We start from the raw sequence: 57,671 nt of genomic DNA on the forward strand, positions 1-57,671 counted from the left end.
TTGAGTATTACTATATCTTACTTGATTGAGAATCTTGAGAATATAGAATTACTGGAAATAGAAGGTAGGCATTCATTTCGATATTCAATTTTATATACCATAAGAAAGCCAGATGGTGAGATTACGTATTATGAAGGACGAAATCCCGAAGAAAATTTTCATAATGATGAACTAGAAGGAAATTGGGGTGAAATCCCTGAGTCAATTCAAAAATTTTATGAAAATGTGCATAATGGATTTTATTATTATGCAAGTGTATCTATGGGACTAGTACCTTTGGAATTTGTAACATTTTTAGGCGATGATGATCTTGATTGGAGTATTATCGACGATTTGAAAGAACCTATGCGAATTGATTTGAATACATCCTTTGGTTTTTTTAGTAACGGAATGGAATCTTATATTGCTATCGATTATACTGATTCTGAGAATGGTAATGCTACCTTTTGGTCTTCAAAAACACAACCTAGATATAATATTAATTTTTGGGATACGGTAGATGAATGGATGGTCATTGGATTTGAGTAGTTAATTTATTGGGAGATATATTATTGAAGGAATAATCTACGGACCAGCTCATTATTCATTTGAGCAGTACAAAGCTAAAATCTACTAAGGCTTACTCCACTTGAAATAAGAGTGGTTATACTAGCTCCACTATCTAAAAAAGACTGGGAGAAAGGTCGAAAGTGTTTTTATGGTTATAAATTATTATAATTCATAATTAGACAGGTATTTTATGATTAAATGATAATTACTTCGACTGTATTAGTTTTTTTGAGATTCAAAAAAGATAAAGTAAACTGCATGCTTAATAAGCTTATTCCACTTAATATATGAGTAGGAGTAAGCTTTCTTTGCATTCTAAGATGAGAGCAGTATCGTCATGGACTCAACCTTCGCAGAGCCGAAATCGAATCTTTGGCAAGTACAGCACGAGTTTATGATCAATTAGATAGCGTCCTTGACCGCGAGGATGCCGACAAAAAATCCCGTCGGGATAATCCCGCCGGGATTTTGCTTGAAAAAACAATCAGGATTTAAATCAAAAACTCAAAAGGATCAATTATAGCTTCGAGGTCTTTAGTTGATCTCCAAATAATCAATGAAAGCATCCCATGTCCCGTTATCGGCTGTTACAACGAGTTCAATCTCTTGATTTCCGGTTCCATGGCTGACATTGTTTATTGTATAGACCGCAGGACTGCTCCCGCCGAAGTAGAAGGTACCCTTCGTCACTCCGCCGATTTTTAAGTCGACTCTGGCCATATTCGAGTTATTCGAAGCACCACGGAGTGTAAAATTATGTGCGCCGCTTGTGAAATTCTGCGTGTATTTCACCACATCATTGTTGGCGTATAATGCGACTCCGTTGAACGGCGAGCTGATATTCCCGGTATATTGACCGCCTTTGATCATACTCTCAGCTTCCACTTTCGTAGCTGTACCTGTGGTTGGAGGAGGTGTACTACCGCCACCGTCAGGCGCTACCGCCCGGCCGGTGCTCGGCGAGATCATGCCGGAGCAAAGGCCGCGACTCTTGAGGTTCTGCGCGATCTGAGGGATCGCTTGGAGCGTAGTCTGGTACTGGTCATGCATCAGGATCACGTCGCCGTTTTGCAACCTGCCCGCGGCGGCTACGATCTGGGCGGTGCTGGCGCCGTTCCAGTCCTGGGAGTCAACGTTCCACATCACTTCGGTAAGACCGTTTTGGGTCTCGATGGACTTTAAGGTCGCGTTGGTCTCGCCATACGGCGGACGGAACAGCTTCGGTGCGGTTCCGGTAGCCGACTGGATCGCCTGCTGCGTCCGCGTGATTTCTGACGACATCTGCGAGCTACTTAATGTAGTCATATGCGGATGCGTATAGGAGTGGTTGCCGACCCACATGCCCGCTGATACTTGATCCCGCACCAGAGACGGGTTGTTCTGCGCGTTTTGCCCGAGGTTGAACATCGTTGCGCGTAAGCCAGCCTGCTTCAGCGCATTGAGAAGATTTGTCGTATTACCAGTATTGGGTCCATCGTCGAACGTCAAGCCTACGTAACCGTTCGTGCAGTTGGCATCGGCAGCACTGGCGATAGGCATTATCGGAATGGAGAACAACGTACTGAAGAGCGCCAGGGACACTGCCCCTTTTAATAGTCTTGCTTTGAACATAATAGTACCTCCTCTTAATAAAATACTAGTATAGTGTTCACTCGCGTCACTCCAAACCGTTGTAACTCTCTCTACTAGATTCCTATTTGGCCTCATCTCCTTCCGATCTTTTAACACCTCAACAAAAAAGCGCTTTCAAAAAGATAACTGCTTTCGCTACCTTCTCGTAGATGAGCGCATTTTTTGCTAGGTGACTATAGTATAAATGATGTAAATTAAAAAAGGAACTTACAATATAAACATTTTAAGTAATTCCACTACCACACAGAATAGGTGTCCTCTATATGAAAGAGCAAAAGTAAGCATTTCGATAATACCTGGCTCAGCATTTGATGGGACCTAGAGCGGCAAGTTTGGATACCCTGTATTTGCATCTCCGATACTTCACGCTTCAGTAAGCCGCGAAATTTGATAGATTTCTTGATTTCCATGTACTAACATGTATGCTTGAAAAGCATAACTTAAATAAAGCCAAAGCGTTATAGAAAAAGGTCGATCATGGTCAAATACCACCATGATCGACCTTTTTCTGTAATTGTATTATCTGTTGATATCCCCTAAGTGATATCCACTTTTTAGGGTTTCTATTCACAAATAATGTAATTCTTCCGATAAATAGATGTAAAGGAAAAATTGGAATAAAGGAGAGAGGGTTATACTGTGAAAAGGGCTATTATTTTACTTCTATGTATGATGATCTTAATAAGCGGGGTAGTAGCTTGTAGCAATTCGGCTGTTACTCAGAAGCAAGAGGAGAGTGAGGAAAAGGAAGATTATAATAAGTACAATGCCTATATAGATCTGAGTAATCATGTGATCAATGGGGGCTTTTTAGAATCTATGGTTAGTGTTTATTTCAAGGAGTTCGGTGTAGACAAAGAAATATATATGGAGGACGATTTTGACGGGTATTCAAATGCACCATTTTTTTCGGGGGTTATTGGGTCAATGAATGACATACTTAAGTATGCCTCACTGGAGCCATCCTACGGGGTTATAGATGAGAAGGTACAACAGTTAGTTCCCGTTATTGTAGATTTAATGAATACCACTAATGAGATACAGACTTATTATTCTGAGGACAAATATGTAAGTGATAATTTTAAGCGAGGTAAAGAATTACATATCCGCGCTGTAGAACTTTTTGAGCAATATATAGAAGCAGCGGAGCAATATATGATTGAACTCCCACAGATCACAACAGAACGCAAATACAAGAATGCTGAAATGTTAAAAGAAGAAGGTTTGTTAATACGCTATCATGCAATGAGCATCATCCTTAGATCACAAGAAATACAAGATGCTTTCTCCATGGCAGGTGTAAGTGATGAGAATATATTGGATTTTGATTTGAAACAATATGAGGATTTGTATACTCCATTAATAGAAGATATTGCGCATTATAATGAATATGCCGCGGACGAGGCTCGTAGAAAGAGCGAACTGTGGGCTAACCTTCACGATTTTGGAGGAGGAGCAGAGAATGTTAAAGTAACCGCAGATGATATACTCCAGATTTTGCGTGAACAGAATTCGGAGATTAATAGTGATTTGAAGGGGAAAGTTACGACAGGCGGAAAGAATGCGATACTTTCAAGCTTCGACCGGAAAGTAAGTAGTCTCATAGACGGATACAACATTAATGTAAGTGTTACAGTGACTAATTAGTAAACCATAGAGTGAAAAAAAATCAGTAGGCAGGGGATAAACAATGAATCGATTATTAACGAACAAATTTATAGAAATAATGCTTAAAGCACCTTTTCGCCCGGCAAAAGTCAACGCCTCAGGTGATATGGTATTTCGTAAAATAAAATGGTGGGCGATCCTTATCCATGTAGGACTCATATTAGGATGGCTATCTGTTGGTTTTTCATTTACGCCGGATATGGCAGAAGATAGAGATTTTGTATACGTGGTGCGAGGGATCACCGCCTTTTTTACATTCCTGTGGGTAGATTATGTGACCTACCAAGTGGTAGCCAGCAATTCCGAAGTGAGGGGCAAGAAATGGTTTAGTAAACGTACAATTCTTTATTCAGAGGTTACAAATGTAGGGCATACACGCTTTTACGGAGGGCAATTTACAATTGAGAGCCCTCAAGGTAAGATTCGCATACCGGACGGTACTACTGGAGTTGCTGAATTCATCGAACTGATGTCCAAGCGAATCGGTGAAGAAAAGTGCATAAAAGCGAATCAAGTGCTGGATAAGAAAAAGGCTGAGATGGAGAAATTATTAAAATAGTTAGATTGAATTCATAGGTGTATAAACACTTGATAAACTTATAGAAGGCTCATACCAAACATGGGAATGAGCCTTTTTTTTACATGTGAAGCTCTCTCATGCGACGGTAATGCCTTGAGAACAAGGTTATTAAACTACAGCTTGGTTAAAGAACAACAGGGAAAGAGGATCGGTAGATATGTACCACACCAATATCAGTATGATAGGATAAAATCATGAATGATCCATAGAATGTGAGGGACTCGACGGATTCACGACTTTCTGGGTGACGAATCAAATGAGCGAGCAGTCGAACAATACGATAGTCCATAGGTTGGTGCATGTGGATCATATTATACCAATTGAGAACCCAGAAAGTATCTCTTAAGGGACCCAACTCAAGGCTGTATAAGCTCAAACCTAAGCGTGGATTGATGTCTAATACTAAGAATTAATCTTGTGATATGCACTATTCGTTTTCTCGAACTCCGAATGTTATACTGGAAATGAAGGAAGCCAACAGGGGAAGGAAGAATAGGAATGGAACAGAATTTTCAGATAGATCAACTCAAAAAATTCAGGCATGACATCACCTTATTCATGCTCACTTACAAATTCGCTTTGGAAGAGATGGAGACTAAGGTTAATATATTGAAGGAAGAATTTGAAACCTTACATGATTATAGTCCAATTGAACATACGAATTCGCGTCTAAAGTCACCAGAGAGCATTATGAATAAGATGTTTCGTAAAAGTAATGATATGAATTTTTCGAGTATAAAAGATAATATTAAAGATATTGCGGGTCTTCGGATAACTTGTTCTTTCATTTCAGACATATATCGCGTTAGTGAAATGCTTCAGAATCAGAAAGATCTGACTACTCTTGAAGTCAAAGACTATATTAAAAAACCTAAACCAAACGGTTATCGCAGTCTTCATTTGTTGATTGAAGTACCTGTGTTTTTGTCTGATCGGCAGGAGAATGTCTGTGTCGAGGTTCAGATTCGGACCATTGCGATGGATTTCTGGGCAAGTCTGGAGCATAAAATCTTCTATAAATATAATCAATCTGTTCCAGAGAGTCTTCTCATGGAGTTAAAGAACGCTGCAGAATCAGCGAATGCTTTAGATCTTCAGATGGAGCGGCTTCATCATGAAATAAAGGAAATTAAAGATGCTAACCCTGAGGATTCCTTGGCAGAGCTTAGTCAGTTTATGATTAATAATCAACAATTTACGATTCCCCCAAGTCTACAGAAGTTTCTTTCTGAGGGTGGTTGAGAGAGTATTGAACGATGAGTTATTAGCATTTGTTACTATGTGTCTAGTACAGCAAACAGGGCCTTCACTTTCCGTTAATGGAAAGCGAAGGCCCTGTTTGCTGTAAATATGATGGAGAAGTGTTAGGAACCTACTTCTCTGTAATTTTGACTTCTGTAATCTGAATCGTTTCCGTTGGGAAATCCCCAGCATCGACAGGTGTAGCAGCAATATCCAACACAACGTCCATACCGTTTGTTATTTTGCCAAAGATGGTGTAGTCCGGTGTCAGTGATAGGCTGTCTTCACCGGTACAGATGAAGAATTGGCTACCGTTCGTATTCGGTCCTGCATTAGCCATAGCTACGATACCAGGCTCATATTGATAAGTTGTCTTCTCATCTTCGAATTGATAACCAGGACCACCTCGACCAGTACCAGTTGGATCACCACCCTGAATCATAAAGGATTCAATAATACGGTGGAAGATAACATCATCATAAAATCCTTGTCTAGCTAAAAATACGAAGTTGTTCACCGTTAGTGGTGCGTCCTTTGCGAACAGTTCAATCGTGAAAGTACCTTTTGAAGTTGTCATTTCAGCTTCATATGATTTGGCACTGTCAATCTCCATGGCTGGAGGGCTACTCCAACTCTTCGTGACTGGCTGTTCTGTCGGTTGATTAGCAGCTGAATCGTCGTTACCACAACCGGCTAGTAAAAGCGCAGCCGTAATCAAGGTGATTAGAGGCATGAATACATATTTCTTGTTCATAATACTTGTCCCACTCCTTTATAGAGGTTGTTCAAAAGTCATCTTTTGAACTCTCATTTATAACAAATCTTGTTTTATCATATCCAACATTCGGACAAAAATCTAGTTTTCATATAATCCGTTTCAATAACAGCAGAAATATTTCATTATGGGTCTGTTAGTCAGTAACTAATGCGCTTACAATGAATGGAGAATATTATGAATGAGTAGGGTGGGAATCTGTGCATGCCTAGGTATAACTTGTATAAGAAAATTTTGCTGATGATTCTAATGATGTTGTTACCTATTGTAGGTTTGTATTTCTATTCGAATCAGACGACTACAGGAGTTCTAAGGACAGAATTGAATAAATCCAATGAGAGTCAGTCGACGTTCTTTCAGAGCCAAGTCAATATGAACTTTGAACGCTTATCCTTGTTACCTAATCAATTGATCCATGATCCGGATATATCGAGTTTTCGTGATATATATATGAACGAGCCTTATCTTAATCTAGATGCAATCACTTTAGTGAAGCGGATTCAGGAGAAATTAAGTCTCCAACAAAGTTCGCTGAATTGGAAAAGTGAATTGTTGATCTATTCGGTGTCATTAGGCAGAGTGGTCTCGCTTAACGATGTGAAACATTATGATATTGAAGTTTTAAAAAGACAGATTTCACCTGGGTGGCAAGTTAGTAGGCAGGGGGAAGGTGATGAAGAGCATTTTCAATTCTCAATGTTTACGGTTGCTCCTTACTCGGCATTCACTCAACCAGAAGATGCTAATCTCATCGTTGAGATTAGGTTCAGCAGTCGGAGTCTTGAGGAGATGCTTGATAAATTTAAAAGTGATGGACGTCGTGATCCATTCTATTACAAGAAAGATGTAGGCGTCATTTATAATCGTACTGCCAATCATGAACTGGCAGGATTACTCATCCAAGAACTGGAGAAGTCAGATTTCCAACAGGATACAGAGCATCGGAAGGTAGAACTAGATGGAGAAAGTTACATGGTCAACATTGTGTTATCGAATACGACGGGATGGTATTTAATAGATTATATGCCGCTGTCAGATATCATGCATCCGATTGAGCAATCCAACCAGTTATTTTATTTAGCGATTGGGGCGTTACTCTTGATGAGTTCTATATCCTCTTACTTGTTATATGATCAGGTTCAGGTGCCTATGAAGAAGCTTGTACATGGATTTCAGCTTTTGAAGAATGGTGATTATTCTGTTCGCATGGTCCCCCGAGGGAAGAGTGAATTCAGCTTCGTATTTACTAGGTTTAATTCAATGGTAGCTCAGATGCAAGAACTATTCGAGAGAGTATATATGGAGAAGATTCATGTGCGGGAGGCCCGATTGAAGCAGTTGCAATCTCAGATTAACCCCCACTTCTTCTATAATTGCTTCTCTTTTATATCGAGTATGGCTAAGCTTAAGAATTTCCAAGCCGTTGTGGCTATGTCTGAGAACTTGTCTAACTATTATCGCTATACGACCCGTCAGGAGCGGGACTTAGTTCCCCTACGAGAGGAAATGGATTTCATTAAGAATTATTTGGAGATCCAAAAGATGAGAATGAGTCGTCTTGATTACTCGATTGATCTACCCAGTATGATTGAACAATTGGATATTCCTCTACTTATTATCCAGCCGTTAGTAGAGAATGCTATCATCCACGGGATTGAGAGCAAGGCTGGACCAGGTATAGTGAGAATTACGGGAGTGACCGATCAACGCGGAATAACTCTAATTGTGGAGGATAATGGCAAGGGAATGAAGGCACAGGAGCTATTATCTCTACAGTATAAGCTAACTCAACCAGTAGAAGAGGGAGTGGGATATGGACTATGGAATGTGCAACAAAGAATGCAACTTAGGTATGGGGACGGTTCAGGTCTTGCATTATCCAATTCGGAGTTAGGCGGACTGAGAGCAGTATTGTATTGGGATATCCAGGGGGAGATAGAATGATTGAATTACTACTGGTTGATGATGAATCATATGTGACCGACAGTATAGAACAGACCATTCATTGGAGTGAGATGGGGATTAGTCAAGTATATCAAGCTAGTTCTGCCGCTGAGGCATTACAGGTGTTAGAAGAGCAAGCGATAGATATCGTAGTGACAGATATTCGGATGCCAGAAATGGATGGGTTACAACTTGTGGAACTGATTGCAGAACGTTGGAAAGACATTCGCTGTATCTTACTTACGGGCCATTCAGATTTTCAATATGCAAGGAAAGCGATTCAGCTCCAAGCGTTTGATTATATATTGAAGCCCGTTAATGATGATGAATTTGTAGCAAGTATATCTAGTGCGATTGAAGATCTCCAAGATGAATGGGAGCAGGCCGAACGATACCAGCAGTTGTTATATGATCGCAAATCAGATCTTACGATATTAAAGGCTAATCTGATGCATGATTTGCTACTTGGGCGGACACTATCATCCAAAAGTATTCGTAATAAATGTTTGCAATATGAGATTCCACTTCGAGTAGACGAGCATGCGATGATGATGCTTATTCCTTTACCTCGAACATTCGCAGGAATGGATCACCATTCTATCTCACTTATGGAATATGCGATTGGGAACATAGCGGAGGAAGTCTTCTCAGAGTATTATCATATATGGCATAGTAAATCACCGCATGATTGCCTCATTATTATGGCGGCACCGAAGGAGAAGTCTCATCAGAGTTCTAGATTAGCTAACGGTCTGGGAATGGCAAGTAGAGAGAAACTGACAGAGCTTGTCCAAATCCTTCAGAGAAATGTGAGTAATTATCTGAAGGGTGATATCTCGATCGTACTATCAGAGTGGTTCGAGTTCCCAGCAGGTATAACTGCGGCATATCGAGCGGGGTTGAGTGCTATCTTCACGGCAGAGACGGGTGGTCCGCACAAACTATTATTTCTAGAGGATCCATCGCAGGGTACAGATTTAGTTATTAAGTCTATTGAGATGTTATACAAGCCGCCGACACTTATTCATTTGTTAGAATCCAAGCAATGGGAGACGGCGCAGGACAAAATAGACAGTGTATTCCGAGATATGGAGCAGGTTTCTTTTATGCGTGAGCATTTGTATGAAGTCTTCTTATCCGTAACGAATGCATTCTTATATATTGCGCATAAGCATGGTGTGTTCATGCATCAAATTGACCATTCTGGGTTTGATCTATTCATCGACCAGAGAATTGTTCATTCGCTAGAGACATTAAGAAACTGGTCCACTGAAATGATGGATAAGTTGAAGAAAGAGTTATATACGAATGACAAATATACGAACAGTTATATTATTAAACAGGTACATGAAATAGTAGCGAATGATATGGGGCAGGACACCTCAGTAAAGATGATCTCGGATAAGGTGTTTCTTCACCCCGTATATCTATCGAAGATTTATAAGTTGGAGACCGGAGAAAGCTTGAGTGACTATATCATTCGGATGCGTATGGAGCGGGCATTATATCTGTTGAAGAATAGCAATATGAAGATATATGAGATTACGAGTGAGCTTGGTTATCAGAATCCTCAATATTTCAGTAAAATATTTAAAAAGCACTATGGTGTAACACCACATGAATATCGTGAACATTAACGTAAATCTCGTCAGAAGTCTAATATAGTTGTTAAAGGTGCAGAAATCTTAAGTTCGTGACATAGGCTGACGGAGAATCCCCCCCTATAATTATAGTTGTACCTACAAACTTGTTACTAAGAAATATAAGGGGGATGAAGGATGAAGACCTTCTCAAAGAAAGGATTATTGCTGTCGCTCTGTATGATGATGGTGATGGTCATTGTGGCTGGATGTTCGGGTAATAAGAATGGGGAAGAACAAACAACTGCAACGAAAGCACCAACCACCAATGAATCGGCAACTAATGAGAGCGCATACAAAGATAAATATGATACACCTGTGACGATAACAACAGTCTGGGGAGTAGATCCAGAACTTAAATTTAAGAATGGTGAGACGATTGAGAATAATGTAGCTATTAAATGGGCTAAAGAGACACTGGGTATTGAGATTAAATCATTGTGGTCTGTGACGGATACCAATGGTGCGTTTGCGACAAAGATGAGATTGTCGATGGCATCGGGACAAAAGATGCCGGATGTCGTAACGATTGGCGACGCGCAGCTTGCACAGGACTTAATTGATTCAGGTTTATTCAGAGAAGTGGGGTCCCTCTTTGATGAATATGCTTCAGATACATGGAAGCAAGCGGTCGAGATTGACAACCACGTATGGGATCCTTACGTCCGTAATGGTGAGAAGATGGGGATTCCAGTATTGGACTATGCATACAATCACGATTATTTACTGTGGATTCGTCAGGATTGGCTAGATAAGTTAGGTCTGGATGTTCCGAAGACGCTTGATGAATTAGAGGTTGTTATGGAGGCATTCAAGAACCGTAATCCGGATGGACTTGCTCCTAATGAAGTCATTCCACTTAGTATTGGCTTCAAAAATGCAATGAACACATGGATGGCTGATCCGTCATGGATATTCGGGGCATATGGTACCATGCCGCAACAATGGAATTTAGGTGCAGATGGTAAGCTTGAATATGGCTCTATTAACTCAGGTAGTAAACAAGCGTTACAGAAAATAAATGAGTGGTTCACGAAAGGTTATATTCCTAAAGAGGCAGCGTTATGGGACGAGAATAAAGCCTCTGAGCCAGCTGTTGCAGGAACGGCAGGGATTATTCCAGGACCTTATTGGATGAGTGGCTGGCCGTTGTTGGATACGGCGAAGAATGTAGAAGGAGCTGTATGGAACCCGATTGGAATTCCTACGGGTCCCGACGGTGTTGCAGGTAGACATGGAACACATTTCACGAACGGTGTCGTGTTGATTAACAAAGATATGAAGAATCCAGAAGCATTCTTTACGTATCAGAACTACATGTTTAACAACTTAGCCGATCCTGAAGTAGGCAGTCAATTTGATAATGGTCTATTTAAAGGTTATGACTATGATGTGGATGCAAGTGGTACTGCGCTTCATTTAGATGACATTCCAGGTGGGTATGTAAATAGTATTCGTTACTTACTTGTTCGTGACGGAGCGCGTATTCCGGACGCTCAGATGAAGGCACTCTTGAATCTTGCGAACGGTGGAGAGCCTAAGACGAGACTTGAACTAGAAGTGAAGAATAACTATGGTCCGCAGACGCCTGCAGCTGCAAAAGTACTATTGGAACAGGATAGTACATCGATGAAGAATCTATTCACAGGTCCGACGACAGATACAATGAAATCCAAGATGGACTACTTGAACAAAATTGAGAGCCAAGCATTTAATGAAATTATTTATGGTGACAAGCCAGTAGATTCCTTCGATAAGTTTGTTGAGACATGGAAGTCCTCAGGTGGAGATCAAATTACGCAGGAAGTAAATGCTTGGTACGATACGGTGAAATAAAATAGATTGAAGCAGTATCCCAGACCACCAATATGTGGTTCTGGGATCTTTGCGTTTAGAATGAAACTTCGGAAGGGAAAAGGTTGGAATCGTACCATTTATATTGCTTTTGTTAGCTACTCTTACGAAAAGGGGATTGATATAATTTTGTTGTCAAGACATATGACACTAGAGACAAGTAAGGGGCGAACCTATGAGAACTTTTAAGAAGAGCTGGCAATTCCATTTGATGATATTGCCTTCGCTAATATTTCTTATTATTTTTAGCTTTATTCCAATGGGCGGCATCGTGATGGCATTTCAGAATTACAAGCCTTGGCTCGGAATAACAGGATCTGATTGGGTGGGTTGGGATAACTTCCGCTACTTATTTGAAAGGCAAGACAGCGTTCAGGTTATTTGGAATACACTTGTTATTGCCGTATTCAAATTAATATTTAATCTAGGAGTACCATTTGTATTCTCTATATTGCTTAACGAACTACGTAAATTGTATTTCAAGCGATTCGTTCAAACGTTAGTCTACCTTCCCCATTTCTTATCCTGGGTCATTCTAGGGGGGATATTACTTGATATTCTGTCTACAGATGGAGGAATCGTCAATCGGACGTTGGTCTCTGTATTTGGAATTGAACCGATCTTCTTTCTCGGTAATGGGGATTGGTTCAGATTTACGGTTATCGTATCCGATGTCTGGAAGGAATTCGGATTTGGAACGGTTGTGTTCTTAGCGGCCTTGGCTAACATTAATCCATCTCTCTATGAGGCTGCGGAAATGGATGGGGCGAGTCGTTTAAGACAAACGATACATATAACGGTCCCTTCCATGATGCCCATTGCTGTAGTTGTAGGTACATTAGCGCTTGGGAATGTACTGAATGCTGGATTCGACCAGATCTTCAACTTATACAATTCCTTGGTATACGAGAAGGGTGACATCATTGATACCTTTGTATATCGGACAGCAATCCTGAATGGGGAGATGGGCTTCGGAACAGCTATTGGTCTCTTCAAGTCTGTGATCAGTATGATTCTTATTCTAATCTCATACCGCTTAGCTTATAAATGGGCAAACTATCGAATTTTCTAGAGAAAGGAGAGGTCATTGATGTATCACAAAACATTATCATTCCGTGTATTTAATATTATTAATATTTGCTTCATGATCGCCGTTGCATTGTTATGTATTGTTCCGCTAGTTCATGTGTTAGCAGTATCCTTTAGTTCGAAAGCCGCAGCAGATGCCAATTTAGTTGGATTATGGCCGATTGACTTCACGATAGAATCTTATAAAAAAACGATGGCTAACCCCATTTTCCTACATTCCATCTGGGTATCGATTAAAAGAACGGTTATCGGAACAGGACTCACACTTCTTCTATCTTTTCTTGCGGCGTATCCGTTATCTAAAGAGAGTTCAGTATTTCGGGGTAGAACGGTATATTCATGGCTATTTGTATTCACGATGATCTTCAGCGGAGGGCTAGTTCCATTCTATATCGTTATTCAGAAGATCGGACTTATGGATTCCTTCTGGGTTCTCGTGCTACCGGGTGCAGTCAATGTATATCTCACCATTCTAATGCTCAACTTTTTCAGAGGAGTACCCAAGGAGCTAGAAGAAGCGGCCTTAATCGACGGGGCGGGGCATTTTCGCGTCATGTTCAGTATCTATTTACCCGTTTCTTTGCCGGCCATTGCAACACTTGCACTGTTCAGTATGGTGACCCAATGGAACTCATGGTTTGATGGGCTACTATACATTAATAATTCGAAGGATTATCCGCTGGCTACCTTTTTACAGACGGTTATAATCCAGAGGGACATGAGCTCTATGAGTATTAATCCGAAAGAAATGGAATTGATCTCTACCAAAACAGTTAAATCAGCGCAAATTTTCATTGGAGCGTTGCCCATTCTACTGGTGTATCCATTCTTGCAGAAATACTTCGCGTCCGGGCTCATCATGGGTTCGGTGAAGGAATAATTTTAATCATAAGTAGCAACATACAATAATATTGACCCGTTGAGAAAAGCTCAATGGGTCTTTTGTTTTTAAAAATGCTATGTTAATCTTTTGATAATCTAATCTACACAAATGTCGTTCACTGAAGAGGAAGTGCTATCATGACGGGACTTAGAAATAGATTGCAACGGTATCTCTATGATTATCTGACGTTAAAGAAAAGAATTATCATTATTTTCTTGTCTAGCTTCTTGATTCCTTTTGTGAGCATCATTCTAATATCCTACTTCACGATCTACTCTATCCTTACGAATAAAATTCAAACGGGTATTCAGAACAATCTAAGACAAGTGGAGCTTTCTTTGGAGAATTCGGTCAACAATCTAAATCATGTGTCACAACAACTTGCATTTGGTGGAATCATTGGCAATAAGCTCGATGACTTTCTGTCTACTGACGAGCCTTTTGAACGTTCAACAATGCTAAGTGATCTGAAGGAAGAACTAGGTCTCATCACTTTTACAAACCCCAGTATCGGACTAACCCTTTATTATTTTCTGAATGATGATAGTTATGAACTCGAAAATTCAGGCGTGAAGGAACAGTTTTCTCCGAAGGAACTGCCTCTACTAGCGGAATATAGTAAGATATCCTATTATGGTCCGCATGTTAGCAACAATCGTTTTGACAATGGCTATGTATTATCTGCTATGCGAAAAGTGGATCTGCCTAATCTTAATGATGTCTATGTTTATATAGAAACGGGATTTCAGTTAACACAAAGCATTCTTCATAACGATGCCATTGGTGGCGCAACATCTTATGTATTTCTAGATAATGATGGAAGAATTGCCTATAGTGATGCTACTGCTGATTTCCAGATGGACACGTTGTTTCCCCATTTTGATAAAGATCAATTGTCTGGTGAAGAGAATGGGTATTATTGGTATAAGGAGATAAGCAATCAAGGTTGGAGTGTCATATCTCTTATTCCTAAATCTGACTATAACAAAGAAATGAATAGATGGTTCGTACAAATCTCCTTGTTCTCCTGGCTATTCCTTGGGATGACTTTATTCCTGGCATGGTTACTGTGGAAAATGGTATATCGCCCTTTGAATGCATTCAATAAAGAGATTGAACTAATGGCACAGAATGAAGCTCAAACGGCTACGGTGAAGACCAGAATACCAGAATTTGATTTTCTATTGAATCAATTTCAACAAATGAAGAAACAAACGTGGGAATTGTTCGCAGAGGTGGAGGTGAAAGAGAAGCGCAGGGCTGATCTTGAAGTGGAGAAATTATTACATCAAATTAATCCTCATTTCTTGATGAACACGCTTGATACCGTCCATTGGTTAGCGGTCATGAATGGCCAAGATGAGATTGACCGTCTCGTCTCATCTTTGAATAAATTGCTGCATTATAATCTTGGGAAACTCGGTGAGACTTCTACTATTCAGGAAGAGATTGAGGCTGTTAATCAATACTTGATCCTTCAGCAGATTCGGTACGACTTTAAGTTTGCTGTGCATATATATGTAGATGAAGAAGTATTGAAGATACCCATTCCACGGTTCATTTTGCAGCCGCTTGTAGAGAATTCACTGTATCATGGATTAACAGATGATGGTTATATCGAAGTTGATGTTCGGCTAACGGATAAAGTTTACATATCCATTCGGGATAATGGTGCTGGGATGTCGGAGGAGAAGATTCATAATTTACTTCATACCCCAGAAGCTGAGAATCGTAAGGTGGGTATGGGAATTGGTATGAACTATGTGAAGCGCATGATTGAGATTTATTACGGCGGACAAGCAGAACTTAGAGTAACTAGTGAAATTAATAAAGGAACAACCATTCACCTAATTTTACCTATTGGAGGTGTAATAAATCATGATTAGAGTGATTGTCGTTGATGATGATAAGTTGGTTCGCAAAGGGCTGATATCTGCTATGCCTTGGGGTGATTTCGGAATGCAGGTTGTTGGAGAAGCGAGTAACGGTGAGAAGGCGTTAGAATTTCTAGCTGGGAATGAAGTTGATTTAATGCTTACGGATCTGTCCATGCCTGTCATGTCTGGCATTGATCTGATGCGAATTGTTCGGAAGAAATATTCCCATGTGCATATTGTTGTACTAACGCTCCATCAAGATTTCGAATATATACAAGAAGCGATGAGGCTAGGGGCAATAGATTACATTGCGAAAGTCCAACTTGAGAAGGAACGCTTCGAGGAGGTCCTTGGACGAATTTCTAACCGGATTATGGAACAGGATCAGCGCGATAGACCGGATGATGAGCTATTCTCCATTGATTATGGCTATATGTTAATTTCAATGGATCGTGTTTCTGCCAGCAATAGAGTAAGGAGTTGGGTATCAAATTATAATAGTAGCCTGAAGGAATTAGGACTTAATTTATTCTTTTGTTTGCCATCGAGTAGTTCAGAGGGTGAACGCTTGTTGGAGAATCTCGTGAAGGAGATGGATGCCAGTTCGGATTGGGTCATGATTAAGCTCAGTGGCATTCTGAATCGAACAGCCGAAGAAGTCTATGGGTGGATACGAGAATACAAGGATAAGGAGTTCTTCTATGATTACAATCCGTCTATGAGATTCATAGAGAAGTCGATGCGAACTCGCGATTGTGTAGAACAAGCGGGTACGGAAGAGGATATCGGCGCGCTAAAGGCTAGCTGGGAGTCAATGGAGTGGGTTTTTCAAGATATTGTATATCGCAAAAATGTAGAGGAGTTAAAGCATCATCACCTGTCACAAGCGAAGTTAATCGGATTTATGTATGTACAAGTAGATCGTTGGAATCATCTGTTTTCCAAAATCATCCCCATATCTGTACAACTAGAGGAATCATTAGACTCCTGGCAACAGGTTGAAGTCTGGATTGATCAAATGCGCAATCATATTCGCCAGGCATTGGGAAGGATTACATTTTCAACGGAGGTCATTAAGTGTATTATGAAGGCGGTTGATTTAATCCATGAGGAAATTGATCAACAAATAACGGCAGCAGACATGGCCCAAAGGATCAATATGAGTCGAAGTTACTTCAGCCAATGCTTCAAGGGGATCATCGGAGATAACTTCAATCAATATCTACGACAAGCACGCATGGAAAAAGCGAAACATTATCTGCTTTACAGTAATAAGACAATTTCGTGGATTGCCAACAATGTTGGATACGAGGATGATAAATATTTCAGTCGCTCCTTCCGTGAGCACACTGGACTGCTTCCTAGTGAGTACCGTTCAGTAGCTCAGGAAGGTAGAGATATGTCCGCAAACAAGGTAGAGTAATGTTGGAATTACTAAAATGTAAGCGTTAACATATATAAATCCTCGGTCATATCCCTACCTCAAAGTGTAACCACCTTCTATCTAAGGGTAGTTAGATCTTGTGTTAGTTTTAGAGTGTAAACAAATACAAGGATGAAAGAAGGGGCGAATATGAAGAACACGAGAAAAGTCATCGTCTTAACATTGGTAACCGTCATGCTAATCTTGTCGGCATGTGGGAATGGCAAGACCTCCAGTAAGGGAGAGACTGTTACTCAAGATCCAAACGACCCATTCGGCAAGTACAGTGAGGCTATTACAATTAATATTGGTAAAGAAGTAGACTCAGCAGATAAAAGCTTGCCATCCGGAGATACGCCTGAGAATAACACCTATACAAGATACGTTAAAGAAAAATTGAACATTGATACGAAGATCATTTGGCAAGCCGGGGTTGGGAAGGATTATCAGCAAAAGGTCAACCTTTCCATCGCGAGCAATGATTTACCAGATGCGCTAGTTGTGACGGATACGCAACTAAGACAAATGGTGAAGAGCAATCAACTTGCGGATCTGACTGAGGTATACGAGCAATATGCTTCACCTACGCTTAAATCAATTATTGAAACAACAGAAGGGCTTGCTAAACAGGCAGTTACTTTTGACGGCAAAATGTATGCCTTGCCTAACGTAACAGGTGAAACGGATATGCAGCATATTATGTGGATTCGTAAAGATTGGTTAGACAAACTAAATCTTGAAGTCCCAAGAAATATCGAAGATTTGGAAAAGGTTGCGAAAGCATTTATCGAACAAGATCCTGATGGTAACGGGAAAGCGGATACGATCGGCATCACGGGTCCTCAATCGGGCGGTCTGATCAACGCAGACTTTATTAATCCGAATAATAACAACTATGGATTTGATCCGATCTTTGGCGTCTATCATTCTTATCCAGGATTCTGGTTAGAGGGTGCTGATGGTCAACCGACATACGGCTCGATTGAGCCAGAAACCAAAGAAGCACTTGCTAAGCTACGAGATTTATACTCGAAGGGCTTAATTGATCAAGAGATGAGTATTCGTAAGGATGCACAGGAATTAATCAAGAATGGCACGTCAGGTATTTATTTCGGACTGTGGTGGGCTGGTGGATATGGTCCCTTAGCGGATGCCATAAAGAACAATCCCGAAGCCAACTGGCAAGCTTATTCCTTGCTAGATAGCAATGGAGAGTTTACCCCTCATATGGGTACACCGTCGAATCAATTTCTCGTTGTTCGCAAGGACTATAAATACCCTGAGGCAGCCATTAAGATGGAGAATCTGTTATTGAGAGATGAAGCGACTTTCGATGTAAATGTAGGGATTGGTAACTATCCGTTGCGTATTGTCTTTGCTCCAATGGATGAAATGTATGTCACCTACAACATGATGAAAGAAGTATTGGCAGGCACGAAGACAGCAGAAGAGTTGGATATTCCAGGCTATAAACTGCTGAAAGCAGATGCTGAGAATATTAAGAAGGTGAAGCTGGAGCCTTATGACAAGGTGGATATCCAACATTGGGATCCCAATGCAGATCTTGGTGCTTGGAAACGTCTCTATTCCACAATGGTCGGAGTAGCGCCACTTATGGAGCCATTCACCAAAACCTATAGTTTGACTTATTCACAGACGAAGACCATGGAGAGCAAATGGGCTACGCTCGATAAGATGGAGAAAGAAACCTTCCTTAAGATCATCATGGGGGCAGCGCCGCTTGATACATTCGATAAGTTCGTAGTGGATTGGAAGAAGCAAGGTGGAGATGAAATTCTGAGTGAGGTTGCAGAACTAGCGAAGTAGTGTAGATCCGTGTTAGGCGCTGGGAAGTCTCCGGTGCCTTTCTATCAACAACTGAGAAAGGAAGGGTGATGAACTATGGTTAACAAGGGATTTGCCAAACATTATTACATGATGCTTCTCCCCGGATTCATCTGGCTAACCTTGTTTAGTATCGTGCCCATGTTCGGAATTGTGATGGCTTTCCAAGACTATAATCCTGGTCTCGGAATTCTTAACTCTGAGTGGATAGGATTAGACAATTTCAAATATATGTTCTCACTTAACGATAGTGGTACGATACTCTTCAACACGATCTTTATCGCTGTTTTGAAAATCATTGGCAACTTACTGATCCCGCTTTTATTTGCATTATTACTGAATGAGCTAAGGATATCCTATCTAAAAAGATGGATTCAGACGATCGTCTACTTACCCCATTTTATCTCCTGGGTTATTCTATCGGGCATTTTGTTAGATGTGTTTGGCTACACAGGACCCGTGAACCAGATGCTTTCCATTTTTGATGTGAAGCCAATTCTATTTTTTGGTAGAGCGGATTTATTCCCGGCCCTCATTGTAGGAAGTGACGTATGGAAGGAATTTGGGTTCAACACCATCATCTATTTAGCAGCTCTAACAAGCATTAACCCTTCTTTATATGAGGCCGCTGCAATAGATGGCGCTTCACGTTTACAGCGGATGAAAAATATCACGATTCCCGGAATCGTGTCAGCTATTATATTGCTTTCTGTGCTTAGTCTAGGTAACGTCCTGAACGCTGGATTTGAGCAAATATTCAATCTGTATAACCCACTTGTCTATTCGAGCGGAGATATTATTGATACATGGGTATACCGAACCGGTCTTGTAAATTTACAGTTTAGCTTAGCAACAGCAATGGGCTTACTGAAGTCTGTAGTCAGCTTTATCATGATTACTGTTTCCTACTACATGGCATCGAGGTTTGCCAATTACCGTATCTTTTAATACAAGTGAGAGTTCAAATAGTTAGCTAAAAAGGGGTGTACTTCTATGGTTAAAGATAATACGGTAGGCTCCAAGCTGTTCGATATCTTCCTTATCATCACCCTGGTGGGTATTGCACTCTTATGTATACTTCCTATATGGTATACGCTTGCCGTCTCGCTAAGTGATAATGCAGCAGCTAGCTCCGGTAAGGTTGGATTGTGGCCAGTAGGATTTAACTTCAGTTCCTATAAAGAGATTATGGGTGATCGTAAATTTTTTAATTCGTTCTGGATTTCCATCCAACGTGTTGTGCTAGGCTCAGGCCTAAACTTTGTCATCATCCTATTGATGGCCTATCCACTATCCAAGGGGGCTAAGGAGCTACCATTCCGTAACATGCTGATGTGGATTCTCGTATTCACAATGCTGTTTAATGGTGGGCTGATCCCCTGGTATATGACCGTGAAATCATTTGGGCTCATTAATAATATTTGGGCGCTTGTGTTAGGAAGCAGTGTACCTGTATTCAGTGTTATTCTCGTGATCAACTTCTTCCGCAATTTGCCCAAGGAGCTTGAAGAGGCAGCACTAGTGGATGGAGCGGGTCCATGGCGTATGTTGATTCAGATATTCGTCCCGCTTGCGGGTCCCGTTATTGCGACGGTCACCTTATTCAGTATTGTATATCACTGGAACGAGTTCTTTAATGGGTTGATATTGATGTCAACCTCGGATAACTATCCGCTACAGACCTATATCCAGCAGATGGTCGTTGTGATTGATGCGAATACGATGACCGCTGAGCAAATCCAACGAATGAGTGAGCTCTCGAATCGAACCTTGAACTCAGCCAAAATCTTCATCGCGATGATTCCTGTATTGATTGTCTATCCATTCCTACAGCGTTTCTTCATCACAGGGATCACACTAGGGTCGGTTAAGGAGTGAAGGTGAGGCTGTGAGGCTTGAATAGATGCAAAAGTACACTTAATTAGCAGGAAAAGTAGGGAAAGAGAGATTTAGTTGTAAAAAGGACAGTTAAAAATGGCGATAACGCTGAAAAGTAGAGTTTCCAGTAATTTAGATGTACTCCATGCAACTAAAGTTAGCTTCAGAGGGATTGGGCTGAATTTAGATGTACTCCATGCAACTAAAGTTAGTTTCGGGGGGATTGGGTTGATTTTAGCTGTATTATTGCACTTAATAGTAAATGGTAGATGCGGAGTGCGATTATTGATGATGTTGCAGCTCATACCTGCTAGCGATACCATGCATCACTGGCATCATAAACGTAAACTTCTTCACTAGTGGTAAGACCGATGGAACTTTATAACATGGTTATATTCGAAAAAGCGATGGTTCCTCTATCCATGGGGAACCATCACTTTTTATTCTAATCAGAACACCTCACTATAACTAGTGGTTACAATGTTATGAACTATATCTGAGCGGTCAGAATGTCTACGAATTGTTCCAGAAATTGTTGCTCTTCGCTGTCAAAGCGGTTTTTTAGAGGACTATCAATATCTAGTACGCCGTAAAGTTCGCCGTTCTTGATGATAGGAATGACAATTTCGCTATTCGAGGCTGCATCGCAAGCGATATGGCCTGGGAAGGCATGAACATCATCAACTAATATGGTTCGACGTTCGGAAGCAGCAGTCCCACACACTCCACGACCTAGGGGAATACGGATACAGGCGGGCAATCCTTGGAATGGACCGAGGACAAGCTCCTTACCATCATAGAGATAGAACCCCACCCAATTGATATCTTTCATAAATAGGTTGAGTAGTGCAGATGCATTAGCTAAGTTAGCGATAGCATTAGGTTCATCTTGAATCAGTGCTTTTAAATGTTCTAATACGGCTACGAATGAGCCGCTTCGGTTGTCCCCGTAGGGAATTGCTTGAAACATCAGACATCACCTTCCTTATAGCCGTTAGTTATGATTTATTGCGTAGGGGAAGCCATTCTAATACGTTTTGTATCTTGGCATCCCAATATCCCCATTCATGTTCACCGGGTTCTTCCTCATATGTAAGGTTGAGTTCGGTTTGAGCGCATGCTTTGCGGAAAGTTTGGTTATCTTCGTACAGAAAGTCCTCTGTTCCACAACATTGATAGAGAAGTGGCTTAGGACCATCTGCTTGATCACACTGCTTAAGTAACTGAAGAATATCATTATCCGTCCCGCGAATATCTTGATTGCCAAAGATCTGATTATGGATCAAAGGGTGGTCTTGATGTAATCTATCATTAGCAATATCAAGCGCACCAGATAAGCTAGCTGCAGCAGCGTATTGATCAGGTCTGCGTAATGCTAGCTTCATCGCTCCGTAGCCACCCATAGATAATCCGGCCACATAATTATCTTCTCTTGCATCTGAGAGAGGGAAGAAAGATCTAGCAATCTCGGGTAACTCTTCATTTAGAAAGGTCCAGTATCGATTTCCATGGGCCATATCTGTATAGAAGCTAAGATCTACTCTAGGCATAACAACAGCTAATCCCAGCTCAGCTACATATCGCTCAATGGAGGTGCGACGTAGCCAGATTGAATCGTCATCGCTCATGCCATGTAATAAATATAAAGTGGGATGTTTATCACCCAATATATTATTGTTCATACCAATTTGTGTTCTTGTCTGCTGCGGAAGAATTACTGTCATTGAAGTACTTAAACCGAGAACCTCAGAAAAAAAGTTACATTGAATTAGTGCCATAATGAATACCTCCTTTTGGACTGATAATATTAATCATACTGAACATCTTATAATAAAGAAATATATTTCGAAAGGGACTTTTGGACAATCGTTTAAAGGTTTGACTTGATATAGGCAGGTTACTATAATTGTTATAGTTAAACAGACTTTTACAACCTTATTGTGAGATAGTCAATTGACAAATTAATCTGAGAGAAGAAAGGGGCTAAAAAGATTCATGAAACCGAAGAAGAATGCTAATGCGATCGCCATGCGAAAGGCTGAAAGAGAACGGCAAAGAAAGCTTACGCAAAAAATTATGTGGATTACTGGGGCAGGTATTATCGTCCTTGCAATTGTAATACTGGCATTACTACCAAAGTCTGATGAGAGTTCGAGGGATAACGCCGTATCTTTTGCATATGAGAGTTTACCTGTCATTGGGAATCCTGATGCACCAGTGAAAATTGTTGAGTTTGGTGATTATAAATGTCCTTCTTGCCAATATTTCAGTCAGAACTTCAAACCACAATTAGTGAAGGATTTTGTAGATCAAGGTCTTGCATCTTTTCACTATATGAACTACTTAATTATTGATCCTGATAAAGATTCTAATACAGCGGCATTGGCAGCACAGTCGGTATACCATCAGAATAATGAAGAGTTCTGGAAGTATTATCATGCTATTTATGATAATCAGCAAGATGAGTTGACCATCTGGGCCACACCTGAATATCTTGTTGAACTAGCACGTCAAGAGAATATAGCAGTTGATTATGACCTGTTAGCTGCGGATATCAAGAACAAGACGTATCAGAATGAAGTGGACGAGCAGCAGAAAATTGCGATTAAGAACAATGTGCGCAGTACGCCAACAATATTTATCAATGGAATTCAATTTACAGGCGATATGAACTATAATAACCTTGCAAAGACAATCAATGACGAAATAGCATTACAAAGTGCGGGGCAAGAGGAGAAATAATCATGAGATTCAGAGGGTTTATTCGAACGTATTCCCTGTATCTAGCTTGGGTTGTAGCGATTATTGCCACGGGCGGAAGCTTGTATTTAAGTGATGTGCTACTGTACGAACCCTGCAAGTTATGTTGGTTTCAAAGGATTCTCATGTACCCTCAAGTCATTTTATTGGGAATTGCCAGCTATAAAGATGATAGAAGGATCCTCTCTTACGTACTTCCTCTAAGCATCATTGGTGGTAGTATATCCATATATCATTATTTACAGCAGATGGTTCCTGCATTTGCGGGAATTGCACCATGTTCCGTCGGGATACCATGTAATGTAGATTACCTAAACTGGTTCGGTTTCATCACCATTCCTTTACTTGCACTTATTGCATTTATTATGATCATAAGTATATTGCTAGTTGGAAGGAACGAAGTAGAGGAAGAGTAAATAGTAACAACTATAGCGTATTTAATTGGGGAGTGTTGGCTGGAAACGGCTGGCACTTCTTTTTTTTGTGAACAAAATTGTGTAAGGTTCTTATTGCGGAATATACGTGGTAGAGTAATTATATTCAAAATATGGAGTTAGGAGGGCATACATATGTACGTTTGTGGTGGGAATATCCCTGAGCTTGAAGGTGAGCGAATTCTACTTCGAAGAATGCGATATGAAGATGCATTATCACTGTTGGAATGTTGGTCAAAGGAAGAGGTTCGAGAACATTCAGGCATTCCAGAGTTAGATTCTTTAGAGGATGCTGTGGAAATGATTCAATTCCTAAATGCCTTATCCGAGACGGAGGACGGACTGAGATGGGGGATTGTGGACAAAACAAATGATGAATGGATAGGAAGCTGTGGGTATAATATGTGGCAATTAGAAGGAGCATATCGGGGGGAAGTCGGCTGTGAGATATCTAGTTCTTATTGGGGACAAGGCTACATGACTGAGGCGGTTAAGCTGCTATTACAATATGGGTTTGAAACAATGGAGCTTCATCGTATTGAAGCCTTGGTAGACCCGCGGAATGAACGGGCAGGCAGATTGTTCACAGCTCAACACTTTCAGATTGAAGGACGATTGAGAGATTATCGTCACACAGTGGATGGGTTTCACGATGTACATATATATTCAATACTGCATAGTGATTGGCTGCAGATCTACAAGGAGATATCGTTATGATCAGAAGTCAACAGAACAGGTATGCATTTGGGCTATGTATGCTGTAAAATACAAGGAGTATATCTTATATCGTATCGCCCATTGGCAGAAGAAAGGAATTACTAATTGTGAACTCATCTGTAGATGTTAAACGTAAGTTAATATTGACTGGTCTTTTACTCTCAACATTCATGTCAGCGATTGAGGGTACTGTTACAGGGCCAGCTGGGCCAGCTATTGTAAGTCATTTCGGTGGTATGCAGCTCATGAGCTGGATATTTACAGCGTATCTGTTGACGATGGCTGTAACGACACCGATTTTCGGGAAAATCAGTGATATCTATGGGCGGAAGCCAGTATTTATCGTTGGTTCAATCATATTTGCATTGGGATCATTACTTTGTGGGTTTTCTCAAAACATGGAACAACTCATTATATTTCGAGCAATTCAAGGGATAGGTGCAGGTGCTATCGTTCCTGTATCCTTTACAATTATTGGAGATATATATCCATTACAACAACGTGCCAAAATTCAAGCAATCATTAGCTCAGTATGGGGTATATCCTCTTTAATTGGGCCTTTGCTTGGAGGATATTTCGTTGATTATTGGAGCTGGCGTTGGATATTCGTATTTAATTTGCCATTCGGATTGCTATCGATCTTCCTTATTGCCCGTTATCTACCTAAACACGTAGTGAGAAAGAAAGTTCGAGTAGATGTAGCTGGAGCCGTTACGTTTACGATTGGAGTCACGGCACTGTTGTTGGCCATGGCGACCGGGGGTCAGTATTACTCATGGGATTCACCATTTTTAATTGGCTGTATGGTTATTTCTGTATTCTTTCTTGTGGTGTTTATTATTGTGGAGAGAAGAGCAGAGGAACCGATGCTTCCGCTCAAGCTCTTTCGAATCCGAGACATTGCTGTATCGTCTATTGCGAATCTCTTGATCGGCGCGCTCTTAATTGGGCTTACAACATATACACCGCTATGGATTCAAGGGGTATTGGGTAAGAACGCAACATTCTCCGGTCTCGCCCTAGCGCCTATGTCGATAGGATGGATATTGGGATCAATTGCAGGAGGAAGGATGTTGCTCACAGTGGGTTCACGAAAGACGACGATGCTTGGAGTCGGAGCCATTGTAATCAGTGCTATAGGAATGGTGATGATTACTGGAGATACCCCGAATTTGATCTTATTGGGTATTACTTTCATTTACGGGATTGGTTTTGGTTATACTTCGACCGTATTCACCATTATTGCTCAGTCCTCGGTAGGGTATAATCTACGAGGATCCTCTACTGCGCTTAACTCATTTATTCGTTCGTTGGGTCAGACGATAGGAGTAGCTGCTTTTGGTTCATGGATTAACTTAAGAATTGTTACTTTATTAAAGAATACACCTGGGACAGAGAATATGTCTCAAGATGATATTAATAAGCTACTTACACCGGAGGAAGCGAAGAATTTCTCTGATTCCTTGTGGCATAGTATGCGTGATGTGCTAGAAGGAAGCTTGCATTCTCTCTTCATCGTGATGGCTGTGATAGCCATCATCAGCATGTTAGTGGTCAGTAGATTTAAGAATACAATACCATCCCCTGAGAATGAGGCTTGACTTATAAAGATTTTTTTTGATATAGTTACAAACGGACCAGTCGGTATGTAGGAGGCGAACTACGGGAATGGATACGAAATCGATGATAATCGACATCGCGACAACTCTTTTTCAGAAAAAGGGTTATTTGGGTGTGGGATTAAATGAAATTTTAAAGGCATGTAACCTTTCAAAAGGTGCGCTTTATCATCATTTTCCAAACGGAAAAGAAGAATTACTCATCGCTTGTCTTCATTCGTTGAATGAAGAAATTACAACGGATATGGAGGAAAAAATCCAACGTTATCCATCTACTCAAACAGCTATCCAAGCGATGATCGAGAAATTGGTAGTTCAATTTGATCGAGAAGGGATGATTACTGGTTATACATTTAGCAGCATCGTTAGCGAGATGGGATCACTAAGTGAACCAGTCAGAAATGCCTGTGCTCTATCTTTCACAAAGAGGCAAGAGATCTTTTCGAACAAGTTAGTAGCAGATGGCTTTTCGATAGAAACAGCTAATTCAATTGCTTTAATGATGACAGCTTCTATTGAAGGTGCTATTATGCTTTGTTTAACCCGAAGAACAAGTGATCCATTAAGAACTATTTCGCAGGTATTTCCAAATTTATTAGTGAAATAGACTATCTAGAAATACACATTTGAAAGGAAGAAAAACATGAAACAGGAAACAAGATTGCCAAGAAACGGTAAGGAGGGAGCATTATATGGTGTTATCATTTGTGCGCTGACTGCTTTGTTAATGTCATCACTAGGTACCATTCTAGGTGCAGGGAAATTCGATGGGGAAGTTGTCGTATCGATTCTTAAAATATATCCGATTATGGTGGTTATTGCGATGCTTCTTGAAGGAGTAGTTGTAGGTCGTATTGCAGAAAAATTAGTTGGGAAATTTACTGCACCAACAGATAGCTTTAATGCAAAGATTCTATTCCGTATCTTATTCACTGTAATTGGAATGTCAGCGTGCATGACACTTATCGGGGGGATCGCAGGAAACGGTTTTAGTTCAGAGACATTTAGCGACTGGGTAACGAATTGGCCAAGAAATTTCTTGATCGTACTTGCAGCTGAGAGTTTAGTGATTCAACCGATTGCAAGATTTGCGATGGTAAAATTACATGCTAGTCAAGATAAGAAAAGTCATGCATCGATGATGATAAAAGAGATTGCTTAACAAGTAGAAAAGACTTCGCCCTCCTTATTTAAGGACGGCGAAGTCTTTTTTTGTCGCAGTACTTAAATAAGACGGCATAGCCCTTCTTCGCATAAGTGAAGAAGGGCCATTTATCTTTATATAGGGCTATGACTAACAAGTACATGATTATTTTCTTGTGGATGGGGATAGCCGCTCAGCTTGAAGCCCCATTTTCTTAAGGAGAGATATCATTTGACATTTCTCTTCCGTATTTAGACCGCTTAGTGCTCTGTGAATTCTTTCAGAGTATTTAGGATACATATCATTCATGAGGTGTTCACCTTCAGATGTTAGCTCTGCGAATATGACACGTCGATCATTAGGACACGGCTTGCGAATGAGGTATCCGCGTTCTTCTAATTTATCTATAATATAGGTGACGTTTCCACTTTGGAGTAATAGCTTTGAGCCTATCTGCTGGATGGGCTGAGCTCCTTTATAGTATAGAACCTCCATCACAGCGAAGGCAGTTGAGTTAAAGCCCTCAATTTTGCTACCATTTACGGCATGCTCGTTCACACTTTTAAAAGATTTGGCAAATACGCGGTACAAATGCAGAGACATTTGAGTATCAACTTCTTGGATTTGGATCATGCTTCTCACCGCCCTTATATTCATAAATGGCTAGATTTGATTATTATTTATTGTACGTGAATAAATTTTTAATGGAAATGTGATTTGTCACAGTGAATGGGTAAATTAGATATATACATCATAGAGAGAATAGGAATATTCATCTAGTATGGTGGATATTAGGGTGATTATTCACAGAAAGAAGTGTGAAAGATGAAGAGTTTTCAGTATGAAAAGTCCGCAAACTTTATTGTGATTATTGTAAGCTGGATTATGGTCTTAATTTTATCTGCTGGTTTTATGATTGAGTATATGAAAGGGACACGGAGTATTGAATTTGTTATAGTAATATTATTTGTTGGTTTGGTCTCAATTGTGATTGGAAGTATTGTTTATATCAAATCACCGTTAAGTCAATATACTAGATATATAACTTTTGGTGGATTCTTCACCATGTATGTATTTACATTAATGACTTCTACTACAGATGTTACATTCACATTTGTATTTCCATTAGCAGCCTTATTTTGTGTTTATATTGATCGTGTGTTCATCTCGATTGTATGTGCCTTAATCTTGATTCTGAATTGTATTTACGTGATAGACAAGTTTCACTCAGTGAGCAAAATTGAAATAGGTGAGGTTGCGTATAGTCAGTTTACAACGACACTAATGATTCATGTGTTTGTTCTATTACTGTTTATTTCAGGGCTTATTGCTGTGGTGTACAGCTTTCTTCGTATGAAACAAGCGATGGATCATAAGATCAAGGAGGCCAATGATGCTCGTACAATGGAACAAAATCTACATCAGGATATAGTGAAGATTGCGAATATTCTAGGTGTGAACTCGCAAGAGGTGCATGATATCGTCGTCAAACAATACCAATCATCGCAATCTGTCTTTATGGCCGTACAAGAGATTAGTCAAGGGGCTAGACATAATGCGAATTCTATAGAGGAACAAACTAATATGGTTCAATCCATACAGACTCAAGTAGAAGAGACATCAAGGCTCTCCATTCAGATGGAAGAAGAAGCTGACCTTACGGAACAGACAGCAGGAAGTGGCCTTGTGCTCATCGAACAACTAAGAGAGAAGTCTTCAGAAGCGGAGATGAATACGATCAAGGTATCTGAACTTATCCATTCCCTACATATTAGAACGAACCATATTCAGGATATAACGAAGAATATTTCAAGTATAGCCAATCAGACTAATATATTGTCACTCAATGCCTCCATCGAGGCTGCGCGAGCGGGCGAAGTAGGTAGAGGATTTAATGTAGTTGCACAGGAAGTTCGTAAGTTAGCTGAACAGACTCAAGAGTTATCGTCGAATATCGAAGAGATTACGTCATCCCTTTCAACAGATTCCCTACATTCAGTTCAAGCCATGAAGATGTTAAAGGAAATGAACAGTGATCAATCATCGTTGGTTCAAGAGAGTGGGGTTATGTTCCATTCCATTAATAAAGGCTTACTCAGTGTAAAGTTAAAGATTTCTGCGGTTAATCAGAATATGATTGAAATTGTGCATGGTAATACTAAAATTAACGAGGCGATTGCAAGCATATCTGCTGTATCTGAAGAGACTTTGGCTAGTTCAGAAGAAACAAGCTTAACTATGGAGGGGCATGCTAAAGATGCTAAACGTGCACAGGATCTAGTCAATGAGCTTCTGAGTACATCTAATGAAATGAGAGAGTTGAAATATCAATAAAGAAAGGTGAGGATGTCTTGAGAATAGGGTTGGATATGAGAGGGAATCAAGCTATGGGGACCGTGTTAGAGGTTAACATTGAGCAGGCTGGATATGAACAGGGTGATCCATGTATTTTTTATATTTCCTTCCAGGTCAGGAGTGGAGAATTGTTAGGGGTTATCGGGCCTAATGGTGCGGGTAAGAGTACTACCCTGAAGAGCATACTTGGACTTCTTGAACATGTAAAAGCGGAGGTGTCTATTGGAGGGGGTTCTGGTACATATGCGTATATACCAGAGCAACCTATTTTTTATGAGGATTTAACGCTATGGGAGCACTTGGATCTTGCTGCTGCAGCTTACGAAATAGATTATGACGATTTTGTTGTGCATGCGGAAGAACTGCTTACGCGCTTTGGCATGGGTCAGTCGAGGGATCTTTTGCCGGCAGGATTCTCGAAAGGGATGAAGCAAAAGATGATGCTGATGATTGGCTTTCTGGCACGTCCTGATATTTATATTGTTGATGAGCCCTTTGTTGGTCTGGATCCACATGCAACCAAGGACTTTCTTGATTTGTTGGAAGAAGAGAGACGACGCGGAGCGGGTGTAGTAATGTCCACACATGTATTGGATACAGCAGAGAAAATATGTGATACGTTTATTATGATTTCAGATGGAAGAGTGGTGGCACAGGGGACGTTAGGGGACATACGAAAGCTTGCCCAGCAATCAGAAGAGGCATCGTTATTTGAATGTTTCGATGCCATGATTTAAGGGGGGCCCTAGAATGAAGTCGTTTAATTCTTATCAATTTGCAAGTCCAGGGAAGCTCTTTTGGCGTCGTTTACGAGAGTATTTCCGAAACCAAGCTATTCTTCTTCGGTCTGTTATCGATTGGACCGTATGGCTCTACATTCTTATACCAGGTATTTTACTTGCTTCTGGATTATATTACGGTTTATGGGTGGAGGGTCTTCCGAAATGGAGCGAGGCTCTGCCTACCGGCACATTTCTAGCAATTATGCTTCTTATAATATATAGATCAGGAATTATTCTTTTCGTGCAGGAAGGCGATGTTTTATTCATACGAATGAACCAACGTTGGATGCGTGGATTGATGTTACGCGGATCCGTATATAGCATGGCGGTTATGTTGCTGATGACTACGCTAGTCTTCATCATAATATTGCCTTTCTTGGTACAAGGTTTAGGCGTGAATGCAGTAGAGGGTACATGTTATTTGATCTTTTCGATAACGACGAGTTGGATTGTTGCTTGGATTCGCCATATTGTGATTGTGAAACTCAAAGGTTGGCGAAGGCATCTTCTTTTGATTCCAACATTAGGATTAATCGGTTTCCTATACATGAAGGTGTCTTTGATAGGGATGCATGAGGTGCGATGGCCGTTGCTGATGTCTGTACTGTTAGCATTTATCGTGATCCTATTGATCAGGGTTAGATTACGGATGCAAGGCACGTTCATGAACGATGTACAGGAGGATAGCAAGCGGAGGATGGTGCTTACTAACTGGCTATTAAGTCAAGCTGTGGACCCTCCTAAACCAACACGTACTAAAACGTGGATTTTTCGCCATTCACCCTACTTATATCGTTCCCGTTCAGCAGAACGGCGTTTGGCGGGGGCTGCTGTTAAAGCGTTATTCCGCAATCCGCAAGATCGTAAACTTTATCTACAATTCACAGGTGCATGTATACTGGCTATTATATTTCCACCCTTTATCATTAAAATTTTGGTACTGCTAGCAGTATATACGATGTTAACGTATTGGCATGCACGATATTGGATCAGTTTTCTCAATCATGATTGGATAGCTATACTACCATGGCCATTGGAAACAACCTCACAAGCGCGAGTGATTGCGATTCGAAGTATGCTCCTACCTTTCGCCGTAGTCATGTCGATTGCGTTCTCGTTATCTTGGTTGGGTCTGGTCTGGGGTTGGTTACTTATGATTCCTCTAGCCATAATCCTGTATGGTTTAACTAGTGTTATCCTGAGTTTCTTGATCTTATCGAGATCATGAAACGGGATTGATATAAGGAAATTTTTTAGATGTAGTCTGTACAGGTAAAATTAGCAACAAAGGATGTGGAGAGGATTTAAGTGTATTCTGTGCAACTATCGGACGAGGAGAAGGCGGAAGGTGAGTCTTGCTGGTGATATGACTAATGATGAAGGTGAGGATGGCGGATGTAGCCCATCCCCACTTCTTTGCGACCACGATAGTTACTTTTACATTTCCCTTATGATTTCTGGGATACTCCCATCATTAATGTGTACATGGTCATCCATAGTCAATCACGAATGACCATTTGCTGCATGCATGCCTGCTGTATAACCTGTAGAGAATGCCGCGGTGATGTTATATCCCCCTGTATAGCCATGAATATCTAGAATCTCTCCGCAAAAGAATAACCCTGGCATCAATTTAGATTCCATCGTTTGGGGATTTACTTCTTTCAGGTGAACTCCACCTCCAGTAACGAAAGCCTCCTCAATGGATTTCGTACCTGTTACATTGAAGCTGAATTTCTTCAACAAGGCTATAAAGTCTATCCATTGGTTTTTTGGCAAATGTGCGTAGGTGATATCCCCATCCAGTTGAGCTTTAGATAGTAGTATCGGAATCATCCGTTCAGCCAGGGTAGCTTTCAATACGTTTTTTATCGCTTTCTTGGGTTCAGCCTCTAGACGTTCCTTGAGGAGTGCATCAAGTTCCATCGTTGAGTAATCTGGAAAGAGGTCAACGGACATCTCCACTTCCTTAACGTTAAACTTTTTTTGAACCTGACGAATAAATTGGCTGCACCGAAGTGCGATCGGACCGGATATTCCGAAATGGGTAAATATAAAGTCACCACGATGATGAATGACTTGTTTCCCCTTCGGGTTCCATACGGTGAGGTCCACATCACGAAGGGATAGCCCTTGTAATTCGCGGTTTATAATCCATTTCTCTCTAGAAACAATCGGAACCTCCGTAGCATATAATTCTGTAATAGTATGCCCAGCAGCCTCAGCCCAAGGATAACCATCTCCTGTTGAACCGGTCTGTGGTACGGATTTACCGCCCGTAGCAAGGATGACACAGGCAGCCTTGATCTTCTCTCCAGAGATGAGCCTCACGCCTGCAGTATGTCCATTCTCGTAGAGAACTTCAGCAACGGGGCTATGCGTACTTATAGCGACACCCAAATCACGAATTTTACCTAGCAAGGTGTTGACTACACTAGAAGCTTTATCCGTTACCGGGAACATTCTTCCATGGTCTTCTTCCTTCAGAGCAATTCCTAGGCCCTCGAAGAAAGCCATAATATCACGGTTGTTAAAATGTCCAAATGCACTATATAAAAAGCGACCATTCCCTGGAATATGGGCAATAAGCTCCTCGGTTTCCATCGCATTTGTCACGTTGCAACGACCACCTCCAGATATGCCTAGCTTACGACCTAATTTATTTCCTTTATCAAGTAATAGGACGGAAGCGCCATTCTCGGCAGCTGCTACACAAGCCATAAGTCCTGATGGACCTCCGCCCACAACAATAACATCGTATATCATTTATAATCTCCCTTTGCAGTTAATCCTTTAGTTAGCTGATTAACCATATCTATAAGGATCATAACAAATAGATATAGGTTACAACAACTCTGCTTGAAGTATACTATAGAATATAATGTAATAAGCCGTAGGTAGATAGGAAGGTGGGATGGACATTTATAGTGCCCTTAAGGATATCTTATTGCAGGTTTTAGTATCCGGCTCAATTTCATTTCTTTTTCCCCTCATTCTTGATGCATACATACGACACAAGAGAAATGTTAGACATCTTGATTCGGTTGGTTATACTGTGGTTATCGTAGTGTCTAGTGCCATTAGTTTGGTGCTTTGTTCTATATTTTCCTCAACAATATACGACGTAGTGCCCCTTAATATGGGGATTGTTCCGCTATTTGTTGCCATTTTGTATGGAGGCTATAGATCTGGAATCCCTCTGGCTGCTATATATATCACCTTTTATTTCATATTTACAGAAGAGTGTTCTATATCTGGTTTACTGTTACATACGGGAATATTGATGTTTCCAGTATTGTTTTACACATCTGCAAGTTTTCTAAAGGTTTCTCTAAAGGTAAAGATCAATCGAGTCATGATATGCTTGTTACCTGCTATGCTATTGGTGATTGTATCACCTGTAGATTTATTAGGAACACCCCAATTCTATAACATAAACTTCCTGTTTATCAGTACCATTTATCTAATTATTAGTATTTTATGTGGAGCCATGATTATTTATCTGATCGAATTTTCATTTGAGAGATTGCTACTTAGGGAACAGATTATGGGGATGTCAGAGAAATATTTACGTGAAGAGGATAAATTACAGCAGCTGATGGATGTGGCGCCTATTGGTATGGTTTCTTTTAATAGGAATCGTGAAGTGACGAGTATTAATGAAATGATGATGAATCTATTCAAGGTGAAGAATCCTGGTCTGACTAAAGACGATATTCTTGGCTATTCTGTAACTTTATTTACTGATTTGGTGGAAAAGGAGAATATTGAAATTCAAATTTCTCAAGCACTTAAAGGTGTGATCATGGATCAAGAATTGACACATAGCGACTCTAGAATATACTATACGAACGCGTCTCCACTTACGAACTCTTTTACAAGTGAAATTATTGGTGCTGTGCTGGTTATTCAAGATATTACGGAGCTTGAAAGACTACGTAATGAATTAGGAAATATGGAAAGGTTGAGCTTAGTTGGTCAGATGGCAGCGAGTATAACACATGAAATTCGTAACCCCATGGCTGTGGTTCGTGGGTTCTTGCAGCTAATGAATGAGAAGAGTCCAAGCTCTTTGGATTATTATTATCGAATCGTTATGGAAGAGTTAGATCGGGCAAATGCTATCATCAATGACTTTTTGTCACTTGCGCAGAATCGGATAACGGAGAAGGAAGATTGTGATTTACAAAAAATTATTCATGAACTCAGTCCACTACTGTGGGCAGATGCAAATTTACGAGGACAAAGTATTGTTTTGGAACTTGAGGAGAGTTTGCCTAAGTTACGTTTAAATTCTAAAGAGATTAAACAGCTCATTCTAAACTTAGCACGTAATGGAATGGAGGCTATGGAAAACAAGGGGCAGTTAACATTACAGACCAAGATGAGTATGAAGAGTATTGAACTGATTGTGAAAGATACTGGGTCGGGCATTCCACAGAATAAGCTAGAGAAGTTGTTTACCCCCTTTTTCACGACCAAGGAGCAAGGGACGGGTCTTGGATTGGCACTGTGTATGAGTATTGTCGAGCGTCATAAAGGTAAAATTAATGTTCATTCCGAAGAGGGTGTCGGAACCATCTTTACAGTGGTGTTTCCTCGTGATAGTGCTTCAGTGAAACTTATTACTGAGATAGAAAGTCTGAAATAGACACTGTAGCATATGTTGGTGACAGAGAATGTGAAGTAGTTATCTGCGCCATTGCTTGCTTTCAAACATTCAGAATAGGTATAATCATAGTAATGATTTCAATTTTAACTATTATTGAGGAGTGAATAAGAATGGCTATGTCTTTTGATCGATATATGCAAGATATGATTCAACCGATGCGGGATGAATTAACAAGTTTAGGAATTAAGGAACTCAGAACACCTGAGGAAGTAGAGGTAAATGTACCCAATGGAAAAGGGACGGCCTTAATCGTCATCAATTCAGTATGTGGTTGTGCTGCTGGACAGTGTCGTCCTGGAGTAGCTATGGCGTTGGAAAATGATGTTGTACCAGATCAGTTGTTCACTGTGTTTGCTGGACAGGAGAAAGAAGCAACAGCTAAAGTGCGTGAATATTTCGCTCCATATGCTCCATCATCCCCTTCGATAGCACTGATGAAAGATGGAGAACTCGTTCATTTCATAGAACGTCACCAAATAGAAGATAGATCGGCGCAAGAGATCGCTGCAGAACTAACGGATGCATTTGATCGTTTGTGTAAGTAATTATTTTCTTTAAGTTGCAACATAAACCCCGAAGTTGTGTCAGTCTGACAGCTCCGGGGTTTTATATAGAATGATTCATTTCACAGATAATCATCTTTAGGAAATAGGGGTGCTTTTGTCATGAGTTTACAAGAAGAAATCATTGCGAAATTAGGGGTAAAACCTTCTATAAATGTGGAAGCTGAGGTTAAGGCGAGAGTGACCTTTCTGAAGGATTATGTGAAGAAGGCAGGGGCTACTGGACTACTCATTGCGATCAGTGGTGGACTTGATAGTGCGGTCGCTGTTGGTTTATGTAAATTAGCGACGGATGAATTATGTGAAGAAACAGGTCGAGATTATATGACACTTGGTGTGTTTCAGCCCTATGGTACACAGGAAGATATTGACGATAGCTATGCTGTAGCGAAGGCATTCGATCTTAAACATACGGCGGAGACGAATATCGAAGATACGGTAACTGAAGTAGCATTGGAAGTAGAACAGGGGCTCAAGGGTCTGGGAATTCATCGGCACATGACACATCAAGGCAAAGGCAATGTCAAGGCGAGAACGCGTATGGTTATGCAGTACGCACTGTCCTTTGAGTTGAACCTAATTGTCGTAGGAACGGATCATGCATCTGAATCGGTTACAGGGTTTTATACTAAATGGGGCGATGGCGCAGCAGATATTACACCACTTAGTACCCTCAATAAGCGTCAAGTAGGTCAGCTTGGGGCATATCTTGGTGTGCCGCAGTCCATACTGGATAAAGTGCCTACTGCTGGTTTATGGGATGGACAGACAGATGAAGCTGAACTCGGTCTTACATATGAGGAGAATAGTGATTATTTGGAGGGGAAGGAAATTTCCCCGGCATCGAGAGAACGCCTGGAAGGCATTTATACAAGATCAGCTCACAAGCGTAATGCCATACCAGGAATATAAGCTCGAGTTCAAGTAGAAACGGCGCTACCGTCCTCTTTCAAGGACGGTAGTCTTCACCTCCAATCTCCAATAGCTGCAAAAAGAACATCTAAATGGCTTAGAAACATCCATTTTCACCATTTCCCCTATTTTAACTGACATTTGTACAACTAAATCTTTCACTCCCCATCTTGCCTTCGAAGTAAGTACCATTACTGCAACTATTTGATCCTTGCTTGTCTACCTTTTTGAGTGAAGTGTTTTTCGTGAGCGTATAGTCGTCATTCTATGTACATTCGGATGAATTATAATCGGAATTTGAGATTTAGAAATGGGCACAGGGCAGCCTTTTTCACAAGAAACGCTGCCTTCATTTTTGTGATGATAACTGGAAATTGTCGCAACATAAGTCAGTGACTGTTACAATCAAGAGTGGAGTTATAGGAGATAGGTACGGAAGGTGTGAGCAGAAGTGATTTATGGAGTCGGTCACGATATATTAGAAATTAAACGAATAGAACAGATACTAAGTGGAAGGAATGGAGAAGCGTTCCTACATCGTGTATTGACGTTGAAAGAATATGAGCTTGCCCAGAATCGAGGCAGGAAGATAGCAGAGTTTACAGCAGGAAGATTTACTGCTAAGGAGGCCATAGTCAAAGCATTTGGCTGCGGCATTGGTGCGATTATTAATTTTGGAGATATTGAGGTACTCCCCGATGCCTTGGGGAAACCAAAGGTGGAATTAAGTGAGCAAGCATGGGGAAAGTTGAACCTCTCGGCACAAGCTGAAGGGTATGCTATTCATTTGAGTATTACTCATCAAAGGGAGCTAGCATCTGCTTTTGCTGTTATTGAAAGATTAAGTTGATCTGAGCTTAAGTCAGATTATACACCTTGGAATACAAGATAGATAAGGAGAAGCAGTATGTCTAACGTTGAACAACAACGCTATTTCAGTGAGAATTTGCTGGAATGGTATCTTGAGAATCGACGGGATCTACCTTGGCGGCGCCATCGTAACCCTTATTATATTTGGATATCTGAAATCATGCTTCAGCAAACGCGTGTTGATACAGTCATTCCTTACTTCAATCGATTTATCGAAAGGTTCCCAACGATCGAGGAACTAGCCAATGCGCCAGAACAGGATGTGTTGAAGTGTTGGGAGGGACTGGGTTACTACTCTCGCGCACGTAATTTACAGTACGCTGCTCAGCAGGTGCTAGATCTACACGGGGGTCAGGTACCGAATGACAAAGAGAGCGTTCTCGCACTTAAGGGCGTCGGTCCATATACAGCGGGAGCAGTTCTCAGCATTGCTTATAATCAGCCGGAGCCAGCCGTAGATGGTAACGTGATGAGGGTGTTATCTAGATTCTTCTTAATTGAAGAAGACATTATGAAAGCTAGTACGCGTGTTCTTATGGAAAGATTAGTGGTGGAATTGATCCCAGAAGGACAGGCTTCTCACTTTAACCAGGCGCTTATGGAACTTGGGGCTTTGGTATGTACACCAAAGTCCCCTTATTGCTTAACCTGTCCTGTTATGGTGCATTGTGAGGCAAGGATTGCAGGGAAGGAGGGGGAGCTTCCTATTAAAACGAAGAGTAAGCCGCCACGTCCAGAACAACGAGTTGTTGGGCTCATTGAAGGACAGGGGGCTCATGCTGGACACGTATTAATTAGACAACGTCCAGAGAGTGGATTGCTTGCCCGAATGTGGGAACTTCCACATATCCTATCTCCCACAGCTCGCGGTGGCAGAGTAGCGGATCAGAATGCGCAGGAACTACTATATCAAGAGTTGTTAGTAGAAAGTATTCCGACCCGAGGTATGGAGCATTTCATGGATATAGAGCATATCTTCAGTCATATTCGTTGGAAGCTTCAGGTCTATCATTGCAAGGAAGAGGAACAATCGCTTGTGGCGGAGAGCCCAGCATCTTATTCGCTTGATGCGGCGGACATTGGGGATCCGATGACAGAGTATCGCTGGATTGGTGAAGCAGACATGGCATCATATGCCTTCCCCAATGTATTTCTGAAAATTATTAATGCTTATTTCGAAGAGAACAAGGCTACATGAGTAGCCTTGTTCTCTTTGTCCTCCTACAAACATCCGAAACGAGGCGACCTCACGAAAAAGTCTACTCCATTATCGAACGTTCCTTTGCATCTGTTTCTCTCTCCCGTTGCCATAGTAAGTCAATCGCATGTTAGACGTTTCTAACGGAACACATGGACACTATTCTCACCAAAAACAACAATATGAAAATCTAACGGAAGCACATGCCTCTATATGTCAATAAACAGCCCAAATCCAGAGGGAAAGGCCCAATAAGGTCGCTCATTTCCGTTAGAATTTCAAAAGCGACGTATTAGGCAGAATAAGGTCTAGTGCTTCCGTTAGAAAATTCGCGCGGTTTCACTCCACTTCACTTCATCCCACCCCAATGATATCCTTATTTTATAGCTCAAAAAAAGTGATCCATCCGTTTAAGGATGGATCACTTTCTTATAATTCCGCTGAAACGGGTGCCGTCTTTGAAAAAGGACGGTATTGCCGTTTATCTTTAAATCCTTTAATTATTTAGCAGCAGAGTAACGTGCGCTAACCGCATCCCAGTTAACTACGTTCCAGAAAGCAGAAATATAATCAGGACGTTTGTTTTGGAATTTCAAGTAGTAAGCATGCTCCCATACGTCAAGACCAAGAATTGGAGTCAATCCTTCGCTAAGTGGGCTGTCTTGGTTAGGTGTGCTTGTTACAGCTAGTTTGCCATCTTTACCAACAACAAGCCAAGCCCATCCGCTTCCGAAACGAGTAGTAGCTGCTTTGGCAAATTCTTCTTTAAATTTATCAAGACCACCAAGCTCACTATCAATGGCTTGTGCCAATTCGCCAGTTGGGTTGCCACCGCCATTTGGACCAATGATTTCCCAGAATAGGCTGTGGTTTGCGTGCCCTCCACCGTTATTACGAACAGCGGTACGAATTTCTTCAGGTACGCTTCCAAGACCTGTAAGTATTTCTTCAATTGTTTTGTTTTGCAATTCAGGAGCTTTTTCTAGTGCTGCATTCAAATTGGTAACATATGTGTTATGGTGACGATCGTGGTGAATTTCCATTGTTAATGCATCGATATGTGGTTCTAATGCATCATTTGAATAAGGTAGAGCTGGTAGTTGAAATGCCATGGTAAATTACCTCCTGTGTATTGTTTAGTATTCAATCCTATGAACAAAGGGCTTTGCTAGCACCCTTTATACAACTGGTTACATTATCTAATTAAACCGTATTTAACAGATTAAATCAACATGTATGTTTATAAAGTCGGATTGTTGTTTACTAAATTTACAAAACATAAATTATATTACCCAAGTGTTAAATAAAACATACAATAATAAATTACAAATGCATGGAAATAAACCAAAAGATACTAAAAAACATAGAGATAAAACGCTTTCATAAGAAAACGAGTGTATTGTGGAGATAAATGTGGTTTAATGGACTAGCAAGAGTGAATTTCGGTTTATTTGTCGTAATTATTATATTCGAGGTTATTGTAAAAGTTCGCTCTTAGCAACTTTTATGTAAACTATCGGATAAAGCTAACGAAAAGGGAGATTTATAATATGCATGTTCGTTCCTTTCAGTTAAGTGACTGTACACCAGTAACTGAACTTCTTCAGGTTGCTTTATCTGAGGAGTGTTTTGAGAATACTATTCAACCATTCTCTAGGCAGCTCCAATGGGATTCCGACCTGATCATGGTAGCAGAAGAAGATGGAGAGATTGTGGGTACCTTAATCGGTACGATTGAGAACAACCACGGTTGTTATTTCAGAATTGCTATTCACCCAGACTTTCGGCGTAGAGGGATTGGTAAAGCCCTTATTAAAGCCATGGAACAGCGTTTTAAACAACGTAAAGTGAGTCGTATCATGATTGCCGGAGATGAACAGAATATTTCAGCGATGCCATTATTTGAAACAATGGGTTACGGAGCTAACAAAATTATGGAGGCTTTTCAGAAACTTAGTATTGTGGCACATGTGTAGAGTTAGGTAAAATAGTTACGTATATATAGAATATGACTTCGTTTATCCAATATCAAGCATATCGTGCAGCCGTTGCAAAAGCGGAGCGGATATGCTTTTCTATTATGTGGAGATTTGAAAATATATGGTAGTATAAGTTACACTCAATACTAGTTGTGATACGAACTGACGCTAGCTTTGTTAGCATAAATTACTGGAAGGGGACGGCACAATCGTTTCCTTTTGAAATAATTTAGTGAAAAGAAGAGGTGTAATATGAGCAACAATGAATCATTAGAAGGAGTTACGTTAGAAAGTCCTATTTCTCCTAACCCAAAGACTGGAGAGCATAAACCAGGATGGAAAAGGGAATTATGGGACTGGATCAAAACACTTGTTGTTGTATTTGTGATTATGTCGTTGCTTAATATATTTGTATTTAATTTGTCTATGGTTAAAGGGCAATCGATGCAACCCACATTAGTAGAAGGAGAGCGTTTGTTTATTAATAAAATAATCTATAGCTTCTCAGCACCTAAACAGGGTGAAGTCGTTGTGCTACATGATCCAAGTCAAGATGATAGCAAGAAAGAGTTTCTTGTAAAGCGTGTCATAGGTGTTCCCGGGGATGTGGTTAAGGTTAGTGATCATCAACTATATCTAAATGGTCAACTCCAACAAGAGGAGTATATCGATGTAAGTATTCAAGATCAAGATTTCGCAGGGGTCAAACTAGAAGAGGATCAATATTTCGTCATGGGCGATAATCGTCATTTAGGAGAGAGTAAGGACAGTCGTTACTTCGGAACGGTAGCTTCGGATTTGATTGTTGGAAGAGCTGAATTTATTTTTTGGCCATTTAATAAAATTAGAGGATTATAATGCTTCTAAGATAAGGAGATGATGGGGAAATGAAGATACAACAGACGACATTACAGTCACCATACGCTACCTCATCATCATTCTGGGAGGAACTTAAGAAGGAAATCCAATTAGCGGCACCTAGTTTAGGGATCGACGACATTGGTTTTGCTACTGCGGATCCTTTTGTTTCGCTGAAGTCACTCCTACAGAACCAACGTGATAAAGGATATGAATCAGGCTTCGAAGAGCCAGATCTAGATAAAAGAGTAATACCTACATTAGCTTCATCTCAACCGGCATCACTGATTGCGATCGCTGTGGCCTATCCGTCCAAGATGGAGAGCCCTCCCAAATCAGAACCGGGTGCTAACCGAGGAATCTTCGCTCGGACTGCATGGGGAAGAGATTATCATCACGTGTTACGGGAAGCGATGGAGAAGCTTGAGAACTTTATTAGGGAACGTGTTCCAGAAGCGGTAATAGAGAGCATGGTTGATACGGGAGCTCTGGTAGACCGTGCAGTTGCTGAGCGGGCGGGCATAGGTTTTAGTGGGAAGAATTGTTTGATTATTTCGCCGAAATGGGGTTCGTGGATATATCTAGGGGAACTCGTTACGAATATACCATTCCCACCAGACACACCTGTAACAGAAGATTGTGGGGAGTGCACTAAATGCCTTGAGGCATGTCCGACCGGGGCGCTCGTAGGTCCTGGGCAAATTAATGCAAAGATCTGTATTTCATTCTTAACCCAAACGAAAGGCTTGTTGGAAGATGAACAGATGATCAAGATTGGAAATCGATTATATGGCTGCGATACGTGTCAAATTGTCTGTCCTAAAAATCGGGGTAAGAGCTGGAATCACAATGAACAACTTCTTCCAGATCCTGAAATAGCAAAGTCACTTCTGTTCCCTATTCTTGATTTAAGTAATCGAGAATTTAAGAAGCAATTTGGAGGGAGCGCAGCAGCATGGAGAGGGAAGAACCCTATTCAGCGGAATGCCATTATTGCACTCGGTAATTTTAAAGATCGTTCCGCTATACCGAGACTGGAAGGGGTGCTGTTAAAGGATCCTAGACAAGAGATAAGAGGAACCGCTGCATGGGCGTTGGGACGTATTGGAGGCGAGGATGCTTTGAACAGTGTCATAAAGGGAATGGCTGTAGAACAAGATGAATCGGTGTTGCAAATGCTTAGACAAGCGAAAGAAAAGCTACAACCGTCTAATGTGGAAGTGAAAGAGTCATGAAGAATCTAAATGAAATGATTTATTATGATGAAATGACAACTCCTATTGGAGTATTGACGGTATTTACTTCGGAGATAGGAATCTGTCTAGTTGAATTCGGATCATATACGCTTAGAGAATCCTTCGTACAGCAATGGTCGCGTAATTGGGCAATAGATGCTGAATTTGTACTTGATCAAGAACGACTGGCTGAGGCCAAAATACAATTAGAACAATACTTTACAGGCAAGCGGAAACAATTTGATCTTCCAACGGATATGAGAGGTACTCCATTTCAACTACAAGTATGGGCCTCACTTGCCGATATTGCTTATGGGGATACAATTTCCTATACACAAATGGCGGAGGCAATTGAACGTCCTAAGGCAGTAAGGGCTGTTGAAGGAGCGAACAATAAAAATCCGGTACCGCTTATTGTGCCTAGCCATCGAATTATTAGCTCCGAAGGCTCTCTAGTAGGCTTTAGTGGAGGTCTAGAAATCAAAAGGCACCTTTTGTCTATAGAGGGATCGTTAACTGAAAGAAGTAATACCAATAAAAGTTAGTCGGTTAGATGGGGGAACATTCATTCATGAGATATGTAAATATTGCAGATGTAGAAGCAGGACAGTTCCTTGGTAAGTCGGTATATGCAGGGAACGGTACCGTGCTCTTATCAGCGGGAGTTCAACTCACTGTATATATGGTCAATACACTTAATCGGATCGGCGTTACGATGCTGTATATTCAAGACCCTTTATTTGATGACGTTCAGGTCGAGGATATGTTACAAGAAGCGACCAAGCAAAGTCTTATTCATGGAATAAACGACACATTTGAAGCAGTGCGATCAGGTAAGGAATGGAATGCGAAAAATATTGGTACGAGTATCGACATGCTTTTGTCCGATGTTATAAGTAATAAAGAGCTACTTATCGAATTGACGGACATTCGTACTGTTGATAACGCACAGTATGTACATGCTATGAACGTTTGTTTATTATCGACCGTGATGGGCATTAATTTAGGACTGAATTATATTCAGGCGAAAGAACTAGCCATTGGTGCATTGTTACATGACTTAGGGAAGAACGGCTTGTTATTGGAAGATGAGATATCATCTAGTGTTAGAGAGCATCATACATGGCGAGGCTTTGAGAAGATCAAGAATAAACGGGAATTCAATCTTCTGATTGCACATGTGGCGTTACAGCATCATGAAAGAGTCGATGGATTCGGTATTCCACGAGGGTTGTCAGGGGATGAGATTCATATCTATGCTAAGATCGTTGCTGTGGCCAATACGTATGATCATTTAATCAGTCATTTGGATGGGGATAAGGCGCTGCTTCCGCATGAGGCATGTGAGAAAATGATGGCGATGTCGGAACAACAGTTGGATAGGGAAGTATTGATCCAGTTTACGAGAATGGTGTCCATTTACCCGAACGGAACAGCTGTACGACTGTCCACGAAAGAGACTGGTGTTGTAGTGAGTCAGCACAGAGGACTGCCAGGTCGACCGGTAGTGCGAATTATACGTAACAATGGTAATGATCTAGATATTAAGGAAGTAGATTTAGCACTAGAAACGACGGTTTTTATTGAGGCGGAACTTGCCTAGAATTATATTTGCTAGCGATTAAAGGACATGCTATGATATGTTCGTGCGCAAACAAGTTAGATAAACAATTGTAAATGTCGAGGTGGCTGAGAATGGATATTGCACTTCCTATTATCACTTTAATTGTAGGATTAGTTGGTGGTTTCTTCATAGGCGTATATTATTTACGCAAACAGATGGAGAAAATGCAAAGTAATCCAGAAATGCTTCAAAAGATGGCTAAACAGATGGGGTATAATCTGAATGGCAAACAGATGCAGAAAGCACAACAAATGATGAAGAATCAGCCAACTGTTCCCAAGAGAGGGCAAAGCCGTAAAAGGTAAGTAATCTTTCTATCTGGGAGTTGCGGCCGAGAGAGGAAGAGATATTGTGGCTGGAGTTAAGGATTATTCCAATACTGATGTAGGTAAAAATCGTGAGAAGATAGAGTATCACATTGAGCAAATATTAAATTTAATCGGTGAAGATGCTAAGCGAGAAGGATTGCTTGAGACACCAGCGCGTGTCACACGTATGTACGAGGAGATTTTTGCGGGTTATGAAGTAGACCCTCGTGATGTGCTAGGCGTGACATTTGATGAGAATCACGAGGAGCTTGTCATTGTAAAGGACATTGTGTACTACAGCCAATGCGAACATCACATGGCACCTTTCTTTGGCAAGATCCATATCGGATATATCCCAAGTGGTAAAATTGCTGGTCTCAGTAAGTTTGCCCGATTGGTTGATGCAATAACTCGTCGCTTGCAGGTGCAGGAACGGATTACATCGCAAATTGCGGATATTATCAATGAAGTGCTGGAACCTAACGGTGTGATGGTTGTCGTAGAAGGCGAGCATTTATGCATGTGCTCTCGTGGTGTGAAGAAAGCGGGTAGCAAGACGGTAACTTCTGCAGTAAGAGGAGTATTCCGCGAGGATTCGGCTTCACGAGCGGAGTTTCTATCATTGATTAGAGATTAGACAACATAAAGGTTCAAGAAGTGATATAAGTGAAAGAAGAGGATCTGTCGCCAAGACAGATCCTCTTTTTTCACTTCGCTAAGGATGTCTTCACTTGTCCAAGGAATGAAGAAACGCGCTGCAAGTATTCACGAGAATGCTCTCGAAAGATGAGTTCATGATGGCTATTCTCAACAATCCATGCGTCAGAGAGAGAATTGGTTTGATTGGAGGCTAACACTTCGGCAATCCCAAAGGGCGCCTTGACGTCCTTTGTCCCATGTATAAAGAAGACAGGAAAGGGATAATCATAGCTCTTCACTTGTTGATAGGGTATTTGATTCAAGCTTGTACCGTTCAATATTGGGAATAATACCTGCAAAATCTCCAATGAGGGATGTCGAGGCAAATTAATCTGATTCTTAATATTGTGATACAGTGTATCTGGTTCCAAGAGAAAGGTGCTGTCAAGAATCATGGCATCTACATCATCTGTCTGTAGACCTGCTTGAAGTGCCGTGCCTGCTCCCATGGAGAATCCCCATACAATAATTTGTTCTGCATCACGTTCTTTAGCAAGTTTGATAGCTCCTAGTAGTTGTTGTGTTTCAATCTTACCACCCGTAGCAACATCTTTATTGTATTGAGCTGCAAATCCATAGTCGAACATCAGTACATTATAATTGAGGCTATGTGCATAATGAGCAAGATCATACATAGGGACCCAGGATTCCTCGCGATTAGCTCCATAGCCGTGACTAAATACAATCGTCCTTTTGGAGCCTTCGGCAGGAATATACCAACCATGCATCATACGGCTGTCATCGAGCGCAGGGAAAATGACATTCTCATAATTCATTGACTTAGCCTGTAAAGGATTAGAATACAATGCAGCAACAGTTGGATTCGATAATACCCATGCAATGTAAGCATGTAAGGCAACGAAACAAAAGATTAGAAAAAAGATAGTCGTCATTAGTAATGCGACTAAAATATGCTTAGCGCGTATGAAACGCGGTGAGATCCGTGTGAGTGGCTTATGAATGGATAGGGAGCCAGGGGTAGTAGTATCAGTTATAATGTTCATATGTGGCCCTCCTTATTTCTCATATTTATCGTATGCCTCGATGGAATTAAAGTCAATGCACTATATACATTTGTAAGACAATTGTAATATGTAGACTTTAATCTCGTTATTTTATATAATTATGTAACCATGTTTCACGTGGTGAAACGACAAAGAGGGGCGATTCATCTTGGAAGATCGCAAACTGACGGTCCGGTCGGTAGAGCGGGCACTTGATATATTATTATGTTTCACTAGGAATGTTGATCTAGGTCTGACAGAGATTGCAGGACAGATTGGTCTCCATAAGAGTACTGTTCATCGATTACTTTCAACGCTCGAGGAGAGAGGATTCGTTACACGCGATAAATCTACAGAAAAGTATCGACTTGGAATAAAGATATGGGAGTTATCTACGCATTTGTCGCAAAGTGATGACCCGGCCATATTGTTATTGCCTGCAATGGAGAAATTGAGAGATCGATTGGGTGAAACGGTCAGCTTATATTTACGCGAGGGCAATGAAAGACTGCGTATACAGGCAGTGCAGAGTAACCAAGCTATTCGGCGTGTCGCGAAGGTTGGTGCAAGGCTTCCTTTGTTTGTTGGGGCATCAAGTAAGGTTCTTATGGCATTTGCAAATGAAGAAGAACAGGAAGAATTATTGAATAACCCCGAATGGTCGTCCATTGTAGATCGTAGTAGCTATTTGAGACAGCTGATAGAAATAAAAGAGTGTGGGTATGCCACGAGTTTTGAAGAGCGGGAGCCTGGAGCGGCAGCGATATCGGTTCCTATATTTGACCGAAATGGCTTTGTTATTGCTGCCTTATCCGTATCCGGTCCAGTGAATCGATTGACGTTAAGTACACTGGAAGAATACGCACCACTGTTAGTGGAAACAGCTCATGATATGGGGTTAATGATTTCCTAGTTATTCAACAAGGAAGCGTCCAACATGTAACTAGCGTTGAACGCTTCCTTATTATTTTTAATGAATAGCAATGAGTTTTATGGCACGAAGTAACGCATCCTCGATCGTCATTACAATTGAAGCCGTATTTGATCTTTCTTTAAATTCAACGTTACCGTCTGTAGCATGCTTACCGATCACAATACGGATAGGAATTCCTATTAAATCTGAATCTTTGAATTTGACTCCAGGACGCTCATCCCGATCATCTAATAACACTTCGATCCCCTTAGGTAGTAAATGCTGATAGATGTCCTCGGCTATCTTCATTTGCAAGGTGTCTTTATTGGATACTGGAATCACATGAACGTGGAATGGTGCAATGGATATTGGCAACATTATGCCTTGCTCATCATGGTGTTGTTCCACGAGTGCGGATAATATCCGAGACACTCCGATACCGTAACATCCCATAACCATAGTTTGTTCTTTACCAGCAGGATCTAAGTACAAGGCGCCTAGTTTCTCACTGTATTTCGTACCGAGCTTGAAGATATGCCCCACTTCAATACCGCGATAAAACTCCAAGGAACCATCCTTACAACGTGGACACGGATCACCCTCAAGGACATTTCGGAAATCACCTATATGATCAATTGGGAAGTCGATCCCAGGACGTACGTTGCGGAAATGGTAGTCATCCTCATTAGCACCGGTCATTCCGTCATTTATATTAGCGACAACCTGATCCACAAGAATAGGTATCGTTAGTCCTACTGGACCTGCGTATCCAACAGACGCACCCGTTACTTTCTCTACCGTTGAGCTATCTGCTAATTCAATATGTTGCGCATGAAGATAATGCTTTATCTTTAACTCATTCACTTCATGATCCCCTCTGACCAAGACCGCAACTACTTTGCCATCTACCTCATAAATTAATGTTTTGAAAATAAGCTGTGCTTCAATCTGTAAAGAATGTAGTAGTTGATCAATAGTGTGGATGTCAGGTGTGTGGAGTTTTTTTAATCTTTCAATTATAGTTTCTGAAGCGGCGACCTTTAGGGAACCTGATACTGCCTTTTCTAGATTAGCGGCGTAGTTACAGCATGAACAGGTTGTAATCGTATCTTCTCCAATACTGGCAAGTGCCATGAACTCATGTGTTTCCCCCTGACCACCGATAACACCTGCATCAGCTTCCACGGCTCTGTAAATTAATCCGCAACGGTTGAAAATCTTGGTATAAGCTTCATGCATCATCCAATAGGACAGGTCCAGGTTAGCCCAGTCCGTGTGAAAGGAATAGGCATCCTTCATAATGAATTCTCTGCCGCGAAGTAGTCCGAATCGTGGGCGTCGTTCATCACGGAATTTGGTTTGAATTTGGTACATCGTCACCGGTAACTTTCGGTAAGAATTTACCTCATCTCGAATGAGACTTGTAATAACTTCTTCGTGTGTAGGACCGAGTGCGAATTCTCGATCGTGACGATCGTATAAACGGATGAGTTCAGGTCCATAGTCCTCATATCTGCCTGATTCATGCCACAGCTCAGCAGGCTGTAAGGAAGGCATTAATATTTCTTGTGCACTAACGAGATCCATTTCCTCTCGAACAATCTGTTCCACTTTGCGAAGAACGCGCAAACCTAAAGGTAAGTACGTATAGATACCAGCTGCTAATTGTCGGATATACCCAGCTCTGAGCATGAGTTGATGACTAATAACTTCTGCATCAGAAGGCACTTCGCGCAATGTTGGTGCGAATAATTTACTCTGGCGCATATAATCCCTCCATTTCATTTTTTGATTATTCGTAAAATACAAAAAGAACGCATTCGTAAGGGACGAATGCGTTCGTGGTACCACCCTAGTTTTAATCGTTCGATGAAACAAACGATTACTTATTGGATAACGGGAGTTCCCGGTAGAGATAATCTAATATCTTCCACAGCTACAAGGTAGGGAGACTTTAATGTAGTGGGAGAAACCTTTCAGCCTGTGGGTTTCCTCTCTATGTCCATTCGACATTAAAGCTTAGGTCCTTGATGACAGCTTTTTGTTGATTTCAATAAATCTACATCAAGTGGTGCTATACAGTCAAGTACATTTTGGATTTCCCTCCGCTTGTCATTACTAACTTAACTAACAAGCAAGGAAACGACAATGATTACGGCAGGAACGCCAATCAGATAGACCCAACTCATCGGTCTGGCGAAATTGACTGTCCAACCAATGCCAGTTCGCTTCTCAATCCACAGCGAAGGGTCCTGTGGGTTGTAGTAAATACTTCCGAGCTTCCAATGAGCATCATCGTTGATCGGTTGGGAATTAGAGTGCCCAGAAGATTTACCGATGCGACTACCCCCTTGACCCATGATGAAAGATAAGATGAGCGCAGCCAATACCATTACAGAGGTAATGAGAATGCTAACCAATGCGAGAATTTCTGGGTTTTGCACAAATATCATATTCAGTTGGATGAAAGCGAACAACAACACCATAAGCAGACCTGTGATGATGATGTATAACGACCAGGTGCGGCGAAAGATCACATTTTGTTTCAATGATTTCTCTGGATGATTTGTGTTGAGCTGCTGTTTACTTTTTAGAATACTCCGATTAATGAACATGAATAGTAACGTCATCATCAACTGCATAAGATTTAATCCGAGAACCGCTGTATAGGATTTATCAACACTTCTCGTTACATTTCCTTGGAAGTCGATTTGCATAGCTATTGTTTCTGGGAACTGATTGTAATATTTCCAAGCTAGTATGGCGCTACAAATCGTAACCACTAGATGGATGATAAACCATTTGTTTGAGAAAATAAGTTTCTGTTGTCTAAATCCAGTATCAACAGAAAGTATAGTCTTGTTTGATGTAGGGATAATGGGATGATCGAGTTTAAACTTCTTCATCGTGAAATGGAAACCAAGGTTAAGTACGGCTGAACCTACAATGAGTATTCCTACAGACCACGCGATGATGAATTCTTGCTTGACCGAATCACTTGCTGAAGTGGCAATGAGGCTGAAGATAAGTATTAGAGTGTAGAGAATGGCGCTAGTCCAAGCATATTTCTTGCGTAGCGCACGTAAGGGTCCACTATGGTACATTTCTTCACTGACGGATATCCCGAAGCTGACGGTATCTCGAGTGAGATAAGGCATGAAGATTAGAGTTGCTGAGATCGGGAGGAACATTAGAATTAGAATAATACTAGAGAGCCAGGACATTAGTCATTCTCCTTATCTGTATTCGAAATTTCACTATAAATTTGTTCTGTGATTTGGAGGAGCTGTTCTTTGGTCATGCCACGACAAATGGCTTCTGCGATGATCGGCTTTAATTGGTTGTACTGCTTTAATTCATATTCAGGAGTTAAATCAGGCATGCCATCGGGTTGAATGACGACTCCCTTTTGCCGATGAATCTGGATGAAACCTTCCTGTTTGAGTAAAGTATAGGCTTTGTTGACAGTGTGCAGATTGACACCAATATCAGAAGCTAGACCACGAACAGAAGGGAGGGCTTCCCCGGGGAGAAGATCTCCATGGGCAATTCCTTCGATAATCTGATTCATAAGTTGCGTGTAGATTGGAATATCAGACTGCATATCTAAATTTATAATCACAACGAGACCACCTTCCTATCTGTTATATATCAACTATAACAGATAGTCGTGTTTTGGTAAATATAAATGATGTCAGTGTAAAAGTACAGAGAAGCACAACAAAGAACCATTGGAAGAATTTCTCCAATGGTCCTTTTAATCTTGTACGAATAGTATTCGAAAAAGCTGATTACGAGTTAGAACGACCTGCTAATTGTTGTTCTGCTATTTGTACTAGGCGCTTGGTGATGTAACCTCCCAAAGAACCCATTTCACGGGAAGTGTAGTTGCCATAGTAACCATCTTGAGGGATTTGAACGCCTAGCTCCTGCGCTGCTTCCATCTTCAATTGATGCAAAGCGGCAGTTGCTTGAGGGACTACCAAATTGTTGGAACTACTGCTCCGACCCCGATTTTGTTGACCTGCTTGACCCATGTTTGTCACCTCCTTTGTACTTAATGAGGTTATTATGGATATAAACATGGAAAAACATACAGAAAATTAGGTCGTTTAGAAGTGGTAATTATTACTTGGAAGGCGATTCATTCTTATGAGTTTAGTCTTTGCTACTCAGGACGACGTATCGAGTCCAAATATAGATGTGTTTCAAAGGTTTGCTGTGGTTCTAGACGGATTAACCCTGTGAATTCTGGTCCTTGTGGAAGATTAGGAGCATTGGGTAACCAAGTGTAGGGTTCTATACACAGAAATTCATCTGCCTCTCCCTTGGTGTAGAGCACCCAATGCTTGAAATATTGATCATCTGCAACATATCTAATTCCGTAACCGTCTTTGTGAGTCAGAACCGCTTCAACAGCTTGTTGTTCTCCGATCCGAAAGATCGTATCGAGATTAGTCCCCGCTAAATTTAGACCAACGTTAAGATCCTCGAGACTATCTAAGGGGATCAGTGAACCTGATGGAATTATAGCTTCATCGAGTTCGTATATAGCTTCAACTGGCACTTGTAATGTCCAATCCTGAGGCTGTCCATTCAGCAAGAACCATGTATGGAATCCAAGACCCAATGGGAAAGCGCGTTCCCCTTGATTGGTTACTTTTAATTGTTGAGTAAACCGTGAACCTTGTAGTCTGAAGATGATTTGGAACTTAAGAGGAGTCGGTGATTGTGTCATCCAGTTACGATCATCGCTCGATAGAAATTCAGTGGTGATTGAACAATCATCTTCAGTTTCTTCAATGTCACTTACACGCCAACTTTGAGTTTTATGTAATCCGTGTATGTGATTATCACCTGCCGTATTACGATCAAACTGATAGTCTATCCCGTCATAATTGAATTGTCCATTCCGAATTCTACCCGGAGGAAGAAGTAGGGGAATACCAAAATGGTAAGGTTTCAGTAAATAAAACTCGAGATCTTGTTCATTAGGTTCTCTGAGAATATGTCGCTCTTCATGTTTGTCCCAGATTGAAATGACGTTATTACCAAGTCCCGGAAGTAAGGTGATCTGAAGATCGTCGCTATGAAGGATATACGTGTCGTAACCGTTCCATGTTCCTTTAGTTATTTGTTTCATTAGTATGCTCCTTTACCAATAATATTTTTTCAATATAGTATCATCGTAACAGATTAATGATGATTTGGTAAAAATGAGTTTGACAAACATATGCTAAGGGTCTTATCATTGCATTTAAATACAAGTTTAAATTACGAATACGATGACGGGGATAAGTAAGCATAGATTGGATGACCTTCAGAAAGCCGATGGTTGATGTGAATCGGTGGTATCAATATGTTGAATGGACCCTTGAGTGCCAAGTTGAACGGGAATCATGAGTTCCTTAATAGACTGGCCGTATGTTCCACGTTACGGAAATAGAAGGTCGCAAGTTTGTTGTTCTATTGGACAATTAACGGTTTGCGATAAATAAGGGTGGCACCACGGTCTCACGTCCCTTTGTGGATGATGGGCCTATTTTTGTTGTTCAAAATATAAGGAAGTATAGGAGTGATTGAATTGAAAAGAGTACTTTCAGGCATACAACCTAGTGGACGGTTAACGCTCGGTAATTATATCGGCGCAATGAAAAATTTCGTGAAGTTACAGGATCTCCATCAATGTTATTTCATGGTCGCTGATTTGCATGCGATTACGGTACCTCAAGAACCAGAAACACTTCGCGATCTATCGGAAGCCAATGCAGCGTTATTTATTGCAGCGGGCATTGATCCTGCTAAATCAAATGTGTTCTTGCAGTCAGCGGTACCACAGCACGCGGAACTCGGTTGGTTGTTGACGACGCTAACATCCATGGGTGAGTTAGAGCGAATGACCCAGTTTAAGGATAAGTCGAGTGGCAAAGAATCCATTGGCGCAGGATTATTTGTATATCCGTCACTGATGGCTGCAGATATCCTTGTGTACAACGCGGACTTAGTTCCAGTAGGTGAAGACCAGAAACAGCATTTGGAACTAACACGTGACCTTGCAGGGCGTTTCAATCATCGTTATGGGGAATGCTTTACTTTGCCTGAACCTTATATTCCAGAAGTAGGAGCGCGGGTAATGTCCTTGGATGATGCTAGCAAGAAAATGAGCAAGAGTAGTTCTGTTGCTGCTAGCTTTATCGCGTTATTGGATCCTCCAGACGTTATTCGCAAAAAAATTAGCAGAGCAACGACAGATTCTGGTGCAGAAGTAAGATATGATGAAGCAACAAAACCGGAGATTAGTAATCTAATGAGTATTTATTCTCAGTGTTCTGGTTCATCACTTGAGGATATTCGTATGAAGTATGAAGGGCAAATGTATGGTGGATTCAAAAAGGATTTAGCTGAAGTGATCGTGAATACGCTAGAACCTTTGCAGAAACGTTATTATGAAATCCGAGAGTCTGGCGAAATTCAAGACATCCTAGCTCTAGGCGCTAGGAATGCCCATGAGGTTGCCAGTCGGACTCTAGATGATGTCAAACAACGTATGGGTTTTCTGCCATCCAAGCACTAGTTAGGTTGCTCAATGGAAGACTTTCTTCGTTTGGACTTGATAACAAATCCATAGCCGATATTACAGACGCCCAATACGCTTAATATCAAGGCGACCCATCCTGAATGAGTGATGGCGATAGCTGCCACTGCTAGGATGATGATAGATGAAGCTGCAAACCATAATGAAAGACCTTTACTCATGTTAAAAACCTCCAGTGATTATTTAGGGGAATAGAGAATAATGTTCATCCATGTAGCCATACTAAGCTTGCAAGCTTGCACTTCATTACAGAAACAGAAGTGAAAGGAGATTATTATTATGGCACAAGGACAATCAAGTTCTAACAATCTCGTGGTTCCTCAAGCAAGAGCAGCGATCCAACAACTTAAAATGGAGGCTGCCCAAGAACTCGGTGTTACGATTCCGCAGGATGGTTATTATGGCAGTTATACTTCAAGAGAAATGGGTTCTCTCGGAGGATATATTACGAAACGACTAGTTCAAATTGCTGAGCAATCGCTTTCAGGAAAAAATGGTAACATGTAACTGACGAATAGATAGTTGGAAATCATCATGAAGCCTAGGGCACTTGCTCTAGGTTTTTTTTGCTTACCTTAGCAAATGTAAAATACATGTAGAGCGTGATGATGCTCTACATGTATTTTAGGCTTGGTAGGTCTATTGTTGTCAAGTAGAATAATTGATGGGTAAGCGCGCATTCATTTTCTCATCGCTTAACCACCCGATATATGAGCCCACTGGTGTATATTGATTGTCCATAACGACTACAGCGACAAAGGGATACTGCGTACGGTGACGATAACGGACATCCGTCCAACGAACAATATACCCATCTTCTACCACTTCTACATCGGCAATAGCGAAGGAAGTGAAATAAAGAAAGGCTTCCACGTTAGGGTGTTGCTTGGAATGTTCAACAGCCTCGTGAGTTGAAGAAGTTACAGCTTGATAGGTCCAATGAAGAAGATGTCGATTCAGAGTTCCGATATCAAAGCTCCCGTTCTGTTGTGATTTAACAACGTTCCAATGATAAAGAGATATGGTGGGGATAAGATAATAAGTATCTCCCTGTTGATAATTAGGGTCCAGTCGCGCAACTTCCAATGTTTTGCGATAATGATGGATTGTTCTCCAGACATAATAACAAATCGTTGAACTATAGAGAACGATGAATAATGGAGCGGGTTGTACCATACCAAGAATCCAAAGAAGGATCGCCGTTAAATGACTTCCGAATATAAAGGGATCAAATATGTGAATGATATTCCATGAAATCCACTTTTCAGTAAATGGGCGAAAAGCTTGAGTGCCATAGGTATTGAATAAATCACTGAATACATGAACGCATACAGCTATACCAGTCCACATACCTAAGTGAAGGACGCTAACATCACGAAATAGGAGTGATATTACCGTTGTAATAAGTACAGTCCAAATGAGGAGGAACGGGAGCGAATGGGTAATTCCCCTGTGATTACGGATATATAAAGCGTTGTTCTTCAATCGAAGGACGCTGTCGATATCAGGGGCTTGTGAAGCTAAGACAGTGCCAATTGTTACAGCTATGGCAAGAGAAGGGGTTGTAGCCACCACAGGATCGATGTGAGCTAAGCCTGCAAGTGTGAAACCCATGACTATATGTGTGCCTGTGTCCATAAATCCACTCTCCTTTGTACTTCTTACTATATCGTAAATAACGTCTTTTAATCCATTAACCGAACAGACTCTTTATGAAAAGTCATCAAATTGTCGGAATGATGAATTCAAACACGGTCGATTATGTGATACTTTTCGCAGTTAATATGATAAACTTTATAGCGAATGATATAATATTTGAGTATTAGACAGATATAGAGGAGGAACTTAGCACGTGGATAATGACATAAGTTACCAATCTCCTTCGGATTCAGCAGCGCTTTCTGTTAGTCAGACGCCACCAAGTGAATCGGGGACATGGAGAGATTTTATTAATATAACCAAACCGGGGATTATTCGCTCAAATTTAATAGCAGCCTTTGCGGGGTTTTGGTTAGCATCCCAATGGGACTTACAATATGGAAAGATGATTATGACGCTCCTTGGGACCGTTCTTGTGATGGCCTCAGCCTGTGTGTTTAATAATTACTTTGATCGGGAGCTCGATTTGAAGATGGAGCGAACACGTGAGCGCTCACTTCCTACGGGGCGGTTGAAGCCTGTCGTTGTATTGTGGTATGCGGTTATTTTAGGCATAGTCGGTCAAGCGGTGTTATTTATATTTTCGGGACTTCTGGCGGGTATCTTCGGTTTAATAGGTGTTTTTGTTTATGTTGTCATTTATACATTATGGCTTAAACGATCATCGACATGGAGTACATCTGTTGGCGCGATTTCAGGTGCGATGCCACCTGTTATTGGATATGTTGCGGTTACAGGAGAAGTAGATATGGGCGCATGGCTCTTATTTGCAATGTTATTTCTATGGCAACCTCCGCATTTCTGGGCATTGGGTATACGACGCGTAGAAGAATATCGTGCTGCAGGATATCCACTATTACCTGTAGTTAAGGGGATTAGAAGAACTAAGTTTCAAATGATTCCTTATCTTATTGTGTTACTACCTGTGCCTATCTTAATGTACGTATATGGATATGCAGGTATTTATTACATGATTATTTCCTTGGCTTTATCCATCTTATGGCTGTATCTTTCGTTAAAAGGATTTAAAGCGAAGGATGATGAGATTTGGGCTAAGAAGGTATTCTTATTCTCAATTAATTATTTAACTGTGAGTTTGATTGCATTGATTCTTAACACAACATTTTAAGATGAGGATAGGGGAAATGATGGAGACATTTAAGCGTTATAAATGGACGTGGGCCGTAGTAGGTATCATTGTCATTATTGCAACATATTTATTGGTTTCTTCATTAGATTTAGGTAAGAAGGAATGGCCAGTTATATCAACGGTTGGCGATTTTTCATTTGAAAATGTAGATAATACGACAGTTACGCTTGAGGATACGAAGGGAAAGGTTCGATTATTCTACTTCTTTTTTACGAGTTGTCCCGATGTCTGTCCAGTGACGACGTTCATGCTCACTCAAGTACAGAACAAGCTGAAGGAAGAAGGCGTATTTAACAAAGATATTGAGTTCGTCTCGATATCCTTTGATCCTGAAGTTGACTCTGTTGAGAAGATTAAGGAATTCGGTGATAAATTTAAAGTGGATTATAATGGCTGGTACTTCTTGCGGGGAGAGAAGCAGACCGTTTGGGATTTAGCGGAGAAGTCGTTCAAGATAATGATTCTAGGCGATAAAGAAGGTAACTATTCTCATGCTAACTTCATTGCTCTCGTAGACCGTGACAATCAAGTGCGTAATCTATATAACGCGAATGACCCCGATGATGTTTCTGTAGACATGTTAGTTAAGGACCTTAAGGATCTTGCCAAATAATAATGGGAGCTATTCCCTATACACAACTTCTTTCCTACCTAAATTATGACGGTAGGGAAGAAGTTTTTTTGAAATATAAGAAATCATAATGGATGGTCTGTCAATAAATAATATATTCATGAAGGGCGG

The 57,671-nt window shown here is 40.9% G+C and carries 55 protein-coding genes, 1 pseudogene and 1 other annotated feature (2 of these 57 running past the window's edge); of the genes and pseudogenes, 40 read left to right on the forward strand and 16 right to left on the reverse strand.

Features of this window, described 5'->3' with window-relative positions; translation table 11 throughout:
• Positions 1-528, forward strand: the 3' portion of a protein-coding gene (locus tag AC1TO8_RS13385) for an SMI1/KNR4 family protein (protein ID WP_482056120.1). 183 nt of this gene lie to the left of the window's left edge; 528 of the gene's 711 nt are visible here — the last part of the coding sequence; its start codon lies off the left edge, out of view; it ends in the stop codon at positions 526-528.
• A gap of 555 nt (positions 529-1,083) precedes the next feature.
• Here AC1TO8_RS13385 and AC1TO8_RS13390 read toward each other — a convergent pair.
• Positions 1,084-2,160 (reverse strand): polysaccharide deacetylase family protein, encoded by a 1,077-nt coding sequence (locus AC1TO8_RS13390; RefSeq protein ID WP_482056121.1) that lies wholly within the window; start codon positions 2,158-2,160, stop codon positions 1,084-1,086.
• Positions 2,161-2,850: 690 nt separating this feature from the next.
• Here AC1TO8_RS13390 and AC1TO8_RS13395 point away from each other — a divergent pair.
• The 3 genes from AC1TO8_RS13395 to AC1TO8_RS13405 all read left to right on the forward strand — a co-directional run bounded on the left by AC1TO8_RS13395 (position 2,851) and on the right by AC1TO8_RS13405 (position 5,671).
• Positions 2,851-3,828, forward strand: a complete 978-nt coding sequence (locus AC1TO8_RS13395) for a DUF3829 domain-containing protein (RefSeq protein WP_482056122.1) — start codon at positions 2,851-2,853, stop codon at positions 3,826-3,828.
• A 43-nt stretch (positions 3,829-3,871) separates the two neighbouring features.
• Entirely contained in the window at positions 3,872-4,408 is a 537-nt protein-coding gene (locus AC1TO8_RS13400; RefSeq protein WP_482056123.1) for a hypothetical protein, read from the forward strand.
• Positions 4,409-4,927: 519 nt separating this feature from the next.
• On the forward strand, positions 4,928-5,671 hold the full coding sequence (locus AC1TO8_RS13405) for a GTP pyrophosphokinase (RefSeq protein ID WP_482056124.1): 744 nt from the start codon (positions 4,928-4,930) through the stop codon (positions 5,669-5,671).
• A gap of 130 nt (positions 5,672-5,801) precedes the next feature.
• Here AC1TO8_RS13405 and AC1TO8_RS13410 read toward each other — a convergent pair whose 3' ends face one another.
• Entirely contained in the window at positions 5,802-6,425 is a 624-nt protein-coding gene (locus AC1TO8_RS13410; protein ID WP_482056125.1) for a peptidylprolyl isomerase, read from the reverse strand.
• A gap of 240 nt (positions 6,426-6,665) precedes the next feature.
• On the opposite strand from AC1TO8_RS13410, the gene AC1TO8_RS13415 reads away from it, so the two are divergent.
• The 11 genes from AC1TO8_RS13415 (at position 6,666) to AC1TO8_RS13465 (ending at position 21,239) form a co-directional block, all read left to right on the forward strand.
• Positions 6,666-8,390 carry a sensor histidine kinase gene (locus AC1TO8_RS13415; protein WP_482056126.1) on the forward strand — a complete coding sequence of 575 codons (1,725 nt, stop codon included), beginning with the start codon at positions 6,666-6,668 and terminating at the stop codon, positions 8,388-8,390.
• Positions 8,387-10,027, forward strand: coding sequence for a response regulator (locus tag AC1TO8_RS13420; protein WP_482056127.1), 1,641 nt, complete (start codon positions 8,387-8,389; stop codon positions 10,025-10,027). The genes AC1TO8_RS13415 and AC1TO8_RS13420 overlap by 4 nt, the downstream gene beginning before the upstream one ends.
• Before the next feature lie 141 nt (positions 10,028-10,168).
• On the forward strand, positions 10,169-11,866 hold the full coding sequence (locus tag AC1TO8_RS13425) for a type 2 periplasmic-binding domain-containing protein (protein WP_482056128.1): 1,698 nt from the start codon (positions 10,169-10,171) through the stop codon (positions 11,864-11,866).
• A gap of 193 nt (positions 11,867-12,059) precedes the next feature.
• Positions 12,060-12,956, forward strand: a complete 897-nt coding sequence (locus tag AC1TO8_RS13430) for an ABC transporter permease (protein WP_482056129.1) — start codon at positions 12,060-12,062, stop codon at positions 12,954-12,956.
• An 18-nt stretch (positions 12,957-12,974) separates the two neighbouring features.
• Positions 12,975-13,853, forward strand: a complete 879-nt coding sequence (locus AC1TO8_RS13435) for a carbohydrate ABC transporter permease (protein ID WP_482056130.1) — start codon at positions 12,975-12,977, stop codon at positions 13,851-13,853.
• Between the two features lie 140 nt (positions 13,854-13,993).
• Positions 13,994-15,742: a sensor histidine kinase gene (locus AC1TO8_RS13440; protein WP_482056131.1), complete on the forward strand. Its 1,749-nt coding sequence runs from the start codon at positions 13,994-13,996 to the stop codon at positions 15,740-15,742.
• Positions 15,735-17,156: a response regulator transcription factor gene (locus AC1TO8_RS13445; RefSeq protein ID WP_482056132.1), complete on the forward strand. Its 1,422-nt coding sequence runs from the start codon at positions 15,735-15,737 to the stop codon at positions 17,154-17,156. The genes AC1TO8_RS13440 and AC1TO8_RS13445 overlap by 8 nt, the downstream gene beginning before the upstream one ends.
• Positions 17,157-17,306: 150 nt before the next feature.
• Entirely contained in the window at positions 17,307-18,983 is a 1,677-nt protein-coding gene (locus AC1TO8_RS13450) for an extracellular solute-binding protein (RefSeq protein WP_482056133.1), read from the forward strand.
• A 75-nt stretch (positions 18,984-19,058) separates the two neighbouring features.
• Positions 19,059-19,949 (forward strand): ABC transporter permease, encoded by an 891-nt coding sequence (locus tag AC1TO8_RS13455; RefSeq protein WP_482056134.1) that lies wholly within the window; start codon positions 19,059-19,061, stop codon positions 19,947-19,949.
• A 45-nt stretch (positions 19,950-19,994) separates the two neighbouring features.
• Positions 19,995-20,879: a carbohydrate ABC transporter permease gene (locus AC1TO8_RS13460; protein WP_482056135.1), complete on the forward strand. Its 885-nt coding sequence runs from the start codon at positions 19,995-19,997 to the stop codon at positions 20,877-20,879.
• A 96-nt stretch (positions 20,880-20,975) separates the two neighbouring features.
• Positions 20,976-21,239: a hypothetical protein gene (locus tag AC1TO8_RS13465; RefSeq protein ID WP_482056136.1), complete on the forward strand. Its 264-nt coding sequence runs from the start codon at positions 20,976-20,978 to the stop codon at positions 21,237-21,239.
• A 130-nt stretch (positions 21,240-21,369) separates the two neighbouring features.
• On the opposite strand, the gene AC1TO8_RS13470 is transcribed toward AC1TO8_RS13465, so the two are convergent.
• Together AC1TO8_RS13470 and AC1TO8_RS13475 are read right to left on the reverse strand one after the other, a co-directional pair.
• On the reverse strand, positions 21,370-21,849 hold the full coding sequence (locus AC1TO8_RS13470) for a GAF domain-containing protein (RefSeq protein ID WP_482056137.1): 480 nt from the start codon (positions 21,847-21,849) through the stop codon (positions 21,370-21,372).
• A 28-nt stretch (positions 21,850-21,877) separates the two neighbouring features.
• Entirely contained in the window at positions 21,878-22,657 is a 780-nt protein-coding gene (locus AC1TO8_RS13475) for an alpha/beta hydrolase (protein ID WP_482056138.1), read from the reverse strand.
• 217 nt (positions 22,658-22,874) lie between these two features.
• Here AC1TO8_RS13475 and AC1TO8_RS13480 point away from each other — a divergent pair, with 217 nt between their 5' ends.
• The 6 genes from AC1TO8_RS13480 to AC1TO8_RS13505 all read left to right on the forward strand — a co-directional run bounded on the left by AC1TO8_RS13480 (position 22,875) and on the right by AC1TO8_RS13505 (position 27,571).
• A complete protein-coding gene (locus AC1TO8_RS13480; protein WP_482056139.1) occupies positions 22,875-23,621 on the forward strand; it encodes a thioredoxin domain-containing protein in 747 nt (248 codons plus the stop codon).
• 2 nt (positions 23,622-23,623) lie between these two features.
• The gene (locus AC1TO8_RS13485) at positions 23,624-24,055 is read left to right on the forward strand and encodes a disulfide oxidoreductase (RefSeq protein ID WP_482056140.1); all 432 of its coding nucleotides are present in this window, start codon (positions 23,624-23,626) and stop codon (positions 24,053-24,055) included.
• Positions 24,056-24,208: 153 nt separating this feature from the next.
• Positions 24,209-24,790, forward strand: coding sequence for a GNAT family N-acetyltransferase (locus tag AC1TO8_RS13490; protein WP_482056141.1), 582 nt, complete (start codon positions 24,209-24,211; stop codon positions 24,788-24,790).
• Between the two features lie 107 nt (positions 24,791-24,897).
• A complete protein-coding gene (locus tag AC1TO8_RS13495) occupies positions 24,898-26,391 on the forward strand; it encodes an MDR family MFS transporter (RefSeq protein WP_482056142.1) in 1,494 nt (497 codons plus the stop codon).
• 67 nt (positions 26,392-26,458) lie between these two features.
• Entirely contained in the window at positions 26,459-27,016 is a 558-nt protein-coding gene (locus AC1TO8_RS13500; protein WP_482056143.1) for a TetR/AcrR family transcriptional regulator, read from the forward strand.
• Positions 27,017-27,052: 36 nt separating this feature from the next.
• Positions 27,053-27,571, forward strand: a complete 519-nt coding sequence (locus AC1TO8_RS13505; protein WP_482056144.1) for a DUF2798 domain-containing protein — start codon at positions 27,053-27,055, stop codon at positions 27,569-27,571.
• A 147-nt stretch (positions 27,572-27,718) separates the two neighbouring features.
• Here the strand turns inward: AC1TO8_RS13505 and AC1TO8_RS13510 are convergent, their stop codons facing one another.
• Positions 27,719-28,186 carry a MarR family winged helix-turn-helix transcriptional regulator gene (locus tag AC1TO8_RS13510; protein ID WP_482056145.1) on the reverse strand — a complete coding sequence of 156 codons (468 nt, stop codon included), beginning with the start codon at positions 28,184-28,186 and terminating at the stop codon, positions 27,719-27,721.
• A 192-nt stretch (positions 28,187-28,378) separates the two neighbouring features.
• Between AC1TO8_RS13510 and AC1TO8_RS13515 the strand changes: the two genes are divergently transcribed.
• From AC1TO8_RS13515 to AC1TO8_RS13525, 3 genes are read left to right on the forward strand one after another with little or no spacing between them, the layout of a single operon-like run.
• On the forward strand, positions 28,379-29,887 hold the full coding sequence (locus AC1TO8_RS13515) for a methyl-accepting chemotaxis protein (protein WP_482056146.1): 1,509 nt from the start codon (positions 28,379-28,381) through the stop codon (positions 29,885-29,887).
• A gap of 53 nt (positions 29,888-29,940) precedes the next feature.
• Positions 29,941-30,645 carry an ABC transporter ATP-binding protein gene (locus AC1TO8_RS13520; protein WP_482056260.1) on the forward strand — a complete coding sequence of 235 codons (705 nt, stop codon included), beginning with the start codon at positions 29,941-29,943 and terminating at the stop codon, positions 30,643-30,645.
• Between the two features lie 13 nt (positions 30,646-30,658).
• Positions 30,659-31,918: an ABC transporter permease gene (locus AC1TO8_RS13525; RefSeq protein WP_482056147.1), complete on the forward strand. Its 1,260-nt coding sequence runs from the start codon at positions 30,659-30,661 to the stop codon at positions 31,916-31,918.
• Between the two features lie 275 nt (positions 31,919-32,193).
• Here the strand turns inward: AC1TO8_RS13525 and AC1TO8_RS13530 are convergent, their stop codons facing one another.
• Positions 32,194-33,456 (reverse strand): BaiN/RdsA family NAD(P)/FAD-dependent oxidoreductase, encoded by a 1,263-nt coding sequence (locus AC1TO8_RS13530; protein WP_482056148.1) that lies wholly within the window; start codon positions 33,454-33,456, stop codon positions 32,194-32,196.
• A gap of 610 nt (positions 33,457-34,066) precedes the next feature.
• Between AC1TO8_RS13530 and AC1TO8_RS13535 the strand changes: the two genes are divergently transcribed.
• The 5 genes from AC1TO8_RS13535 to mutY all read left to right on the forward strand — a co-directional run bounded on the left by AC1TO8_RS13535 (position 34,067) and on the right by mutY (position 38,905).
• Positions 34,067-35,341 (forward strand): two-component system sensor histidine kinase NtrB, encoded by a 1,275-nt coding sequence (locus AC1TO8_RS13535; protein ID WP_482056149.1) that lies wholly within the window; start codon positions 34,067-34,069, stop codon positions 35,339-35,341.
• Positions 35,342-35,472: 131 nt separating this feature from the next.
• Entirely contained in the window at positions 35,473-35,907 is a 435-nt protein-coding gene (locus tag AC1TO8_RS13540; RefSeq protein ID WP_482056150.1) for a BrxA/BrxB family bacilliredoxin, read from the forward strand.
• Positions 35,908-36,027: 120 nt separating this feature from the next.
• The gene (nadE, locus tag AC1TO8_RS13545) at positions 36,028-36,837 is read left to right on the forward strand and encodes an ammonia-dependent NAD(+) synthetase (protein WP_482056151.1); all 810 of its coding nucleotides are present in this window, start codon (positions 36,028-36,030) and stop codon (positions 36,835-36,837) included.
• A gap of 451 nt (positions 36,838-37,288) precedes the next feature.
• A complete protein-coding gene (gene acpS, locus AC1TO8_RS13550; RefSeq protein WP_482056152.1) occupies positions 37,289-37,687 on the forward strand; it encodes a holo-ACP synthase in 399 nt (132 codons plus the stop codon).
• 57 nt (positions 37,688-37,744) lie between these two features.
• The gene (gene mutY / locus AC1TO8_RS13555) at positions 37,745-38,905 is read left to right on the forward strand and encodes an A/G-specific adenine glycosylase (RefSeq protein ID WP_482056153.1); all 1,161 of its coding nucleotides are present in this window, start codon (positions 37,745-37,747) and stop codon (positions 38,903-38,905) included.
• Positions 38,906-39,405: 500 nt separating this feature from the next.
• On the opposite strand, the gene AC1TO8_RS13560 is transcribed toward mutY, so the two are convergent.
• Positions 39,406-40,017 carry a superoxide dismutase gene (locus AC1TO8_RS13560; RefSeq protein WP_482056154.1) on the reverse strand — a complete coding sequence of 204 codons (612 nt, stop codon included), beginning with the start codon at positions 40,015-40,017 and terminating at the stop codon, positions 39,406-39,408.
• Positions 40,018-40,455: 438 nt separating this feature from the next.
• Here AC1TO8_RS13560 and AC1TO8_RS13565 point away from each other — a divergent pair, with 438 nt between their 5' ends.
• The 6 genes and pseudogenes from AC1TO8_RS13565 (at position 40,456) to folE (ending at position 45,546) form a co-directional block, all read left to right on the forward strand.
• Positions 40,456-40,881, forward strand: a complete 426-nt coding sequence (locus AC1TO8_RS13565) for a GNAT family N-acetyltransferase (protein ID WP_482056155.1) — start codon at positions 40,456-40,458, stop codon at positions 40,879-40,881.
• A gap of 255 nt (positions 40,882-41,136) precedes the next feature.
• A complete protein-coding gene (gene lepB / locus AC1TO8_RS13570) occupies positions 41,137-41,742 on the forward strand; it encodes a signal peptidase I (protein WP_482056156.1) in 606 nt (201 codons plus the stop codon).
• A gap of 29 nt (positions 41,743-41,771) precedes the next feature.
• Positions 41,772-43,522: pseudogene (queG, locus tag AC1TO8_RS13575) on the forward strand (tRNA epoxyqueuosine(34) reductase QueG).
• Positions 43,523-43,548: 26 nt separating this feature from the next.
• The gene (locus AC1TO8_RS13580) at positions 43,549-44,580 is read left to right on the forward strand and encodes an HD-GYP domain-containing protein (RefSeq protein WP_482056157.1); all 1,032 of its coding nucleotides are present in this window, start codon (positions 43,549-43,551) and stop codon (positions 44,578-44,580) included.
• A 92-nt stretch (positions 44,581-44,672) separates the two neighbouring features.
• Complete coding sequence (locus AC1TO8_RS13585) at positions 44,673-44,906, forward strand: YneF family protein (RefSeq protein ID WP_482056158.1); 234 nt, start codon at positions 44,673-44,675, stop codon at positions 44,904-44,906.
• A gap of 46 nt (positions 44,907-44,952) precedes the next feature.
• Entirely contained in the window at positions 44,953-45,546 is a 594-nt protein-coding gene (folE, locus tag AC1TO8_RS13590; RefSeq protein ID WP_482056159.1) for a GTP cyclohydrolase I FolE, read from the forward strand.
• Positions 45,547-45,616: 70 nt separating this feature from the next.
• Here folE and AC1TO8_RS13595 read toward each other — a convergent pair whose 3' ends face one another.
• A complete protein-coding gene (locus AC1TO8_RS13595; protein ID WP_482056160.1) occupies positions 45,617-46,612 on the reverse strand; it encodes an alpha/beta hydrolase in 996 nt (331 codons plus the stop codon).
• A 169-nt stretch (positions 46,613-46,781) separates the two neighbouring features.
• Here AC1TO8_RS13595 and AC1TO8_RS13600 point away from each other — a divergent pair, with 169 nt between their 5' ends.
• On the forward strand, positions 46,782-47,525 hold the full coding sequence (locus AC1TO8_RS13600; protein ID WP_482056161.1) for an IclR family transcriptional regulator: 744 nt from the start codon (positions 46,782-46,784) through the stop codon (positions 47,523-47,525).
• A 57-nt stretch (positions 47,526-47,582) separates the two neighbouring features.
• On the opposite strand, the gene AC1TO8_RS13605 is transcribed toward AC1TO8_RS13600, so the two are convergent.
• From AC1TO8_RS13605 to AC1TO8_RS13625, 5 genes are all read right to left on the reverse strand, one after another.
• Positions 47,583-49,292: a proline--tRNA ligase gene (locus AC1TO8_RS13605; RefSeq protein WP_482056162.1), complete on the reverse strand. Its 1,710-nt coding sequence runs from the start codon at positions 49,290-49,292 to the stop codon at positions 47,583-47,585.
• Between the two features lie 356 nt (positions 49,293-49,648).
• Positions 49,649-50,749, reverse strand: coding sequence for a DUF1648 domain-containing protein (locus AC1TO8_RS13610; RefSeq protein WP_482056163.1), 1,101 nt, complete (start codon positions 50,747-50,749; stop codon positions 49,649-49,651).
• Positions 50,749-51,147 (reverse strand): GntR family transcriptional regulator, encoded by a 399-nt coding sequence (locus AC1TO8_RS13615; protein ID WP_482056164.1) that lies wholly within the window; start codon positions 51,145-51,147, stop codon positions 50,749-50,751. The genes AC1TO8_RS13610 and AC1TO8_RS13615 overlap by 1 nt, the downstream gene beginning before the upstream one ends.
• A 169-nt stretch (positions 51,148-51,316) precedes the next feature.
• Positions 51,317-51,562 carry an alpha/beta-type small acid-soluble spore protein gene (locus tag AC1TO8_RS13620; RefSeq protein ID WP_482056165.1) on the reverse strand — a complete coding sequence of 82 codons (246 nt, stop codon included), beginning with the start codon at positions 51,560-51,562 and terminating at the stop codon, positions 51,317-51,319.
• Between the two features lie 131 nt (positions 51,563-51,693).
• A complete protein-coding gene (locus AC1TO8_RS13625; RefSeq protein WP_482056166.1) occupies positions 51,694-52,668 on the reverse strand; it encodes an aldose epimerase family protein in 975 nt (324 codons plus the stop codon).
• Between the two features lie 133 nt (positions 52,669-52,801).
• Positions 52,802-53,052, forward strand: a binding site (T-box leader).
• A 57-nt stretch (positions 53,053-53,109) separates the two neighbouring features.
• On the opposite strand from AC1TO8_RS13625, the gene trpS reads away from it, so the two are divergent.
• Entirely contained in the window at positions 53,110-54,099 is a 990-nt protein-coding gene (gene trpS, locus AC1TO8_RS13630; protein ID WP_482056167.1) for a tryptophan--tRNA ligase, read from the forward strand.
• On the opposite strand, the gene AC1TO8_RS13635 is transcribed toward trpS, so the two are convergent.
• The gene (locus AC1TO8_RS13635; RefSeq protein ID WP_482056168.1) at positions 54,096-54,281 is read right to left on the reverse strand and encodes a hypothetical protein; all 186 of its coding nucleotides are present in this window, start codon (positions 54,279-54,281) and stop codon (positions 54,096-54,098) included. The genes trpS and AC1TO8_RS13635 overlap by 4 nt on opposite strands.
• A 118-nt stretch (positions 54,282-54,399) precedes the next feature.
• On the opposite strand from AC1TO8_RS13635, the gene AC1TO8_RS13640 reads away from it, so the two are divergent.
• The gene (locus tag AC1TO8_RS13640; protein WP_482056169.1) at positions 54,400-54,627 is read left to right on the forward strand and encodes an alpha/beta-type small acid-soluble spore protein; all 228 of its coding nucleotides are present in this window, start codon (positions 54,400-54,402) and stop codon (positions 54,625-54,627) included.
• Positions 54,628-54,768: 141 nt separating this feature from the next.
• Here AC1TO8_RS13640 and AC1TO8_RS13645 read toward each other — a convergent pair whose 3' ends face one another.
• The gene (locus AC1TO8_RS13645; RefSeq protein ID WP_482056170.1) at positions 54,769-55,758 is read right to left on the reverse strand and encodes a metal-dependent hydrolase; all 990 of its coding nucleotides are present in this window, start codon (positions 55,756-55,758) and stop codon (positions 54,769-54,771) included.
• Positions 55,759-55,972: 214 nt separating this feature from the next.
• On the opposite strand from AC1TO8_RS13645, the gene cyoE reads away from it, so the two are divergent.
• Both cyoE and AC1TO8_RS13655 read left to right on the forward strand, forming a co-directional pair.
• Complete coding sequence (gene cyoE, locus AC1TO8_RS13650) at positions 55,973-56,908, forward strand: heme o synthase (RefSeq protein ID WP_482056171.1); 936 nt, start codon at positions 55,973-55,975, stop codon at positions 56,906-56,908.
• Between the two features lie 16 nt (positions 56,909-56,924).
• A complete protein-coding gene (locus tag AC1TO8_RS13655) occupies positions 56,925-57,542 on the forward strand; it encodes an SCO family protein (RefSeq protein WP_482056172.1) in 618 nt (205 codons plus the stop codon).
• 100 nt (positions 57,543-57,642) lie between these two features.
• On the opposite strand, the gene AC1TO8_RS13660 is transcribed toward AC1TO8_RS13655, so the two are convergent.
• Positions 57,643-57,671: the 3' portion of a toprim domain-containing protein gene (locus AC1TO8_RS13660; RefSeq protein ID WP_482056173.1), read on the reverse strand. 301 nt of this gene lie beyond the right edge of the window; the window shows 29 of its 330 coding nt (coding positions 302-330); its start codon lies off the right edge, out of view; the stop codon is at positions 57,643-57,645.

The sequence above is a fragment of the Paenibacillus sp. Y859 genome (genome assembly GCF_056786405.1).

What these genes read in the sequence shown, in the direction of transcription:
- AC1TO8_RS13390 (WP_482056121.1), bottom strand. Translation starts at nt 2,160, where the DNA reads ATGTTCAAAGCAAGACTATTAAAAGGGGCAGTGTCCCTGGCGCTCTTC.
- AC1TO8_RS13395 (WP_482056122.1), top strand. Translation starts at nt 2,851, where the DNA reads ATGATGATCTTAATAAGCGGGGTAGTAGCTTGTAGCAATTCGGCTGTT.
- AC1TO8_RS13400 (WP_482056123.1), top strand. Translation starts at nt 3,872, where the DNA reads ATGAATCGATTATTAACGAACAAATTTATAGAAATAATGCTTAAAGCA.
- AC1TO8_RS13405 (WP_482056124.1), top strand. Translation starts at nt 4,928, where the DNA reads ATGGAACAGAATTTTCAGATAGATCAACTCAAAAAATTCAGGCATGAC.
- AC1TO8_RS13410 (WP_482056125.1), bottom strand. Translation starts at nt 6,425, where the DNA reads ATGAACAAGAAATATGTATTCATGCCTCTAATCACCTTGATTACGGCT.
- AC1TO8_RS13420 (WP_482056127.1), top strand. Translation starts at nt 8,387, where the DNA reads ATGATTGAATTACTACTGGTTGATGATGAATCATATGTGACCGACAGT.
- AC1TO8_RS13425 (WP_482056128.1), top strand. Translation starts at nt 10,169, where the DNA reads ATGAAGACCTTCTCAAAGAAAGGATTATTGCTGTCGCTCTGTATGATG.
- AC1TO8_RS13430 (WP_482056129.1), top strand. Translation starts at nt 12,060, where the DNA reads ATGAGAACTTTTAAGAAGAGCTGGCAATTCCATTTGATGATATTGCCT.
- AC1TO8_RS13435 (WP_482056130.1), top strand. Translation starts at nt 12,975, where the DNA reads ATGTATCACAAAACATTATCATTCCGTGTATTTAATATTATTAATATT.
- AC1TO8_RS13440 (WP_482056131.1), top strand. Translation starts at nt 13,994, where the DNA reads ATGACGGGACTTAGAAATAGATTGCAACGGTATCTCTATGATTATCTG.
- AC1TO8_RS13445 (WP_482056132.1), top strand. Translation starts at nt 15,735, where the DNA reads ATGATTAGAGTGATTGTCGTTGATGATGATAAGTTGGTTCGCAAAGGG.
- AC1TO8_RS13450 (WP_482056133.1), top strand. Translation starts at nt 17,307, where the DNA reads ATGAAGAACACGAGAAAAGTCATCGTCTTAACATTGGTAACCGTCATG.
- AC1TO8_RS13455 (WP_482056134.1), top strand. Translation starts at nt 19,059, where the DNA reads ATGGTTAACAAGGGATTTGCCAAACATTATTACATGATGCTTCTCCCC.
- AC1TO8_RS13460 (WP_482056135.1), top strand. Translation starts at nt 19,995, where the DNA reads ATGGTTAAAGATAATACGGTAGGCTCCAAGCTGTTCGATATCTTCCTT.
- AC1TO8_RS13465 (WP_482056136.1), top strand. Translation starts at nt 20,976, where the DNA reads ATGGCGATAACGCTGAAAAGTAGAGTTTCCAGTAATTTAGATGTACTC.
- AC1TO8_RS13470 (WP_482056137.1), bottom strand. Translation starts at nt 21,849, where the DNA reads ATGTTTCAAGCAATTCCCTACGGGGACAACCGAAGCGGCTCATTCGTA.
- AC1TO8_RS13475 (WP_482056138.1), bottom strand. Translation starts at nt 22,657, where the DNA reads ATGGCACTAATTCAATGTAACTTTTTTTCTGAGGTTCTCGGTTTAAGT.
- AC1TO8_RS13480 (WP_482056139.1), top strand. Translation starts at nt 22,875, where the DNA reads ATGAAACCGAAGAAGAATGCTAATGCGATCGCCATGCGAAAGGCTGAA.
- AC1TO8_RS13485 (WP_482056140.1), top strand. Translation starts at nt 23,624, where the DNA reads ATGAGATTCAGAGGGTTTATTCGAACGTATTCCCTGTATCTAGCTTGG.
- AC1TO8_RS13490 (WP_482056141.1), top strand. Translation starts at nt 24,209, where the DNA reads ATGTACGTTTGTGGTGGGAATATCCCTGAGCTTGAAGGTGAGCGAATT.
- AC1TO8_RS13500 (WP_482056143.1), top strand. Translation starts at nt 26,459, where the DNA reads ATGGATACGAAATCGATGATAATCGACATCGCGACAACTCTTTTTCAG.
- AC1TO8_RS13505 (WP_482056144.1), top strand. Translation starts at nt 27,053, where the DNA reads ATGAAACAGGAAACAAGATTGCCAAGAAACGGTAAGGAGGGAGCATTA.
- AC1TO8_RS13510 (WP_482056145.1), bottom strand. Translation starts at nt 28,186, where the DNA reads ATGATCCAAATCCAAGAAGTTGATACTCAAATGTCTCTGCATTTGTAC.
- AC1TO8_RS13515 (WP_482056146.1), top strand. Translation starts at nt 28,379, where the DNA reads ATGAAGAGTTTTCAGTATGAAAAGTCCGCAAACTTTATTGTGATTATT.
- AC1TO8_RS13520 (WP_482056260.1), top strand. Translation starts at nt 29,941, where the DNA reads ATGGGGACCGTGTTAGAGGTTAACATTGAGCAGGCTGGATATGAACAG.
- AC1TO8_RS13525 (WP_482056147.1), top strand. Translation starts at nt 30,659, where the DNA reads ATGAAGTCGTTTAATTCTTATCAATTTGCAAGTCCAGGGAAGCTCTTT.
- AC1TO8_RS13530 (WP_482056148.1), bottom strand. Translation starts at nt 33,456, where the DNA reads ATGATATACGATGTTATTGTTGTGGGCGGAGGTCCATCAGGACTTATG.
- AC1TO8_RS13535 (WP_482056149.1), top strand. Translation starts at nt 34,067, where the DNA reads ATGCTATTGGTGATTGTATCACCTGTAGATTTATTAGGAACACCCCAA.
- AC1TO8_RS13540 (WP_482056150.1), top strand. Translation starts at nt 35,473, where the DNA reads ATGGCTATGTCTTTTGATCGATATATGCAAGATATGATTCAACCGATG.
- nadE (WP_482056151.1), top strand. Translation starts at nt 36,028, where the DNA reads ATGAGTTTACAAGAAGAAATCATTGCGAAATTAGGGGTAAAACCTTCT.
- mutY (WP_482056153.1), top strand. Translation starts at nt 37,745, where the DNA reads ATGTCTAACGTTGAACAACAACGCTATTTCAGTGAGAATTTGCTGGAA.
- AC1TO8_RS13560 (WP_482056154.1), bottom strand. Translation starts at nt 40,017, where the DNA reads ATGGCATTTCAACTACCAGCTCTACCTTATTCAAATGATGCATTAGAA.
- AC1TO8_RS13565 (WP_482056155.1), top strand. Translation starts at nt 40,456, where the DNA reads ATGCATGTTCGTTCCTTTCAGTTAAGTGACTGTACACCAGTAACTGAA.
- lepB (WP_482056156.1), top strand. Translation starts at nt 41,137, where the DNA reads ATGAGCAACAATGAATCATTAGAAGGAGTTACGTTAGAAAGTCCTATT.
- AC1TO8_RS13580 (WP_482056157.1), top strand. Translation starts at nt 43,549, where the DNA reads ATGAGATATGTAAATATTGCAGATGTAGAAGCAGGACAGTTCCTTGGT.
- AC1TO8_RS13585 (WP_482056158.1), top strand. Translation starts at nt 44,673, where the DNA reads ATGGATATTGCACTTCCTATTATCACTTTAATTGTAGGATTAGTTGGT.
- AC1TO8_RS13595 (WP_482056160.1), bottom strand. Translation starts at nt 46,612, where the DNA reads ATGAACATTATAACTGATACTACTACCCCTGGCTCCCTATCCATTCAT.
- AC1TO8_RS13605 (WP_482056162.1), bottom strand. Translation starts at nt 49,292, where the DNA reads ATGCGCCAGAGTAAATTATTCGCACCAACATTGCGCGAAGTGCCTTCT.
- AC1TO8_RS13610 (WP_482056163.1), bottom strand. Translation starts at nt 50,749, where the DNA reads ATGTCCTGGCTCTCTAGTATTATTCTAATTCTAATGTTCCTCCCGATC.
- AC1TO8_RS13620 (WP_482056165.1), bottom strand. Translation starts at nt 51,562, where the DNA reads ATGGGTCAAGCAGGTCAACAAAATCGGGGTCGGAGCAGTAGTTCCAAC.
- AC1TO8_RS13625 (WP_482056166.1), bottom strand. Translation starts at nt 52,668, where the DNA reads ATGAAACAAATAACTAAAGGAACATGGAACGGTTACGACACGTATATC.
- AC1TO8_RS13635 (WP_482056168.1), bottom strand. Translation starts at nt 54,281, where the DNA reads ATGAGTAAAGGTCTTTCATTATGGTTTGCAGCTTCATCTATCATCATC.
- AC1TO8_RS13640 (WP_482056169.1), top strand. Translation starts at nt 54,400, where the DNA reads ATGGCACAAGGACAATCAAGTTCTAACAATCTCGTGGTTCCTCAAGCA.
- AC1TO8_RS13645 (WP_482056170.1), bottom strand. Translation starts at nt 55,758, where the DNA reads ATGGACACAGGCACACATATAGTCATGGGTTTCACACTTGCAGGCTTA.
- AC1TO8_RS13655 (WP_482056172.1), top strand. Translation starts at nt 56,925, where the DNA reads ATGATGGAGACATTTAAGCGTTATAAATGGACGTGGGCCGTAGTAGGT.